Origin of the sequence: Oceanicaulis alexandrii DSM 11625, assembly GCF_000420265.1 — a bacterium.
Lineage (GTDB): Bacteria > Pseudomonadota > Alphaproteobacteria > Caulobacterales > Maricaulaceae > Oceanicaulis > Oceanicaulis alexandrii.
The window spans coordinates 1,461,444-1,516,627 of the sequence record NZ_ATUP01000001.1 but is presented as its reverse complement, the minus strand read 5'-3'; the positions used below and the strand labels follow the sequence as shown (position 1 = coordinate 1,516,627).

Below are 55,184 nucleotides of genomic sequence, written 5' to 3'. Positions count from 1 at the left end.
TCCACCGGGAACACCACATGGGGATTGCCCATGGAAACCGCCCCCGGACCCTCCAACCGTCCGCCGCCGGGCAGATTGACGCCGAAATCGAGCCGCACCGTATCCATGGGCAGCGAGAGCGGGATCTGACGCCAGTCAAGCCGGGCCGAGCCCAGATCGACCTCGGCCGCGCCCGATAGCAAACGCTGCGCCCGCATGGGTCCGCCCGCTGAGGTGAAACTTAGATGAGGCTTCGCGCCATCTTCAAACAATAACCAGGCCGCCGCCCGCGTGCCGTTGCCGCAGGCGCCCACCTCGCCGCCATCGCTGTTCCAGACCCTGAGGTCGGCGTCAGCCTCTGATGACGGATCGAGGACAATCAACTGGTCAAAGGCATGCACGCCCAGCATCGCGGCGATATCTTTGGCGCTAAAAGCGGACGCGCCGGTTTCGTCGCGGCGATCCAGCACGATAAAGGCGTTTCCCGCCCCGTTCATGGCATAAGCTCTCATATCGGCAGCGATACGCTCATGAGGCTCAGGCCGCAAGATAAACGGCCTGTAATACAGTATCACTTTGACCCGAAGGCCAACGCCCTGTTGAATGCGCGCAGTCGCTCAACAAGGGGAGAGCATGATGCGCCGCTGGGGTTATCACCTGTCCGCCGCCGCCGCCGTTCTGGCGCTCGCGGCCTGTTCGCCGTCCGAAGAAACCAACATGACTGATACTGAGGAGTCCGGCGTGACAGACACCGCCGATCTGCCCGGCGCGCAGCTGAACGCCGCCATCCAGGCGGAAACCGAAAGCCTTGAATGGCTCGAAGACGTTGAAGGCGAACGCGCCCTCGCCTTCGCAACCGAGATGAACGAGCAATCGCTCGACCGCCTCACCTCTGATCCGCGCTATGACACGCTCTACAATCAGGCGCTTGAAGTGCTGCAATCCACCGACCGCATTCCCTATGTGGGCGTGCGTAATGGCGAGCTGTGGAATTTCTGGCAGGACGCCGACCACGTCAAAGGCCTGTGGCGCAAGACCAGCGTCGAGAGCTACGCCACAGATAATCCTGAATGGGATGTGGTGCTCGATCTCGACGCGCTGGGCGAAGCCGAAGGCCATAACTGGGTCTGGCGCGGCGCCGATTGCCTGGCGCCCGATTACACGCGCTGCATGATCACCCTGTCAGATGGCGGGTCAGACGCCGCGGTTCGCCGTGAATTCAACATGGAGACCCGCGAGTTCATCGAAGACGGCTTCGTCATTGATGAAACCAAGGGCTCGACCGCCTGGATTGACGCAGACACGCTTCTGATCGCCACGGCGCTCGATCCGGCTGAAGCCACGCAATCAGGCTATCCCTTCGTGGTGAAGCGCTGGAGCCGCGGCACGCCGATCGAAGAGGCGCAAGTGGTCATCTCCGGCGCCGAGGACAATGTGGGCGTCTGGCCCGCCCGTTTCGAACAGGCGGACGGCACGGCCTACATGATGGCCATCCAGGCCGCGAGCTTCTTTGAAAGCATCTATTATTACCTGCCTGACGGCGCAACTGGCGAGCCGGTGCAAATGCCGCTGCCGCGCAAATCGAGCCCGCAAACCCTGTTTGACGGTCAGCTGGTCTTCTCCATCGAAGAAGACTGGACACCGGTTGAGGGCGGCGAGACCTACCCCACCGGCTCGATCCTCAGCTTTGACATGGGCGAATTTGTCGAGACCGGCGAGCTTCCGGCGGTCGAGGTGGTGTTCACCCCCAATGAGCGTCAGTCCATTGATGGCGTCGCTACCACGGCGAACCATCTGTTGATGGTGATCAATGACAATGTGGTGGGCGGTCTGGAAGCCTTCACACGCTCTGACAGCGGCTGGACCAGCGAAAGCGTCGAGACGCCGGAGAACGCCTCGATCTCCATCGTCACCGCCGATGATCATTCCGGTCTGGCCTATGTGAATGTGGAAGGCTTCCTGGAGCCTGAAGCGCTTTACCGCCTGTCCGCCGATCTGCAACTGGACCCGGCCAAAGCGGCGCCGTCCTGGTTTGACGCCGAAGGCCTTGTGGTCGAACAGCGTCAGGCGGAGAGCACGGACGGCACGATGATCCCGTACTTCATCGTTCGCGCGGAAGACGCCGAAGGCCCGCAGCCCACGCTGCTCTACGCTTATGGCGGCTTCCAGGTCAGCCTGACCCCGTCCTATTCGGGCACCCGTGGCCGGATGTGGCTCGAGAACGGCGGCACTTATGTGCTGGCGAACATCCGCGGCGGCGGCGAATTCGGCCCGGCCTGGCACCAGGCCGGTCTGCGCACCAACCGTCAGCGCATCTATGATGACTTGATCGCGGTCGCCGAAGACCTGATTGATGACGGCGTGACCACGTCTGATCATCTCGCGGTTCAGGGCGGCTCCAATGGCGGGCTGCTGACCGGCGTGATGTACACCCAGCGTCCCGATCTGTGGGGCGCGGTGATCAGCCAGGTGCCGCTTCTGGACATGCTGCGCTTCCACACGCTGCTGGCCGGCGCCAGCTGGCAGGACGAGTACGGCTTCCCCGATGAGAACGCCGAAGAGCGCGCCTTCCTGCGCTCGATCTCGCCCTTCCACAATGTGGAGACCGGCGTCGACTATCCGCCCATGTTCCTTCTGACCTCCACCAAGGATGACCGGGTGCATCCCGGTCATGCTCGTAAACTGGCCTATCTTCTCAATGAGATGGATCAGGATGTCCTCTATTATGAGAACATGGAGGGCGGTCACTCCGCCGCCGCCAACCTTCAGGAAAGCGCGCGCCGACTGGCCCTCGAATACACCTTCCTGATGGAAGAGCTGATGGATGAAGACGCCGAGAGCGAAGGCTAGACCGCGCCTTTGCATCGCCGATCAGAAAAGCCCTGAAGCATCTGCTTCAGGGCTTTTTTGGGCCCAGCCATTAAGATTTCAGAAAGCACCATCCCCTGTCAGGGGAACCTTTGAAACGCAAAAACTGTATGCTGCTCAGTGAACTCAGCTGTGCAGAGGTGCGCCATGGTCGCTGACATTGCAGGCGGTGCGGGATATCTCGCTGATTTATATCGAACCCCGCCCCGTGAATCCGAGCCCGCCCTGATCAACACGACCAGCGCACGCGATGCGGCTGCAGTCCCGCCCGTGGAGCGATCCGCATCCGATCAGAACCGCGCTGGCGACGACCGTCAGACTCGTTCCGCCGCCGCCGAGGGCTTCGGCCAGGCGGTGGGTGACCGACTGGACGCCTCCACCAACGCCGCGCTGCTGCAAGCCCAGGAAGCGCGCGTGCAGACCCGATCGGAACCGGATCAGCCTGATACGGCCTCCCCGCGCCAGACGACGACCGAGGTTTCGGTTGAAAGCCGTGAAGTGACGGCGCAAGCCGCCCCTGAGCGCAGCCCGCAGACAGACTCCCTCGCCGCGACACTGACCTCAGCCCGAGAAGCGGAAACCGCTGAGCGCCAGGCGCGTGCCGCAGAAGCCCGGAACGCCGATGAAGCCCGCGACACACGCCGTGTAGAGACGCAAACCGTTGAAACTCGGACCGTGACCGAAGACACGCGACCGCAGGACACTCAGGCGCAAGCCGCCAGACCCGTCGAGGCTGAGCCGCGCCCATCCCGTACCGATATAGCGCCCGCTCAGAACGACGCGACCCAGGCTGGCTTGAACCCGGCGGCGCGGGCGTCAGACGCGATCAATCCCACGACAGCAGCGCTGGAGCAGTCGAGCGCCGTGAACCGCGCTGATCCGCGTAACGCCGCCGCTGAGACAGCGGGTGATTCCGCTGAGGCCGATACGGACGGCAGCGCATCAGGACTGGGTTCAGCTCGCCCTGACAGCGATACGGTCAATGACGCCGAAGCGGAAGTGACGACTCCCAACACCCAGTTTGAAACCCGTTTCGCGCGCGCCGACAGCGGGCTCTCCACGCGCGATGACGGCATCAGCCGCAGTGACCCCAACCCCACAACCGCCGACCGGCTGAATGACGTCGCGCCCGATCCCCAGCGCGCCCGGCCGGTCAACCAGCCCCTCGATAACAATCTGGACGGCGCAGTAACCCCGCAGGAGATCGCCAGAGGCGGCCTCAATCTGACGGTCTAACGCTTTGATCTATGGGCAGGGCGGCAAGAACGCCCCGGAGACCTCAAGCCTCCGGGGCGTTTGTCTTGTCTTCAACCACGCAAGCTCGCGCCGGCCTTTTGGGCGTTGGCGATGATCTTGGCGCTGATCGCCTCGATCTCTTTATCGGTCAGGGTCTTGTCGCTCGGCTGGATGGTCACTTCCAGCGCCAGCGAAACCTGGCCTTCAGGCACCCCTTGGCCGGAATACACGTCAAACAGCGCCACATCGGTGATCAGCTGCTTCTCGGCGCCCTTCACGGCCTTGATCAGCTCCGCGGCTGGCGCCGACGCCTCCATCAGGAAAGCGAAGTCACGCTTCACGGCCATCAGGTCTGAAAGTTCCAGCGCCGGGCGCGCCTTCAGAGCTTTTTTCTTGGCGGACGGGATGGCGTTGAGGAACACCTCAAACGCCAGCACCCGGCCATCCACATCCAGCGCCTTGAGCGTTTTGGGGTGAATTTCACCAAACTCCGCCAGCACTTTCGGCCCCAGACGCAGCACGCCAGAGCGGCCGGGGTGCCAGTGGTCGCGCGCATCCGCGGTCACCTGCAGCTTCTCGACCGGGGCGCCGGCTGCTTCGAGCGCCGCCAGGGCGTCCGCCTTGATGTCAAAGACATCAGGCGCACCCTCACCGCGCCAGTCGCGCGCAGCGACCACGCGGCGCACGCCAGACACCACGGTGTCCTGACCGGTCGGGCTGTCATTGAGATAGATCGGGCCGGCTTCAAAATAGCGTGCGTCGTCAAAGCCGCGATCCGCGCTTTTCTGAACGCTGGTCAGAAGATGGATGAGCGCTGAGGGGCGCATGACATCCAGTTCCGAGCTGATCGGATTTTCCAGAACAAGCCCGTCTCCCACGCCTCCGAACAGATCAGCTTGATCAGTGCGGCAGAAGGACCAGGTGATCGCTTCGCGATAGCCGCGGTTCGCCGCCGCCCGGCGCGCCGCGCGCACGCGGTTTTGTAGCTCGGTGGCCGGCGCCTCGAACCGCTCGCCCTCAGGGCGACGGAAGGAGACGACCGGCAGATTGTCATAGCCGGCGATGCGCGCCACATCCTCGATCAGGTCGGCCTGATGCGAACAATCCCGACGCCAGCTCGGCACGCTGACCGTCCAGCGCTCGCCGCGGGTCACGCCAAAGCCCAAGGACACCAGGATCGCTTCGATGCTGTCTTCAGAGAGCTCAAGGCCCAGCAGACGCTTGATGCGGGAGGGATCAAACGCGATGTCGTCCGGGCGCGCGGGAGCCTCGCCCGCGACAGTGACCTCAGAGGCGTCGCCGCCGCCATATTCAAGGATCAGCGCTGTAGCCAGCTCAATGCCGTCCACAGGGCTTTCAGGGTCCACGCCGCGCTCGAACCGGTATTTGGCGTCAGATTCAATCCCCAGCGCGCGCGCGGACTTGCGGATGATCGCCGGGTCAAACCAGGCGCTCTCGATGAAGACGTCGGTCGTCTCCGCCGAGCAGCCCGAATACTGGCCGCCCATAATGCCGCCCAGACCCAGCGCCCGCGCGTCATCGGCGATCACGCAATCGATCTCAGAGGGGGTGTAGGTCTTCTCATCCAGCGCCACATGCTGGTCCGCCTCGCCCCGGCCCTTACGGGCGTAGAGCACCGGGCCAATCTTTGCGAGATCATAGACATGCAGCGGCCGCGCATAATCAAACGAAACATAATTCGTCACATCGACCAGCAGGTTCTTCGGCGTGATGCCAATGGCGCTGAGGCGTTTTTGCATCCACTCGGGCGACGGACCGTTTTTCACGCCCTTGATCACCCGGCCCGCAAAAATCGGGCAGGCTTCAGGCCAGTCGAGCTTCACTGTGACCGGACAGGGATAATTGCCCGGAATTTTCTTGACCGAACCCGTCTTCAGCGTGCCGGCGCCCGCCGCGGCCAGATCACGCGCAATGCCGTATACGCCCAGCCAGTCGGGGCGGTTGGGGGTGACTTCAAAATCGATGACCGGATCATTGACGCCCAGCGCCTCGGCGGCGGGGGTGCCGACGGGCCAATCACCCTCCAGGTCGGCGATTCCATCATGATCCTCGCCCGCCTCGATCTCCTTGGTCGAGCACATCATGCCATAGCTCTCAACACCGCGGATCTTGCGCGGTTTCTTGTCGAGGCTGAAATCAAGGCCGGGGATGTAAGCGCCCAGCGGCGCGTAGATGGCGGTCATGCCTGCGCGCGCATTGGGCGCGCCGCAGACGATCTGTTTCTCGCCGTCCTTGGTCTCCACCGTGCAAATGCGCAGCTTGTCCGCATCAGGGTGCGGTTGAGCGTCCTTCACATAGGCGGTGGAGAACGCCTCAAGCTTGGCGGCGGGATTTTCGATCTCTTCGATCTCCAGACCCGCCATGGTCATCGCCTCGTCCAGCTGGTCGAGGGTCAGATCGGTGTCCAGATGCTCTTTGAGCCAGGAATAGGTGAATTTCATCGGTCAGGTCCAAAGGGTCGGAGAATTAGAGTTGGCTGACGCCACTGGCAGGGCAGGCGTCCACAGATTCAGGTTTCGGGTTGGCGGACCCGCTGGTATGCGCGATCCAGCACTCGTCCAGAACCGAGCAATAGCACACGTCCACGCTGTAATTGCTGGCGAGGTCGTACATCATCTCGACCGCGTCATCGTCTTCAGAGCGCGGCGCCTGGAAGGCGAAGACCTCCACCGTATCGCCCGCGCCGATAATGCGCCCGGTGACGCTGGTGGCGGAGCGACCGATATGGCCGGGGAACAATTCTGACAGCGCCTCAAGATCAGGCACAAGCGCGTCCTGATAATAGACGGAGATGGAATCGATCCGTGCGGGCCCCACGCCTGCGTTCTGGATGTTCAGCCCCTGCACGATGTCAGCGTCCCGCTGGGTGGAAAATCCATCCACCTGCAGAGCGGGCCACACCGAGGCGCGGATTTCCTGGCGCATGACCCGGCCCTGATCCCACGCCACAAACAGTGCAATGAGCGCCGCAAGAGCGGCGGCCAGCGTTCCGAAGGCCTGAAGATAATCAGAGTTGAGCCGCATCGTCTGTGTCCTAGCTCAGCCCGGTTGCGAGGTTCGCCTGCAGGAGCGGACTGAAGCCATAATGGCTCAGCCAGCGGGTGTCAGGCTCGAAGAAGGGCCGCAGATCGGGCATGCCGTATTTGAGCATGGCGAGACGGTCCACGCCCATGCCGAAGGCGAAGCCCTGATACTCGTCCGGGTCCAGACCACAAGACTTGATCACATTGGGGTGGACCATGCCGCAGCCCAGGATCTCCATCCATTTGTCGCCCGAGCCCACTTTCACCGCATCGCCCACGCGCTCATAGCGCACGTCCATCTCCGCGCTCGGCTCGGTGAAGGGGAAATGGTGGGGGCGGAAGCGCGCCTCGACTTTGTCGGTCTCAAAGAAGGCTGCGACGAAATCCATCAGGCAGCCCTTGAGGTGGCCCATATGGGTTTCCTTGTCGATGACGAGGCCCTCGACCTGGTGAAACATCGGCGTATGGGTCTGGTCCCAGTCACAGCGATAGACCCGACCCGGCGCGATGATGCGGATCGGCGGCTTAGACTTGAGCATGGTGCGGATCTGCACCGGGCTCGTATGGGTGCGCAGGACTTTCGGCGTCTCACCCTCGGCCGCCTGCATGAAGAAGGTGTCATGGGTGTCGCGCGCGGGGTGATCCTCGGGGAAGTTCAGAGCCGTAAAGTTATGAAAGTCGTCTTCCACGTCGGGGCCTTCAGCCACCGCAAAGCCCATATCGGCGAAGATCACCGCCAACTCTTCCATAACCTGCGCCACCGGGTGCAGCGAACCTTGCGCCTCGCGCTTCACAGGGCGGGTGACATCCACCGTCTCGCTGGCCAAAGCCGCGTTCATGGCCGCGTCCTCCAAAGTGGTCTTGCGGCTCTCCAGCAGCGTGTTGAGACGGTCTTTCAGACCGTTGAGCGCCGGGCCCATGACCTGACGCTCATCGGGGCTCATCTTGCCCAGTTCGCGCATTTTCAGGGAGACTTCGCCCTTCTTGCCGAGCGCGCCGACGCGCAGCGCATCAAGCGCGGCGAGATCCTGGGCGGCTTCAATGTCGGCGGACAGGCGCGCTTCAAGCGCATCAAGATCGGAAGAGGCGGTCATTAGTCACTCCGGGGATCGGACGAGCAATCATTCAGATAGGGGTTTAGCGAGGCCCGCGCCTGATCTCAAACGCGAAAACGCCCGCCTGCAGAGTCTGCAGACGGGCGCTTGTCACAAGCTGTCGAACAAACGAGTTCGACTTAGCCCTGCAGAGCCTGCTTGGCCTGTGCGACCAGAGAGGCGAAGGCTTCGGGCTCATGCACGGCGATATCGGCGAGAACCTTGCGGTCCAGCTCGATGCCGGCCTTGTTGAGCCCGTCCATAAAGCGGGCGTAGGTGAAGTCGTTCAGACGCGCAGCAGCGTTGATCCGCTGGATCCACAGCGCGCGGAAGGTGCGCTTCTTGGCGCGACGGTCGCGATAGGCGTACTGACCAGCCTTCTCCACCGCCTGATTGGCGACGCGGAAGGTGTTTTTGCGACGGCCATAATAGCCTTTCGCCTGATCAAGAACTTTCTTTTTCCGGGCGTGACGGGCCGGGCCGGAGGACACTCGAGCCATTCGGGCTGTCTCCTAAATCTTTTTAAAAGGTGGGCTTAGCCGTTCCGCCTTAGCGGTTGTACGGCATGTATGAGCGCTTGACGACTTTAGCGTCCGGAGCCGCCAGCGCGGAGGTGCCGCGCTTTTGACGGATCTGTTTCGGGGTCCGCTTGATCATGCCGTGGCGCTTGCCCGCCGGGCCGGCCATCACTTTACCAGAGGCCGTGACCTTGAAGCGTTTCTTGGCGCTTGATTTGGTCTTCAGTTTCGACATTTCGCTCTCCATTCCTGCGGGGAAATCCGACCGTTCAGGGCCAGTCTTTCCAGCGTTCTCAGCCGCCCGGCATGTCGATGAAGCCGGGGAGGCTGGTGAGTAAGAGCGGGGGTTATACGCGCCCCCGCCCAAAATGCAAGGCGCCCCGGTCCGCCCGAGGCGCCTTTTATACCGTGCTGATACGCCTGTTAGTCGCTAGGCGCGTCGAACTCGGAGATCATCAATTGCGCCGAGGACGGCTCGCCGCTGAACACGCCCACATAAATATCGTAGACGCCGCTCAGCGCGCGGTCGAACTGGAGCGCCGGGTTCAGGCCCGGACCGCCATCATCATTACAGGCCCAGCTGCCATCAGGCAGATTGACGGCCAGGGTGGTGTCGCGCTCGGCTTCCACATAGATCGACAGCGGTCCGTCCGCTCCATTCCAGCTCAACTCGGCCGTCGGCGCGGCAGTATAGTTGCCGCTGCACCAATCGGTATCCGAGGAAATACCCGACGAACTGGCTTCAAGCGGGCCGCCCGCCTGCACCGAGATCCGGTACGGGTCCGGAACGAAACCGGCATCCAGCTCATGATCGCCGTACATCGCCGGCAAGCTCAGATCCACACGCGAATTGATCGGGTCCGCGCCGCCGCCAATCTCGGAGACATAAAGCGTCGCCGGGGACGTCTCGCTTTCGCTGTAGAACCGACCCACATAGATGTCATAGACGCCGCTTTGCGGATCATTGATCTCTAGGACCGGGTTCAGGCCCGCGCCGCTATCATCATCACACATCCAGGCGCCGTCCGGTCCGTTGACCACCAGCGTCGTATCGTCATCAGAGACAGCGGAGATGAAAAGCGGCGCCTCACCAGCCGTGAAGTCGAGCTCAAAAGTCGGCGCGCGAGTGACATCACCAGCGCAATACCCCATCGAGACAACGCTGTCCTGCACCGCCATATTCGCCTCGATCGGGCCGCCGGCCTGCACCTGGACCGCCAACGGGTCGGGCATGAAGCCGGCGCGCAGCGACCGTGAACCGAACAGGGCCGGCTCGGTCAGGTCCAGACGCCGGTCGACGCCCTGAAAGCCAATCTCGGAAATCGACAGAACGCCATCCGCGGTCACGCCCCGGTCGCCCAGAAGACCTGTCCAGATCAGATACTCGCCGCGTTCGGGGGTTTCGATGTGCACGCCGGGATTGAGGCCGATCGCATCGTCATTGCACAGCATTTCGCCAGACGGCGTCTGCACCGCCAGAACGCCGTCGCGCTCGCTTTCCATGGCGATATAGAGCGGCAAGGAACCCGCGCGATAGGTCAGCGCCAGGTCGGGTGCTTCACCTGAATAACCGTAGCACATATCGCCCAGCACCTCGAGCCGCGCCTCACCGCCCGCAATGACATCAATCAGGCGCGGATCATCACGGAAGCCTGCGCGCAGGCGCAAAGCCTGATCAGCGGGCAAGCTCGCGTTCGGCGTCACGCTGAACGGATTTGAGGTGTCAAAACCGACCGTAGAGGCGTGAATCTGGGCCGGCGGCGTGCCGACGCCCGCTGAATACGTCCCCAGCCAGAGCTCGTATACGCCGCGCTCGGCTTTCGCAAACACCAGGCCGGGGTTCAAATCACCCGCGCCGTCATCATCACAATGCAGATCGCCGTTCGGCGTGCGAACCACAAGCATGGTGTCTTCGTCCGCGCCTGCAGACAAATACAGGTCTTCGCCCCCTGCATACTCCACAGTCAGCGTCGGCCCTTCGGTGATATAGCCGTAGCAGCCCTGGCTCAGCAGATCCGCGCTCCAGGCGCCGCCCGCTCGGACAGCGGCCTCAACCGACCCCTCTCGCAGACTCACCCCGCCATAGGCCGGGTCGCCAGAGAAAGACTGCGCGGAGGCGGTCGCGCCCAGGCTCACAGTCATCGCGAGGCCCAGAACGGCCGCGGATGCGGCGTATTTCAATGATGCAGTCATGTCGTCCCCCTTTGAAATCTCAAGATCAGTCAGTGTGTGACTGAAAAACAGGCCAGATCATGTCGATCCGGCGCCGGGCTCGGAATACCTTGTGATCCGTCGGAACAAGGCGAGCCCGCATTAGGCTTACTGGCTGTAGATCTCGGAGATGTGCAGATCCGCAGGGCGTATGCCGCCATTGCTATAGGTGCCGACCCAGATGTCGTATTGACCCGTTTGCGGCGCATTGAAACGGATCGACGGATTGGAGCCGTTCCCGCCATCATCATTGCACGCCCATCCGCCGTTTGGCGTATTGATCACCAATGTGGTGTCGGCTTCCGAAGCGACCGAGATGATCAAAGGCAGGGAGTCGCCGGCGCGATAATTGAGCCGCAGGTCAGGCGCATTGGCGATATAGCCGGTACATCCGATATTGGACGCCGAAATCGAACCGCCTGCATCCAGGCTGACGACATAGGGATCCGGTGAAAATCCGCTCGAGAGGCTGACAGTGCCGTAGGTCGGGCTCAACGAAACATTTTGAGCCTGGGCGGAGACGGCGATCAGGCCGACAGCTGCAACGGCGGTAATCAGACTATAGCGCATCTCAAGACCCTTTCGGTTCCCTGCTATCCTCCTGCCGGCCCTGACGGCTCCCCCATCAAAGCGGTGTGCGCTGACGCGCCTGGGGCGCGTCAGCGAACCGGTTACTTCCGGGACGGGCGGTAGCCCATTTCAATCTCGGAAATCATCAGCGTGGTCTGACGGTCACCGCGTGAATAGGTGCCCACATAGATGTCATAAACACCCCGTGTGGAGCTGTTGAACTCGATCCCGGCATCCGTGCCGATCTCATCGTCAGAGCAGTACCACTGACCATCCGGGCCATTGATGGCGAGCGTCGTGTCGGCATCTCCGTCCGTATAGATGTAGAGAGAGCCATAGCCGTTGTAATCAAGCTCGACGCTGGGTTCGCGCGTGACATAACCGCGGCAGGACCCGCTGCCATATTCCAACGCGTCACTAACTGACACCGAACCACCCGCCGTCAGGCGCAGCTGATACGGGTCAGGCAAGAATCCGCCATTGAGCGTGATGTCGGCGAAACGGGACGCCAGAGAGATATCCAGAGTGTCGCCGTAATTATAGCCGCCCGCGCCGCTGCCTGCGCTGTCACGCGTGTACTCGCCGAGTTCAGAAACAAACAAGGTCGCAGGAACGCCAGAACCGCTCAGATAGGTGCCCACCCAGATATCATACCGGCCGGAAGACGGGTTCGAGAACCGCACCAGCGGATTGAGTGGGCTTTCCGCGCCGTCATCATCGCAATACCAGCGACCATCCGGGCCATTAATGACCAGCGTTGTGTCAGCGTCTGAATCCGCCGAGAAAATCAGCGGGAAAGAGCCGGCGCTGTAATTAACCGAAAAGTCCGGCGCATTGGCGATATAACCGCGGCAATCCGAGAACCGGTCCTGCGCGCGGATCGATCCGCCCGCCGTCAGATTGCGCACGTAAGGGTCCGGCGTGAACCCAGCGCTCAAGGTGGCCCGTCCAAAGGAGGGCGGCTCAGTAAAGTCCTGAGCCAGAGCCGTAGGTCCGGCGAAAAGCGCCGCCGCAAAAACACTGGCCGTCAGCGTTACAGATTTCATCATGATGTCGTCCCCCGTATTCCCCCGCAGCAGGCTGCGGATCATCCGTTCACCTTAAGCAGGCTTGGTTAAAAGGGCCAGATCGAACCTTGATCGACCACCCCATTTTTCAAAAAGTCTCGAGGTCTATTGTGGTGATGGAATCTGAACGGCGCATGAAAAAACCCTACCGCTCAGAGCGATAGGGTTTTTTAGAAGCCGGAATGCGGCGAAACGTCCGAAAACGCTAGCGCGGGGCCATCACCATAATCATCTGGCGGCCTTCGAGCTTGGGTTCGAACTCGACCTTGGCGACTTCGTTGAAGTCCGCCTTGACGCGATTCATCACATCCATGCCGCGTTCCTGGTGCGCCATTTCGCGCCCGCGGAACCGCAAAGTCACTTTGACCTTGTCGCCATCCTCGAAGAACCGGGTCATGGCTTTGGTTTTGACCTGGTAATCGTGGATGTCGATGTTCGGACGCATTTTGATTTCCTTGACGTCCTGGGTCTTCTGTTTCTTTCGAGCTTCGGCCTTTTTCTTTTGCTCTTGGTATTTGAGCTTGCCGTAATCGACGATCTTGCAGACCGGCGGGTTGGCGTTCGGCGAAACTTCTACAAGGTCAAGACCAACCTCTGACGCGGCTTCAAGCGCTGCGTCAATTGGCATTTCACCTTGTTTTTCCCCAGATTCATCAATTAACAGAACCCGCGGTACGCGGATTTCTCTGTTGATGCGCGGCCCTTCTTTCTTAGGCGGGGGCGCGGCATGCGGACGTCGTGCTATGCGTCTTCTCCATGGCGACTGCGAGTGGAACGCGCAAAGTAACTGACTTTGTGCGTGAGCGGTAGCGAATACCGCGAACAACAGGCGAAAATCAAGGTCGTCACGCCGCGTTTGAGGCGTCAGCGAAGCCTCCAGCACAGCGCATGGCCTGCACAGCCTCCTTTGCATTGATCTGCGCCAGGGTCGGCGCATGCATCAGCAAGGTGGGCGACAAGCCCCGCGGCGCGCTCTCAAGCGGTGCGTTATCACCGGGATGGAAGAGCACGGCGGGTGATCCGGCCGCGGCCATCAAATGCAGCAATCCAGCCGCCTCCCCAAAGGCGCAGCTGGCCTTCCGGCCAAGCCCGGCCAGCTGAATAAGGTTCGCCCGTCCGGTCAGATCCCGAGCGCCGGGCGTGACATGAGCCACATACCGGCCCACTTCGCGCGTGTTCGGCCCGCCAACGATGACCGGCTCCACACCGGTCTCAAGAAGTTCGTGCGCCAAAGACGCCCAGCGCTCTTTCGGCCAGCGTTGCGCGGGCAGCACGTCTTCTCCGGCAGGCGCGAACAGGGCGTAGCGGCCCAGAAGTCCGAAATACGCCGGCTCCAGCGTTCGCGAGCGTTTGGCGACGAAATCAATCCAGCTCAAATCGGGCGGCGGCGCCTCGCCCAGAAGATAGGTCGTCGGCCCCAGACCGGCCTCCCCCAGGCGGGCGGCCATCTGTTCCAGCGGATGGCCCGGACGATCAGAGCGCGGCGCAGCGTTGACCCAGCGCGTTTTGGAAAACCGGACGGCGCGGCCGATCTTTTTCGCGCCTTCGCTGCCGCACAAATCATAGATCACGTCAAAGCCCGAATTGCGGGCCGCCTTGAGCCGGTCAAAGAAGTTGCGTTTGGCGGTGTCGTCGAGATTGGTCTCCACCGCATTGAAATAGGGGCAATGCTTGAGCAGGCCCTCATATTCCTCGCCGCACAGCAGCGTGATCCGCGCCTTGCGGTGATGATCGCGGATCATCTTGGCGGGCGCCAGCATGCGCACCACGTCTGTGAGCGCGCCTTCATGGATCACCAGGATCTGTTCTTTGTCAGCTTCGTCTTCGGACATGGGCTTAGTCTAGAAGCTCCCGATAGACCCGCAAGGTGGCTTGTTGCAGTTGCACCTTGGAAAAATGCGTTCTGACGCGCTTGCGCGCAGCCAGCGCCAGAGTGTTGGCGCCTTCAGCGTTCAGTGACAAGGCGGCTTTGACCGCTTTGGCCCACGCCTCCGCATCGCCCGGCGCCGCGCGCCAGCCGGTTTCGCCGTCGCGAACCACTTCGCGCGCGCCGCCATGATCGGCGACGATCACCCGCGCGCCCATGGCCTGGGCTTCGGCGGCGGTGCGCCCGAACGCTTCAGGCTCGAGCGAGGGGCAAACCACCAGGTCCGCCGCCATATAGGCCGCCGCAATGTCTGTCGTATGGCCCGGCAGGGCCAGATCGACGCCCGCCGCATCCGCCGCGGCCTTGATTTCGGCCTGGTATTCAGGCTTGTCGCCGCCTTCGCCCAGACACACCAGCAAAGGGCCGGGATCAAGCTTGAGCCGCGCCAGCGCCTCGATCATCAACAGCTGACCCTTCCACCGGGTCAAACGGCCGGGCAGCACGATAGCGAGCTTTTCAGGTCCTGCGCCCCAGGCCGCGCGATGGGCCTTGATGCGCTCCGGATTGACCAGCGCGGGATCAAACTGGTCAAGATCCACGCCGCGCGGGATGACCCGCAGCCGGTTCGGGTCGATCTCATGCTCTTCGCGCACATGCCGGGCGGTGAACTCTGAGTTGGCGATCACCCGGTCGCCCTGCGCCATGATCGAGTTATACCAGCGCTTGAGACGGGATTTGGCTTTGTAAAAGCCGTGATAGGTGGTCACGAACGGGATGTGCGTGCGACGCGCCGCCCATTTCGCGCTCCAGGCCGGCGCGCGGGAGCGGGCGTGAACAATGTCGATCTTTTCAGCACGGATCAGCTGCGCCAGCTTGTCCGCATTGGTCCAGACCTTGAGCGGGTTCTTGGTGGCCATCTCCAGCGTCACATGGCGCGCGCCCAGCGCTTCAAGGTCCGCCACAAGTCGCCCCCCGCTACTGGCGACGACCGCCTGACCGCCATCGGCCAGAATGGCTTCGGCCATTTCAATGACCGTGCGCTCCGCGCCGCCCGCATGCATCTGGGGGATAACCTGCAAGATATTCAAACGCGTTCGCCTTATACGAGCGGACAGGTTGACGGCCCGCGATATGATCAGATAACCGCGACCGGCCCGGTCCGTAAACCATGAGCGCCGCACTGGAGGCCGATGAGATGACTCAGCCCAAACACCTCGACCGCCCAGGCCAGCCCCGCCTCGCTTATTTCGACCGTCCCGGACAGGGGCCCGGCGTGATGTTTCTGGGCGGGTTCAAGTCTGACATGACCGGAACCAAGGCCACAGCGCTGCAGGACTGGGCGAATGAGAACGACCGCGCCTATCTGCGCTTTGACTACAGCGCGCACGGCGCGTCCGAGGGCGCCTGGCAGGACGCGACGATCACCCAATGGAGGCAGGATGCGCTGGACATGCTCGACCAGTGCACGGACGGGCCGCAAATCCTGGTGGGATCATCCATGGGCGGCTGGATGGCGCTGCTGGCGGCGATGGCGCGACCAGATCGGGTGAAAGCGCTGGTGTTGATCGCGCCTGCAGCAGATTTCACCGAAAGCCTGATCTGGGAGCAATTGCCCTTCCACATTCGCGAGCAGATCGAGACCGAGGGCCAATGGTTGCGGCCCAACGCCTATGGCGAGCCCTATGCGATCACCAAAACCCTGATTGAGGATGGGCGGACCTGGAGCCTCCTGAACGCGCCCATTCCCTTTGACGGCCCAGTGCGGATCCTGCATGGCTGGCAGGACAAGGACGTGCCGTGGAGCCATGGCCTGCGCGTGCTCGAACAGCTCACCTCAACAGATGTGCGCTATGAGCTCTCCAAGGCCGGCGATCATGGATTGAGCACGCCGGAAGATCTCAAGGCGTTGGTGGACGCAATCGAAAGCGTCAGCGGCTAGCGCTGATCCCAGATCGCCTGAAGCCCCTCCCGCCAGCTCGGATAACTTGGCCGCCAGCCCAGCGCCGCCTTGGCGCGGGCGTTCGAAACGCGGCGACATTCCGCATAAAAGCTCGCCTGCATGGGGCTGGCCTTGTCAGGATCAAAGGCTTCGATGCGCGGGCCGGGCAGGCCGGCGATCTGCGCCGCGCCGGTCATGACATTGGGCTGGGTGTCCGGCCAATCATCGGCGAGATTGAACGCGCCTTTCGCTTCGGGCTGCTCAAGACTCAACGCGATCGCCTGGGCGATATCGTCCGCGTGGATGCGGCTGAACACATGGCCGGGCACGTCAAAAACAACCTTGTCCGCCTCCAGCCGGTCAAAGGCCGAACGCCCCGGACCATAGATGCCCGCCAAGCGGAACAACCGCGCGCCATGCTCCAACCATTGTGCTTCCGCCTGAGCGCGCCGGATCGAACGGTCCTGACCGGGGCTGACGGGTTCATACTCAAACGCCCAGCCCCCCTGCCGGTCGCCATAAACACCGGTGGTGGAGAGATATCCAAGCCATTTCCCGCTCAGGGTTTCAGCTGGCAAGGCCGGCAGAAACGGATCGCCCGCTTCGCCTGGCGGCGCGCAGGCGAGCACGGCGTCGCAGGCGCTGACCGCCGTGCGCAAGGCGTCGCGATCGTCTGGCTTGGCCGGATCGGCGAGGACAGGCTGATACCCTTGCGCCCGGATCTGCTCGGCCTGCTCGGCGGATCGCGTGGTGGCGGAAATCCGCCAGCCTTCAGCGCTCAGTCGCCGGGCGACCGCCTTGGCGGTGAAGCCGAACCCCAAAAGACAGATGCTGCGTGCGCCCATGGACGTCTCCTTGATCTGGCCGATAGGCTTAGCGCTCAACCCAGCCCGAGGGAAACCCGCCCATGGCGCCAGTGCTCATCGTGTCCGTGCTTCTTGCAACCGCATGGACCCCGCCGCCCAGTGATCAGGACCGGCTTGAAACCTGCCTGAGCGCCATTCAGGACGATGCTGAAGACGCCTATGAAGACGCGCTGACCTGGCGGCATCAAGGCGGCGGCTGGCCCGCAGAGCATTGTGTCTCTCTCGCTCTGATCGCTTTGGGACAGGAAGCGCCCGGCGCGCTGCGGCTACGCGAGGCGGCGCTGGACGCGGAGATGGCGAGCGATCCGAGCCGCGCCATCATGCTCGGCCAATCGGGCGACGCCTTTCTGGCCGCTGAAGAATACGATCAGGCCTTGATCAGCTTCACCGTCGCGCTGGACTTCGCCCCGCACGATGCAGGACTTCTGGCCGGGCTCGCCCGGACCCATCTGGCGCTTGAAGATTTCAACGCCGCCGAAGACGCCGCCAGCCTCGCCCTGTCTCAGGACGATGCCCGACCCCTTATCTGGCGCTTGCGCGCCGAAGCGCGATTGGGCTTGCAGGCTTATGATGAGGCGCTGAGTGATATTGAAACCGCCCGCGCCCTGTCGCCGGAGGATATCGACATCCTGGTGCTCCGAGGCCGCATAATTGACGCGCGACGCACCGGTTAAGGCTTTTCAAAAACAACTTTTGAGTGCAATCTTTCTCCTGAAACCGTACAGGAGGTTGTTATGCGGCGTTCTCTCAACATCTTGGCGCTCGCCAAGTCGACATCCCAAAAGGCGCACAAGGCAGGACGGGGTCGGACCCTGTCGGACAAACGCCGTCGCCTGCTGAACACGGATAATGTCGTCGTGCTGCGTGGCAAGCACATAGCATTCTAGCCGTTCAGTCCCGCGCCAAGGTTAAATTTGTCTTCACATCTTCACTTGGCGCCCGCTTCTCCCCATATTTTGAGGAGAGGTCATGAGAGGACTGAGATCATGCTGCGATCCATCACCATCATCACTCTGGCCGCCGTCCTGGCGGGCTGCGCTGGCGGTCCCACGCCCTATGCCCCGGCAGGCGACAGCCGGTACGGGCTGACCGAGCAACAGGTTGAATCCGACCGTTTCCGAATAAGCTTCAGCGGCAACTCGCTGACAGACCGCGATACGGTGGAGACCTATCTGCTCTATCGCGCCGCTGAGCTGACGCTGTCTCAAGGCTATGACTATTTCCGCCTCGCCCAGCGCGACACCGAAACCGAGACCCGTCTGGTCGGTTCCAGCACATATGATCGGTTCGGCCTGCAGTATCGCTATTACCACCCCGCCTATGGCTGGTATGGCCGTTACGATCCATTCTGGAATGATGTGAACATCCGCGAAGTCACGCGCTATGAAGCGATGGCGGAAATCGTTCTGGGACGCGGCGCCACGCCGGATACGCCCGATGCCTTCACCGCCCGCGAAGTGGTGCAGAATCTCGGGCCGCGTGTTCAGCGCCCAGTCGAAGGCTAAGCACACGCTCCGACCACAGTCATGAATGCAACAGGAAACGCGCCTGCTCTCATGAGCGGGCGCGTTGTCTTTTTAGGGTCAGGCGGCGCCCAGCGTTCGAAAATGATCAAACACCGCAAGCGCGCCCAGCGCGATGAACACCACGCCTGAAATCAGCTTCAACGGCAGACGCGCCAGATGCTCGCCCGCATACTGGCCGACAAAAACAGCGATCGCCGTCGAACAGACCAGCGCCAGCGACGACGCGGCGAAAACTTTCCAGGCCCGGCCGGGATCGCCGGCTGCAAATGCAGCGGAAGCGATTTGCGTCTTGTCGCCCAACTCAGCCAGAAACACCGCCAGAAAGATCGCTGCAAAGCCCATCCTGCTCTCCCTATCGAAATAATCGAGCGTGTCAGACAGGATTTGCGGAGCTTCAGCAAGGCGGGAAGGCTGAAAAAGGCAGGCAGAGCCTGGATCAAATCATAACAAAACCCCGCAGCTTCCGCTGCGGGGTTTGTTCTTCCAGCGCTAAAACCGCCCTTATTTCGGGGGCATGCGCGCGCCGGCGTCCAGACGGACGCATTCGGCGTTGATGTAGTCATTGGACACCATGAAGGCGACCAGATCGGCGTATTCCGCCGGGGTGCCGAAACGCTGCGGGAATTGCAGGTTCGCAGCCAGATTGGTTTTCACTTCCGGCGGCATCTGCTCGTAGATCGGGGTTTCAAAGAAGCCCGGCAGGATGGTGTTCACCCGCACGCCTTCACGCGCCAGATCACGCGCCATCGGCAGGGTCATGCCGTAGATCCCACCCTTGGAGGCGGCGTAGGCGACCTGACCGATCTGGCCGTCCTGAGCGGCGACGGACGCGGTGTTCACGATCACGCCGCGGCCCGACGCATCGGGCTCAAGCTCGAGCATGCCGGCGGCGGAGATCGCTGCGCAGTTGAAGCTGCCCACCAGGTTCACATTGATCACCAGCTGGAACTTGTCGAGCTGGTGCATCACGATATCGCCCTTGGAGGACCGACGCGCCGTCTTTTCCGCCCAGCCGATGCCGGCGCAGTTCACCAGAACCCGTTCCTGGCCATGTGCGGCGCGCGCCTTTTCAAAACCGGCCTTCACGCTTTCAGGATCGGCCACATTCACCTTGGCGAACACGCCGCCCAGTTCCTTGGCGACCGCTTCGCCACGCTCTTCATTGAGGTCGAACAAGGTGACCTTGGCGCCTTCGGCGGCCAGGCGGCGGGCGGTGCCTTCGCCCAGACCCGATGCACCACCGGTGACGACTGCTGCGATGCCTTTGAAGTCCATGAAATTCTCCCCTTTGGGCTTTATCAATCGAAGGCGTGACGCCGGAGCCCTCCGGCGCGTTCGAAAACTTCATACCGCGGGCGCGAACAAAAGAAAATGCGCCGCCCCGGTTCGGGCGACGCAGAGGTCAAACTCTGAAGGGTATTATTTTACCGGGACTTTGCGACCCGCCGCCACATCTGCGCGCTTGGGCAGGGTGACCGTCAGCACGCCGTTTTTAAACACCGCGTCCACAGCCTCCACATCGGCGTCCCGGGGCAGGGTCAAAATGCGCTTGAAGGCGCCATAACGGCGCTCGGCGTACTGGTGATGCTTGCGGACGGATTTGTGCTCGTCTTCCTTGGATCCTGAAATGGTGAGCAACTGATTGTCCGCCTCGACCACAACATCGTCTTTCTTCAGGCCAGGCAACTCAGCCGTGACCACATAAGCGTCATCCGTCTCGCTCATATCCACAGGCGGGTTCATCGGCCCCCATCCGTTTGCGAGCGGCCAGGCTGGCGTCGACATCCAGGGCAGCGGCGCGCCTCGCCAGAAGTTCTCGGCCACATCCATCATGTCGGTTCGCAGACGTTCAAACGCCTCCATAGATCCCTGCGCAGGCAGCATGGAACGTTCAGTCGGCGTCGTGTCCGTGTCAGTCATCTCACTCTCCCTGTACTGATCAGCTCTATGGTCCAGTCAGCGTAGCGACTGGAATACCCATACTACCAGAAAGGGAATTGCATGCGTATGCGACCGCGCGACGCGTCCGCCAGCCCCGCTAGGCGCTTGCGTTCAAGGGTGATAAGTCAGCCCTGCAATTCAAACCGATGAGGGCGTGATGACGACACCGGTTCTGGTTCTCCATGGCGGCGCGGGCGTGCTGGCTCAGCGCAGTTATGATCGCGAGATCGATCATCTCACCGCCCTCGCCGAACGCACCCGAGACGCGTTGCTGGCGGGTCAGTCCGCATTGGACGCCGTGGTGGAGGCTGTGGCCGATCTTGAGGCCTCTGGGCTTTATGTGGCCGGCAAGGGCAGCGCGCCCAACGCGGCGGGCCGGTATGAGCTGGACGCAGCGGTGATGGACGGCGCCAACCGCAATGCGGGCGCGGTGTCCGCCCTCACCGGCTTTCTGTCTCCCATCCGCGCGGCTCGCGCGGTGATGGAGACCACGCCCCATGTGCTGCTGGCCGGCAAGGGGGCGGAAGCCTTTGCGGAAAAGGCCGGGCTGGCTCAGGTTGACGATCCTGACGCGTATTACAAATCCGCCGCCGACCCGGACCCTCGCCCCATTCCCACCGGTACGGTGGGCGCGGTGGCTCTGGATCTCGGCGGACGGCTCGCCGCCGCGACCTCGACCGGCGGCACGCTGAACAAGGTCTGGGGACGAGTGGGCGATACGCCCATCATCGGCTCGGGCACCTGGGCGGATCAGCGCGTGGCGGTGTCTTGTACGGGGCAGGGCGAGTATTTCATGCGCGCCAACGCCGCCGCCGACGTCTCCGCCCGCGTCAAATATGCGGGCAGGCCGCTGGCGGAAGCCGTCAAAGGCGCGCTCGAAGACGTGGCGCAGCTCGGCGGGGAAGGCGGATTGATCGCAGTCGACGCCTCAGGCGCGGTCACCGCCCAGTTCAACTCCCCCGGCATGAAGCGCGCCATCGTGCATTCTGATGGCCGTATCGACGTGAAGATGAGCTGATCCGCCTCGCCAACCACTGCAAAAAAGCCCCGACCGATCGGTCGGGGCTTTTTTTACTGTCCTTGAAGCGAACCGGTCAGGCCGCGTCGCTTTCCACGCCATTATTGAGCAAGGCTGTGATCGCATCCGCATCCGGTGCGGCGCGCACCGCACGGCGTAAATCCTCACGCCGGAAAAAGCGTGACACCTGAGCCAGGGCCTTCAGGTGGTCTGCGCCGGCGTCTTCCGGCGCCAACAGCAAAAACACCAGATCCGCTGGCTGACCGTCAATGGCGTCAAAATCTACAGGATGTTTAAGTCGTGCAAACACGCCGCAAACCCGGTCCACCAGATCAGTGCGGGCATGGGGAATGGCCACGCCATCCCCCACCCCGGTCGATCCGAGTTTCTCGCGTTCGATGACCGCGTCCAGAACAGGCCGCGACGCCACGCCCAAAGCGCGCTCCGCCAGCTCAGCCAAGCCGACAAGGGCCTGTTTGCGACTGGTTGCGGCCAGTTCAGCGGACACGCCGCCTGGCGAAAGAAGTGTGCTCAGAGCCATGAAACGCTCAACTGCTGATTGCTCCAGCGGCTGTGAGCTTGGATCACTCCGCAGCCGCGCTGGCCGCGTCTTTAGCCCCTCGGGACGGATCAATCCACCCCACATGACCATCAGGGCGCCGGTAGACGAAGTTCATGGCGCCGTTCGCGGCGTTGCGGAACATCACAAATGGCGCGTCAGCAAGGTCCATTTCCAGCACCGCCATGGAGACCGTGAGGGTCTTAAGCTCCGCCACCTGTTCGGCGATGATCACCGGCTCATCGCCGCCAACCGCGCCGCCATCATCCTCTTCAAACTCATCCTCAGGCACTTCCACAGCCCGGCGATCCGAGCGCAGGACCAGAACAGGCGTGGATTCCGCTGCTGGCAGATCCGCCTTGGGACCCGATTGGTGGTCTTTCAGGCGGCGTTTGTAACGCCGCAATCGTTTTTCCAGATGCCCGGCGGCGTCTTCCGCGGCGCTATAGGCCTCCTCGGCCGATCCGGACGCCTGAAGAAAAGCCCCGGACGGAAGATGGAGCGAAATGTCCACCTTGAAGCCGTATCCTTCCTTGCTCGCGACGACAAAGGCTTCAGCCGGTCGATTGAAATATTTCGAGCCGGCGTCCGTGATGCGGGTCTCCATGCGCTCACGCAGAGCCGGGGACACATCGATACCTTTGGAGACGAACTGGATAAACATGAGAGCTCCCTTCAACTGGGGGTCCAAAAGCGCGCCTTCGGCGCGTTGGACCCCTGAAGGGCCACTCCCGCGCCGGGCGCGGCCGGCCTAACGAAAGACCGGACATTCACGGTATCTGCTGGCGAGCCGGGCCGTCAATCAGAACCGGTGCGACACGGTGAACGGCGGATGATGCAAACGCATCATGCAGCGCAACATGTTCCGCGGTCAGCCCATGCCCTTGAGCTTGCGCCGGCGCTTGACCGAAGAGGGAATGTTCATGGCTTCGCGGTATTTGGCGACTGTGCGGCGCGCAATGTCCACGCCGTCCGCCAGCAGACGCTCGACGATCTTGTCGTCGCTCATCACATCATCGATCGTTTCAGATTCAATCATCGCCTTGATGCGGAACCGCACCGCCTCGGCGGAATAGGCCTCGCCGCCATCTGCAGACGCGATCGCAGACGTGAAGAAGTATTTCAGCTCGAACAGGCCCCGCGGGGTGGCCATGTATTTGTTGGACGTCACCCGGCTGACGGTGGATTCATGCATGCCCACCGCATCCGCGACCGTTTTCAGGTTCAACGGGCGCAGCCAGGCCACGCCCTTGGCAAAGAAAGCGTCTTGCTGGCGCACGATCTCGCTGGCGACCTTGAGGATCGTCCGGGCGCGCTGATCCAGGCTTTTCACGAGCCAGGACGCGTTCTGTGTGCACTGGCTGATGAAGACTTTCTCGTCCTCTGACCGCGCTGACGCGCTGATCTGGGCGGCGTAGCGATTATTCATCAGAACGCGCGGCAGGGTGTCAGTGTTCAGCTCCACCGCCCAACCGCCGTCCGGGCGCTCACGCACCATCACGTCTGCTTCGACCGCCCGCGCTCCGTCGGCACCAAACCCCAGGCCCGGCTTGGGGGTCAGGCGCTTGAGCTCGGCGATCATGTCTTCAAGATCTTCTGAATCCACGCCGCACAGAGCTTTCAGACCCGCATAATCATGCTTGGCCAGAAGCGGCAGATGATCCACCAGCGCCGCCATGGCCGGATCCAGACGGTCGCGCTCCTGCAGCTGCATGGCGAGACATTCCTGCAGGGTGCGCGCCATGACGCCGGTCGGCTCGAATTTCTGCAAGGCGAAGAGCACCGCTTCGACTTCCGAGCGGGTGACGCCCAAACGATCAGAGGTTTCGCCCAGGTCCGCGCGCAGATAGCCGTCCTCGTCCGCAAGATCGATCAAATGCGCTGCGATCAGCCGGTCAGAGGGCTGCAACGCCAGATCCGCGAGCTGGTCATGCAAATGCTCATGCAGGGTTTTTTCACGACTGGCGTGATCGGCGGCGTCAAATTCGGATGCATTGAAGGATCCGCCAGGTCCGGCCCGGGACCAGTCCACCGACCCGGCCGCGCTCTCGGCGCCCGCCATGTCGGATTTGGAATCAGAATACATCGCCTCGGTATCGGCGTCGAAGGATTCGTCGGCCTTGCCCGGCGTATCAAAGCTGAGTTCGTCGCCCTCTTTGGACTTGGCCGCAACAGAGGGATCAGACGGGGCGGATTCATCGAGCGCCGGCGCGTCCGAGCGCTCGTCGCGCTCCAGCAAGGGATTGCGCTCAAGCTCGGTCTCCACAAACTCGGCCAGCTCGATATTGTTCAATTGCAACAGCTTGATGGCCTGCTGCAATTGAGGGGTCATCACCAGACCCTGGCCCTGCCGAGCCTCAAGCTTATGTCCCAGTCCCGCCATTCAGATCCCTAGTTAAAACCTTTCGCCCAGATAATAGCGGCGCACGTCCTGATCATTGCGCACCGCATCGGGAGCGCCTTCAAACAGGACTTCGCCATCGTGGATGATGGTCGCCCGATCCGTGATCTCGAGCGTTTCGCGCACATTGTGATCGGTGATCAGAATGCCGATGCCGCGCTGTTTGAGATAATCGACCAGATCGCGAATATCAGCGATGGCCAGCGGGTCGATCCCTGCAAACGGTTCGTCCAGCAGCATGAAGCTCGGCTGTGCAGCGAGCGCGCGCGCAATCTCCACACGGCGGCGCTCACCGCCGGACAGGGCCATGGCCGGGCTGTGACGCAAATGGTCGATATGCAGCTCTTCAAGCAATTCGTTGATCAAGGTCTCTCGACGCTGACGGTCCGGCTCGACGATTTCAGCGACCGCCGCGATGTTTTCACCCACCGTCAGACCGCGGAAGATCGAAGCTTCCTGCGGCAGATAGCCGATGCCCAGCCGTGCGCGCTGGTACATGGGCAGGCCGGTGATGTCCTCGCCGTCAAGCATGATGCGTCCGTGATCGGCCGAAACCAGGCCGGTGATCATGTAAAAGCAGGTCGTCTTGCCAGCCCCGTTCGGACCCAGAAGTCCCACCACTTCGCCGCGCTTGAGCGACAGGGAGACATTCTTGACCACGGCGCGCTTGCCATAGGATTTGCCCAGATTCTGCACCTGGACGCCTTCCCCGGCGAACGCCTGGTCTGGCGCGTCGATCCGCTCGTATTCCATGGTCGTCATGCTTAACTCCGACGGCCTAAAAAACTGTGAAGTCTGGCGCACTCAGCGCGCAGGCTCAGCCTTCAGGCGCTTCATAGGGACGCGGGCCGTCGCCCGGAATGACGGGCGCGGGACACTCTTGCGGCGTTTGCGCGCTCGCTGCGTCATCATCCGTGAAGAAGACAGACCGCACACGGTCCGTGCTGTTCTCGCCGCCATCCAGGCGCGCTATTCCGGTCGCCAGCTCCGCGTAGAGATGCTCGCCGGTGGAGACATTGCAGCCCTGGGTCAGAACAACAGATCCGGTCAGTTCGATGACCTCGTTGACCAGATCATAGGTGCCGCGGTCCCCGCGCGCGATCTCGGCCTCGGTGACGTAAAACACCTCGCCCTCCGCCACGATGCGGCGCAGTTCGCGCCCGCCGGTGTCACGGCGCACATAATAGGCTTCCAGCCGGTCCGCCCGCAGGCGTACGCCGCCGCGCACCACGTTCACGTCGCCCGAATAGACCACCAGCCCCTGGGCGTCGAACAGCTCGCTGCGATCCGCACTGATATCGGCAGGGCCTTCGCCCGGCCCGATGGATTGCGCCAGGGCGGGAGCCGTCACAAGCAGCGGCGCCGCAAGCAGCGCAGCGATCAGGATACGCAGGGTCATGGCTCGTTCTCCTCTGACCGGCCCGCGCCGGCGTCAACGTCTGTAGCGGTCGGAGTGGAGGATGCGTCAAACCGTGTGCGCACATCCCCTTCCAATATTATGTGTTGGCCGTCGTCGCGCACCTCGAACCGGTCCGCCCGCACCGCACCCCACGGCGCCAGGCCATGCATGGGCGCAGGACCTGTCACCACGCCTTCGCGCAGAAACAGCGTCGCCGACTGGGTGTCAAAGACATATCCCGAACGCGTGGTCAGCCGCACATTGGTGTCGAGCTGCAAGGACAGGTTCGCATCGTCAAACACGCCATGCTCAGCGAGAACGCGCGACGCGTCCTCTCCGCCGTCAAACAGCGCGTAATCCAGCGTCGGGCGCTCCAGATCCGTCAGCGCCTGCTCGGCGCCACGGCGACGTTCAGCCGTTTCAGCCGTGATGACATAAGGCACGCCGCCCTCATCTCGTCCGGTGAAACGCGGATTGATGATGCGCTCGGATTCGCCAGCGCCAGCGCTGATCGCCACGTCAGTGGCCGGGCTATCAGTTCCGCCGGACAGCACCATCTGGATCAGCGCATTAAGCGCCACCAGTACCGCCGCCGCGATCAGCACCCCGCGCAAGCCCGCGACAAAGCGACTGCGCCGACGGGCGTCGGCCAGCGATTTCGCGCGGCGTTGGCCAATCATCTGGCCATCCGCATGTATCAGGGCCGCAGACATCAGCGGTCGGGCTCCGGTTGAATATTGACTGCACCCTTTGTGACGGTCATCGCCGCCGCGTGCAAGCAGGCTCAGGAGTGCGCGAAGATATCGGTTTCGTCCCAACCCATCAGGTCCAGACGCGCGCGCTGGGGCAGGAAGTCAAAACACGCCCGGGCGATCTCCATGCGGCCTTCGCGCTCCAACATGGCCGTCAGGCCATCAGCGATGGCGTGCAGATAGAGCACGTCGGACGCGGCGTAATTGAGCTGGGCTTCGCTCAGATCATAGGCGGCCCAGTCCGAGCTTTGCTGTTGTTTGGACAACTCCACGCCTGCGATTTCGCGGCAGACATCCTTCAACCCGTGACGGTCGGTATAGGTGCGCACCAGCTTGGACGCGATCTTGGTGCAATAAACCGGCGTCATGGTGACGCCCAGATCACGCTCGACGATCGCCAGGTCGAAGCGGGCGAAATGCAGCAGCTTTTCAACGCTTTGATCGGCCAACAACGCCTTGAGATTAGGGCAGTCATAGGTGCTGCGATCCGGTTGGACGATATGGGCGTCGCCATCCCCCGCCGAGAGCTGGACCAGGCACAGACCATCGCGCACCAGCGACAGACCCTGAGTTTCGGTGTCGATGGCGACCCGCTTGCCCAGATCGAGCCCGTCCGGCAAATCCCCGCGATGAAAATGGATGGTCATGTGGCGTCAGCTCCGCAGCTTCAATCTGTAAGGATGCACAGGGTATCGGACGTTCGCTTCGAAGCGTCAATCTGGGCGGGTAGCGCCGCAGAGACGGGGCATGCGCTTCATCGCCAGTCAGCCGCTCTGATCACACATGACAACGCGCCCGAAGCCTGGGCCCCGGACGCGTCATTCATGCAAGAGCGAACGAAGATCAGCCGAGCTTCAGCGTCGTCTTCACATTGCCGCGCGTCGCGTTGGAATAGGGGCAGACCTTCTCGGTCTTCGCCATCAATTCATTGGCCTGTTCGGTCTCGAGCCCCGGCAGATAGCCGATCAGCGTCACTTCCAAACCGAACCCGCCCGCCTCGCGCGGGCCGATGCCTACTTCAGCGTCCACCCTGGCGTCGTCTGGCAGTTTGAGTTTGGCCTGCTGGGCCACCAGACCCATGGCACTCATGAAGCAGGCCGCATAGCCGGCGGCGAACAGCTGCTCGGGATTGGTGCCCGGCCCGTCATCCCCGCCCAGGGCGGCGGGGGTGGAGAGCTGAACATCGAGGCGTTCATCATCGGAGTAAGCGCGGCCCTGACGGCCTTTATTCGCACTGGCGCGGGCGGTGTAGAGAACTGACATGGGGTGCTTCCTTTATATCGCACACGATATTTACGAGCACGATATAATCACCCGCTTGCGATCGTCAAGCCTCGGCGATATTATCGTGCGCGATTAATCAGAAAGACCTGGCATGACCGATCCTCGCTCGCAAACGCCCGACCTCGCCACGCTGGATGACCAGCTGTGCTTTGCGATCTATTCGGCCAATACCGCGATCAACCGCATGTATCGCCCATATCTGAGCAAGCTGGGGCTGACCTATCCGCAATACATTGCACTTTTGGCGCTGTGGGAGACGGATGACGTGACCGTGGGCGCGCTGGGCAAACGGCTCTATCTGGACACCAACACCCTGACCCCGCTTCTGAAACGCCTTGAGGGCATGGGCCATCTCACCCGCACGCGCGACCCCAAGGATGAGCGCGTGGTGCGCATCCGCCTGACTGATCAGGGCCGCGCCCTGCAAGCCCAGACCACAGACGCCCTCGCCTGTGTGCACGCCATGGCCAGCGAAGCGGATATGGATCTCAAACCCTGGATCGAAGCGCTCAACCATCTGCGCGAACAAGCGCTGAAAAAGGCGCAGTGCGCGAGGGGTTAGGCCCCAGCCAGACACAAAAAAGCCGCTGCGGATGCAGCGGCGCGCGTCAGACTCGATCCCCCCGAACCCAAAGGGTTCGCAAGGCCAAAGGCCGCCCGCAGCGAAGCGAGGAGCGAACACCCGGACGGGTGTGAGCCTGCCCCAAAGGGGTCATCCAAATTTTCAGTGATATGGTGCCCAGGAGAAGACTCGAACTTCCACTCCCTTGCGGGAACTGGCACCTGAAGCCAGCGCGTCTACCAATTCCGCCACCTGGGCAAGTGAAGGAGCGGGGGTGATACGGCGCAGACAGGGCGCTGTCAACGGGCATGGCGCCGATGATCTGCACATTGCGCACATGCTGCGCCCGTTGGCTTTCAGGGCGTTGCAATACGGCCTTGCGATTACAGCGCCGCATGGACAGCGGCGCCCGTTTTGGTCTATCGCCCTATAAACCTATCTTACATGTCGCACGCACTGGCGCGTGCGAGCCTTTCAGGGGCGGACCATGACACTTCGCAATGAAATGATCACCGTTTTCGGCGCTTCGGGCTTCATCGGCCGGTATGTGGTGCGCGAGCTGGCCAAGGCCGGCTATCGGGTGCGCGCCGCGACCCGCCGCCCGCATCTGGCCCATGAGCTCAAACCCATGGGCGTGGTCGGCCAGGTCCAGCTGATCCAGGCCAATCTGCGCAATGAAGACTCGGTGCGCCGCGCCGTCGACGGCGCCCACGCCGTGGTCAATCTGGTGGGCATCCTGGCGCAGAGCGGCAAGCAGAACTTCCAGGCCCTGCAAGCCGACGGCGCGGGCCTTGTGGCCAAATGCGCCGCCGAGGCGGGCATCACAAATTTCGTGCAAATCTCCGCCATTGGCGCCGATGAAGACAGCGCGTCCGAATACGCCCGCACCAAGGCGTTGGGCGAAAAGGCCGTGCGCGAAGCCATCCCCTCGGCTGTCGTCCTGCGCCCCTCCATCGTGTTTGGCACCGAGGACGGCTTCTTCAACAAGTTCGGCTCCATGGCGCGGTTCGCCCCCGCCCTGCCGCTGATCGGCGGCGGCAAGACCCGGTTTGAACCCATCTTCGCCGGGGATGTCGCCCAATGCGTCCTGAAAGCGGTGGAGGCGCCGTCCAAATACGCCGGTCGCACCTATGAGCTGGGCGGGCCGGGCATTTACACCTTCAAGGAAATCCTTGAGTTCATCCTGACCACGATCCGTCGCAAGCGCTTCCTGGCGCCGGTGCCGTTCTTTGCGGCTTATCCGCTGGGCATGGTGGGCGAGATCCTGGGGGCGCTGCCTTTTGTCGATCCCTTCCTGACCCGTGATCAGGTGACCTTGCTCAAGTCTGACAATGTGTCGGGCCTGACCGATGACGATCTGGGCAGCGTCAAGGATTTCGGCATTGATCTGGAATCTGTCGAAGCGATCACCCCGACCTATCTGGTGCGCTACCGCAAGGGCGGCCAGTTCTCTGAAGATCCGGAAATGATTGCATAATATGCCTGATACCGAGCGTAAGTTCCCCGGCTGGCGCGGCACCACGATCCTGAGCGTGCGCAAGAACGGCAAGGTCGTCCTCGCCGGCGACGGCCAAGTCTCAATCGGCGATACGGTGGTCAAGGCCACCGCCCGCAAGGTGCGCCCCCTGTCGAGCGGCAAGGTGATCACCGGTTTCGCCGGCGCCACGGCGGACGCGTTTGCGCTGTTTGAACGGCTGGAAACCAAGCTTGAGCAATACCCTGATCAGCTGGCGCGCGCCTGCGTGGAGCTCGCCAAGGACTGGCGCACCGACCGCTACATGCGGCGGCTTGAAGCCATGCTGATCGTGGCCGACGCCAAGGAAACCTTCACCCTGACAGGCGCGGGCGACGTGCTGGAGCCTGAAGACGGGGTGGCCGCGATCGGATCGGGCGGAAATTACGCCCTGTCAGCCGCGCGCGCGCTGCTGGACTATGAAGACGACGCGGAAGTCATCGCCCGCAAGGCGATGAAGATCGCCAGCGAAATCTGCGTCTATTCCAACGGCAATCTGACCGTCGAGACACTGGGCTAGGACCTGACGTCAAAGCCTGAAGACAAAAAACCCCGGCCTTAAGAGCCGGGGTTTTGCATGAGTGTTGCATCTCTAGCTTTCGATGGCGAAGGTCAGGCCCGCATGCTCGGTCAGGCGCTTGATCAAGGCGTCACCCAGCGCGGGCGCCGTTGTGTAGACCCCGCCCGGCGTCTGGTCGCGGCTGACGTCTTTCACCAGGGCCAGCGCACATTCGGTGATCATCTTTGAGGTCGACCCGTAACCGGGGTCCTTGTCGCCCTTCACGGACGCTGTCAGACGCTGACCGTCGGCCGTCTCACCGGTGAACATGACGTCGTAAAAGCCGGTCTCACGCTCTTCTTTCGAGGGACCTTCGCCCGGCTTGGGCGGGTTGTCCTGCATGGACCGGTCATTGGCGATCACATGAGCGAATTGCTCGCCCTTCTCGCCCGGTCCGGTCATGAACATCTCGTCGTAGACAAAATCCTCGCCATAGGCATGACCCATCAAGGCGTTCGAGCGGTGAACGTTCTTGGTGTTGATCGTCGCCATCACGAAGGGCGCGGACCAGGCGTTCAGATCCTCTTCAAAAATGACCTTGGCGCCATGGGGCTGTTTAGGGCCTTCAAAATCCTCGCACAGCGAGAACGGGTCCTTCAGCCAGTCGATGATCTGAGGCTCTTTCGCCGCACGCTTCATGGTCTCTGCGAAGCTCGCCGCGGTGCCGCCCGAGAAGGTGCCCTTCATGGCGCGGACCCGGCCCTTGATGCGGCTGAGCGGCTTTCCGGTCTTCGCCTTGGCGTGCTCTTGCAGATAATAGACGCCCAGATCGAAAGGCACGCTGTCAAAACCGCATGAATGCACGATACGGGCGCCGGACGCTTTGGCCTTGTCTGAATAATTGGCGATGATGTCGTGCATCCAGGCGGGCTCGCCCGACAGATCCACATAATCGGTTCCGGCCTCGACGCAGGCTTTCACCAGCGCTTCGCCATACAGCTGATACGGCCCCACCGTGGTGATCACGGCGCGGGTGCGCTCGGCCATGGCCTTGAGCGAGGCGGGATCAGAAGCATCCGCCACCACAAGCGGGGTATCGGCCAGCGCGCCGATCTCGTCGCGCACGCTCTTGAGCTTGTCTTCTGATCGGCCCGCCATCGCCCAGGCGACAGTCTTGCCGTATTCACGGCTCAGATATTCTGCGACCAAACGGCCGGTGAAGCCGGTTGCGCCATAGATCACGACGTCAAAGTCACGGTTCGACATGTGGCTCTCCTCCCTGAAGTATTAGTTTGCTCATTAAGTGAATTAGGAAGGAAGCGCCAGCCTGCCAAGAGCTCAGAAGGCCGAGCTAGGCATCAAGCTCGGTGGCGAACACCATGGCGTCATCTTTGAACGCCTTGAATTCCAGCGCATTGCCAGCCGGGTCGGTGACGAACATCGTCTTTTGCTCGCCCGCTTTTCCCGCAAAGCGCACATAGGGATCAATGACGAACGGCGTCCCGGCGCGACGCAAGCGCTCGGCCAGAGGATCAAACTGGTCCCACTCAAGGATCAGGCCGAAATGGCGCACGGGCACTTGCTTGCCGTCCACCGCACCCGTCTTGGCCGCCTGACACTCTTCCGGAGCCAGATGCGCGACGATCTGATGACCCAGAAAGTCAAAATCGATCCAGTGTTCGCTCTCGCGCCCCATCGGACAGCCCAGCACATCGCCGTAAAAGCGCCGCGCCGCTTCAAGATTGTCCACGGGGAAGGCGAGATGAAAGCGGGGACGGGACATCGAACTCTCCTGAAGCAAGGGTGACAGCGCCGGGCTTTGAGTTCCGGACCGGAAAGCCCTACATGTCCGGTATCCTTACCACCCGAACCTGAAAAAGACATGGGGCGTCATGACTGAGTTTTCTCCGCGCGAAATCGTCCATGAGCTCGATCGCCATATCATCGGCCAGGCCGACGCCAAGAAAGCCGTCGCCATCGCGCTGAGAAACCGCTGGCGTCGCAAGCATCTACCTGAAGGACTGCGTGAAGAGGTCACGCCGAAAAACATTCTGATGATCGGGCCGACCGGCGTCGGCAAGACCGAAATCTCGCGCCGTCTGGCGAAGCTCGCGGGCGCGCCTTTCATCAAGGTCGAAGCCACGAAGTTCACCGAAGTGGGCTATGTGGGCCGGGATGTGGATTCCATCGCCCGGGACCTCGTTGAAATCGCGATCACCTTGGTGCGTGAAAACAAGCGCGAAGAGGTGAAGGCCAAGGCCCACGCCGCCGCAGAAAACCGCGTTCTGGACGCCCTTGTGGGCAAGGATGCGGGCGCTTCGACCCGCGAGACCTTCAGAAAGAAACTTCTGTCCGGCGAACTCGACGACAAGGATATCGAGATCGATATTGTCGACGACTCCAGCAATCCCTTCCAGGGCATGGATCTGCCCGGCATGGGCTCGATGGGCGTGATCAATCTCGGCGACATGCTGGGCAAGGGATTTGGCGGCAAGCCCAAAACCCTGCGCACCACAGTGAAAGAAGCCTACGAGCCGCTGATCAATGAAGAAGCGGACAAGCTACTGGACGAAACCCAGATCCAGTCCGAAGCCATTCGTCTGGCCGAAAATGAAGGCATTGTCTTCCTCGATGAGATCGACAAGGTCTGCGCCCGCGCCGATGCGCGCGGCGCTGACGTCTCCCGCGAGGGCGTGCAGCGTGATCTGCTGCCGCTGATCGAAGGGGCGACCGTCTCCACCAAATACGGCCCGATGAAAACCGATCACGTGCTCTTCATCGCGTCCGGGGCCTTCCATGTCAGCAAGCCCTCAGACCTTTTGCCGGAGCTGCAAGGTCGGTTGCCGATCCGGGTGGAGCTGCAGGCGCTGACCCGCGATGACTTCCGCGCCATCCTGACCGAGCCTGAAGCCAGCCTCATCACCCAGTATGTGGCGCTGATGAAAACTGAAGGTTTCGAGCTGAGCTTTGATGACAGCGCCATCGACTCCATCGCCGATTTCGCCGCTGAAGTGAACGCCAGCGTTGAAAATATCGGCGCGCGACGCTTGTCCACCATTCTAGAAAAAGTCTGCGAGGAAATCAGCTACACCGCGTCTGATCGCTCAGGCGACAGCCTGGCCATTGACGCAGGCTACGTCACCGAACGCGTGGGCAGCCTGGCCCGCAATGCAGACCTGTCCAAATTCATCCTCTAAAGGTTGAAGCGGCGCACCCTGAAAGGGGTGCGCCGCGCCGAAAAAGGGGACCGGCGCGGCGCGAGCTGATACCGGCGCCGGCCGAAGCCGCACGCTACGAAGCGGGGAGATACACCGTCTCAGCTGACGCCATAGAAGCCCTGACCGAGGTGATCTGTGCAAGTGAATTTCTGTTGAACTTCAGTTCAAAGACGCCTGATCTTAGTGAAAAATCAGTAATGTAGAAACGGTCGGGTGCGATCGGGACCAATCGCGCGCCTGATTGTCCGCCATTATAGCTCGCCATCAATGCCCCGTTCTCGCGGTAGATGGTGAGGTCAGAAGTGAAGGGCGGCGCAGCCATATGGGCTTGCAGATCGAGCGGGAAGTTCGAATCCAGCGCGTAGACGCCCTCATAACGGGCCAGCTGATCTTCGCTTAACGCCAACGTGGGCACATCAAGCACCGGATTGACCGTCCAGCCCATCACATCATTCATGGCGTTTCGGATCTCCACCGCCAAATCCGCGCCGTTGGCGCCATTGGTCAGAATCACCAGACCATTCCCGGTCGCCAGATGGCCCTCCATCCAGGCGCGATAGGAATTATTGCTCCCACCATGATGGAAGATGAAGCTTTCGCCCCGACCCTCCAGACGCGGACCCAGGCCATGGTCTGAGGGCGAAACCCCCGTCATCATCTCCTGACCCAGGACCGGGTGCAGATAAGCGCTGTCGCCATGATACGCCTGGATCATCTCCGCCGTCATACGCCCGAGATCGTGAGCGCTGGTCCAAAGCCCCGACGCCGCCATCTCCGGAAAGGCTTCATAGCCGCGCGGCAAGGCCGTCGGCGCCCCCGCCCGGCCATGGGCACTGGCGATGTTTCCATGGTCCTCTGGCAATGGATTGGCGAAGCTGGACCGGGTCATGCCCAGATGCTCGAACAGGGCCGCCTCTGCAGTCTCTTCAAACGACAAACCGGTCGCCTGCGCGATCAACCCTTCCAGAAGCGTATAACCGCCGCCGGAATAGCGATAGCTCGATCCTGGCAGCGCTTCCACGCGCAAGGGGTCATGATCGGCCGGCGCTTGCCCGTTCAGGGTCTGCGCACGTGTCGGCAAGGCCTCGCCGGGCATGAAGTCGGCAAAGCCGTGCAGATTGAGCCCGCCTGTATGCGACAGCAGCATGCGAACGGTCAGCGGCGCACCGTCATAGGGGCCTGTCTCGGGCGACCAGTACGGCAGGGCATGGCTGATATCGGAATCAAGATCGAGCGCGCCGGACTGAATCAGATTCAAGGTCAAAAAGGCGGTCGCCATCTTGCTGACCGAGCCCACCGAGAACACCGTGTCCGCCGTCACCGGCCCGTCAGACCCGGCCTGCAACACCCCGAACCCTTGCGCGTAGAGCAGTTCGCCGTCCTCGATGACCGCCACGGCCACGCCCGGCACGCCGAAATGCGCCATGCGCTCTTCAAGCGTGAAGCGCTCGACGACGCCGTCATAGGAGAAGCGCCCGCGCAGGTTTTCGGTAAAGCGTTCAGGGTCTGCCGTGCTGAGCGCCGAGGCCGGCTGGCAGGCCGAAAGGATCGGCGTGCTGACCAGAGCGGCCGCGCCCAGCATCAGGGCTGACAGGGCAGGGTTGAAGCGGAATCCAGGCATAGAGGTCTCCTTTCCATCAATCGACGGATCACCAGAATCTGTGTTTTTTGTTGTTATGAGAGAGGTTTAGTTCATCTGAGGCGGTTGGTGTCGGGCGCCATTGGCCACAAGCCAGTCTTCCATCGCCGTCTGCTCATAACGTTTGGCCTCGCTGAGCGGGGAGCGATAGGGTCCGCCGAAATCTCCGGGCGCCGCCGGAACCGTCAGGGACACATCCGCTCCGGCGTTCACCAAAAGCTCGGCCGCGCCGATCTGTCCGGCCGCCGCCGCATTGATCAGCGGCGTCTCGTCGCTCGGCACATATCCATTCGGATCAGCGCCGGACATCAGCAACCGGGTCATGATATCGACATGGCCGCCCCGCGCTGCATTGATGAGCGGGGACCCGTTCTGCGGCGCAGCGAGATCGATGTGCGCGCCCGCCTCCAGCAACAGGTCCACCACATCAAGACTGCCGGCCCGGGCGGCGGCGATCAGGGCTGTGCCGGACTGACGGGTGACGAGATCAGGCTCGGCGCCCGCGTCCAGCAACAGGGCGACCATGACAGCGTCAGACCGGCGGCTCGCCTCGATCAGCGCCGTGCCATCGGTAGGCCAGATGCGGTTCACATCCGCGCCGCGCTCAAGCCGAGCCTCAAGCGTAGCGACATCGCCCTGGCGCACGGCCTGTATCAGTGGCGATTCCAGCAAATCGAGCGCACCCACACGTGGCGTCAGCAGGGTCGCCAGAATGATCAGCACCGGCAAAGCGATCATCAGGTTCAGAAAGGAGCGGCGCACGGATTCCGCGCGCACTTGGGTCAAAGCATTCACACGAAACCTCAATTCAGACTTGCGCGGCGGCTGGGCGGCCAGCGTCAGAGGACGCGCCAGCACAGCTTTTTGCGCCGCATCCAAAAGAGCGTGAGCCAGCACCAAAGGCTTGCCCTGGGTGCGCACGGCAGCCTGATCGCAGAGGGCTTCACGCATGCTTCGCACATGGCGGTTCAAATGGTGCACGCCTGGCGCCCACCAGAACACGCTGGCGATAATCCGCTGGGCAAGCCCCGTCATGGCGTCATGGCGGCGGATATGGGCGATCTCGTGCTCGAGTACGGCTTCACCCGCTTCATCGAAGCGAAAGCCTTCAGGAATCAAGATCACCGGACGTACAAATCCCGCCACCATGGGAGAAAGCACGTCCGCGCTGGTCTTCAGCACTACGCGGTGAGACAGGGGCAGCTCTGACGACACTGGAACCGCCCGACCGGTCAACCGGTTCAGGTTCCACAAATCCCGCATCAAACCAAGACCTGCCCAGACAAGCCCGATCATCCAAACAAACACCAACACGAATCCGAGACCTGTCAGGATGAAAGACACGCTCAGACCCTGATCGTGTGACACCCATTCAGACGCGGGGAGCGACGCCAGTGTCTCAGGCGGGATCACGGCTACAGGCTCAACCACCGCCGAGCTGACGTTGAAAGCTTCAACGGCGCCTTGTCGGGCTGGCGTCATCGCGATGAGAAAAATGATCGGCACGGTGAAGACCGCCGCCAGCGCCAGGTCATGACGTTCCCGGATACGGAATTGCGGCGCGAGGCGGTCAAAGCCGAACACGCTGAGACTGAACGCCGTCGACGCGATCAGAACGAACAGGGCCGACTGGAAAAGGGCGAGTATCATGCGTCGCCGCCTTTCTGCGCACTCTGCTTGAGCAGTTCGTCGCGCAAGGCGTCGATATCATCCAGGGTCAAAGCCTCGTCTGCGATCAGATGCTGAGCGAGCTGCTGGGGCGAGCCGCCAAAAAAGGATTTCAGAACCGAACCGAGCGCTGTGCGCTGAGCCCCCTCCTGAGACAAGGCCGGCGCGTAGATATGCGCCCGGCCCTCCTTGCGGAAACTGACATAACCCTTGTCCGCCATGATCCGCACCGTGGTCAGTACGGTCGTGTAGGCGAGTCCGTAAGCGGGCTCCAAGGCATCCGTCAGCTCACGGACGCTGGCTTCACCGCGCGTCCATAAGACACTCATGATGCGGTGTTCGGCTTCGGTCAGGGTCGGGGAGGCAGGTCTGGCCATCAACGTATTCCTTAGTTTTTCTTGTCATCGCATGGGCCCGCCCTGCTATCAACTAAAAACTTAGTTAGGAATATACCTGATTGAATATGCTAAGATTTATCGCTGTCTCAGCATCACATAGAACGCCCCCGAGCCGCCGTGTTTACGGCTCGCTTCGGCAAAGCCGGACGCTAGCTGGGCAAAGTCTGGATCGCGCATCCACTGGGTGAAGGACCGGCGCAATATGCCAGGCAGAGCCCGTTCCTCAGGGTCCCAGGGCTGGAACCGGCGGTCATCGAGCGCCCGGGCGCCGGCGCCTTTGCCGGTGATCACCAGCACCGTCCGAAAACCCTTGCCGCGGCAGCGATGCAAAAACCCCAATAACGCGTGGCGCGCACTGGCCGTGGTCATGCCGTGAAGATCCAGACGCGCCTCGACCTCGACCTGACCGCGGCGGACCTTCTTTTCCGGCGTTCGGTCCACAGGGGTGCGCCTTGCGGGGCGCTGCGCCATTTCCCGCATCAGATCGCGCTGCAAAGCGCCTGATTTCAACGGTTCGACCTGCGGGATGGGCGGAGCGCTGGGCTTGGGCGGCTCGACATCCTCGCGCTCCAGCCGTTTCAGACGCTCTGCATCCAGCGGTTTGACCCCGCGCGCAAACCGGGTCCAGAGCTCACGCTCTTCAGGCTTGAGCCCGCGTGGAGTGCGCCGCTTCGCCATCAGCGCAGCTGTCGCGCCGCCAGCTCATTCGGCAAAAGCAGCGTCCAGCGCGCATTCGGATCATTCTGCCGCCCGGCGCGCTCGCCCGCTTCATAGCCCCAGCCAAAAAACAGATCGCCCCGAACCGGACCCTGAATCGCGCCACCAGCGTCCTGGGTGATCACCAGCCCGCTCCAGTTTGGCGCGCCATGAAGTCGCGCATTCACCACCACAGGCACACCCCAGGCGTGGTGCGCCGCATCCACCGCAATCGACGCCATCGGCGTCAGAGGCGCGCCTTGCGCGCCGATCGGACCTTCGGTGTGATCATCAAGGCTATCGAGGGTGAAAAAGACATAGCGCGGATTTTCATCAAAAAGCGGACGCCAGGATTGCGGCCCGCGCAGGCGCAGCCAATTCTCGATATCCTGTTTGGAGGCGTTGTGTTCAGACAATTCACCACGATCGATCAGGATACGCCCGATCGACACATAGGGCCGGCCGTTATGCGCCGCGAACCGCACCCGCGCTTCAGAGCCGTCCGGATAGTGCAGACGGCCCGAGCCCTGAATTTGCAAGAAGAAGACATCAATCGGACGGCCCCAGGCCAGTGGCACGCCGAGGTTTTGCGCTTCGATCTCGGCGCGCGACTGATACGGCACGAACTCGCGATCGGCGGCCCGGCCGACGACGCGGCGGCCTTCGAGTCCGGCGATGAACTGGCCCAGATCCCCGGTCAGGAGATCACTTGGCAATCCCCGGATCGCCATCGAAAACTCCGGCGTCGGCGAGGCGCTGACCTCGACCACAGGCTCGTAATACCCGGTCAGCCGTCCTGCGCCATCCAGCTCGACCGGCGTGAAGCTGCGCTCAAAGAAGGCGCGCGCGCTGGCTGCATCGGGCTGCAGGGGCGCGATCATCGCCGCCTGCAAGCAGACCGAACGCCAATCGCCTGCAGAGCCGGCATAGCTGACGCGCGGATTCATCGGATCGCGGTCTGGTCGATCTTCAATACGCTCGCATGACCGCACAAAAGCAGAGAGCGCCGCTTGCGCATCCACGCGATGCCAGCCCTCAACCGAAGAGAACGGCACCGGATGAAGCGTCACTGAACTCACCGCCGGGCGCGGCGGAAAACCGCCGGGGCGGTCCGTCTGGCCAGGTTGAGCGGGTGAGGGCGCGCCCGGTCCGCTGGAACACGCAGCCACGACTAACAGGGCCAGAAGCCCGGCCAGCTTAAGCGGGCTTGACCCCGGACAGGCGCCAGTTGGGGTTGTCGTTGGTGACGTCACGCTCAAAGCTCCAGATCTCATCGACCGTTTTCAGAGTGGTGAGGTCTCCCTCCACCACATCTCCTTGAGCATTGCGGGTTTCACTGGCGAGCTCGGCGGAGAAGGCGATCTTCACCTTGGCCCGATTATCGTTAAGAGAGGCTTCAGAAATCTCGGCGGACTTGATCCGGTCGATCTCTGTGATCATCGTCAGGTTCTGGTCTTCACGCGCCGATATCGCCTGATCATAGGCTTTCATCACCCGATCTGACAAAAGCGGCTGAAGCGCTTCGCGGTCACCTTTGGCGTAAGCCGAAACAATCATTTCATAGGCCGCTTTGGCGCCTTTGGTGAATTCCTTGGGGTCAAAGCTGGGATCATGCCGGGCGATCTGGGTCAGACCCTCGCCCGCCGGACCGGAAAAACTCGCAGCGAAGGGCGTATCTTCTTGTGGCGGGCGCATGGAGGGCGGAGACGGCATGGCGCCGGCGGCTTCAGCCCGCTCACGCTGTTCGCGTTCCACATCCTCCGCCGTTCGTCCCGACGGCTTGCCCAGCACCATGTACAGGCGCACGCCCAGGAACACGGCCAGGCCAGCGAAAAACAGGATTTGAAGAATGTCCATAAGGGGCGCTCGCGCAGGTTTGAGTGCGTTGGCCTTCAGATATAGGGGCTATGACCGCCCGCGTCACGCGGGGGGTTGAGCTTGCCGCATACGCGTGCGCATGCTACGCGCCCCGCTTCACCCTTAGTCTGTTACGGGATGGCGCAGCCTGCGCGGTCCCGATCAAAACCTGAGTAAACTCATCATGACCGACGCGCCCGCCACGCCGCAAGGCGGCGAACAGCCAATGCCTCCCGCCATCCGTGTGGCGGGACAGTATGTCAAAGACCTGTCGTTTGAAAATCCTGGCGCGCCAGACAGCCTGCGCGGCGCCGGACAGCCCAATATCGATCTGAGCGTGGACGTTCAGGCCCGCGATATGGGCGGCGACATGTTCGAGGTCGAGCTGATCATCGGCGCCCGCGCCCAGCGCGACTCCAACCCGGTCTTCATCGTCGAGCTGACTTATGCCGGCCTGTTCCAGATCCAGAACGTGGATGCGCAAGCGCGCGAAGCCTTCTTGCTGATCGAATGCCCGCGTCTGATCTTCCCGTTCGCTCGCCGCGTCCTGTCTGACGCCACCCGCGATGGCGGCTTCCCGCCGCTGATGCTGGAGCCGGTCGACTTCGCCGCGCTCTACCGCCAGCAAATGGCTCAGCGCGCCCAGGCCCAGCAAGGCGCGCCGGCGACCCCGCCGGCTGACGCCTAAGACCAAGCCTTACTCTGCCGAGGCGTCAGCCTTGAGCAGACCCAGAGACTGCCAGAGCGGGTCGTCCATCTCCGAGATAAACTCGGCGTGGGCGGCCCGTTCTTGTTCAGAGACCAGGGATTTGAGCGATTTCGGCCGCGGCGTGCGCACGGGATAGACCACTTTGCCGTCGCCGCCGTCAGACCCTGAAAAGCTCAAGCTTTGCTCACGTCCGCCATTGAGCTCGAGATACACTTCCGCCAGCAAGTAGGAGTCGATCAGCGCCCCGTGCTTGGTGCGGCTGTCGAGCGAGACGTCAAAGCGTTTGCACAAGGCGTCGAGACTTGCCGGTGAGCCGGGATACTTCGCCCGCGCCATGGCGGCGGTGTCGATAAAGCGTGACTTGGGGATGATCGGCCGGGCGCAACGCTCCAGCTCCATATTGATGAAGCCCATGTCGAACATGGCGTTATGTGCGACCAGCGTTGAGTCCTCGATAAACTCCAGGAACTGATCGACGATCTGGATGAAGACGGGCTCGTCTTTGAGCATTTCGCGGGTATGACCCGTCACGGCGGTCACCTCGGCGGGGATGTCGCGCTCGGGATTGATCAGGATGCGCAAGTCCTTGCCGGTCGGGATGAGGTCAATCACCTCCACGCAGCCCAGCTCGGTGATGCGATCACCGCCTCTGGGGTCCAGACCTGTCGTCTCGGTGTCGAAAATGATCTCGCGCTTGCTCATGACGCGGCCCCATCCGTTTTGAGCTGATCCAGCAGCGCGCGCACCTGGTCGCGCGCAAACTCAACGCCCTGGCTGGTGTCGATCACATGATCAGCCCGGGACCGTTTTTCCGCATCCGGCGTCTGCCGCGCCAAAATGGCTTCAAACTTGTCCACGCTCATGCCCTCACGCGCCAGAACCCGCTCACGTTGAACCGCTTCGGGCGCCGAGACCACCACCACATGATGCACCTGGTCATGCTGCCCGGTTTCAAACAGTAACGGCACATCGAGCACCACGATTTCAGCGCCAGACTGTTCCGCCTCATGGAAAAACCGGCGACGCGCCGCCCCTACGAGGGGATGGACAATCGCGTTCAGCGTTTCAAATTTCGCCGGATCCGCCTGCAATACCGCGCTCAGCTTGACGCGATCCACCCCTGCGCTGTCCGACGTGCAGCCCGGAAACGCGTGCTCGATCAAGGGGACCGCCTCGCCGCCTGGGAGATACATCTGCGCCACCGCCGCGTCCGCATCAAACACCGGCACGCCTTCTTCGGCGAACAGGGTGGCGGTGGTGGATTTTCCCATGCCGATGGATCCTGTGAGGCCCAGAACGATCATGCCCGTTGCTCCAACGCCGCCAGCAAAGCCCCGCGCACCTCGTCATGTGCAGGAGCCGGAGCGCCGAAAAACGCTTCAAACGCCGGGCGCGCCTGTCCCACCAGCATGATGAGGCCATCAGTGGTGCGCCGGCCCAGCTGCTCGGCCTGCACCAGAAGCTCTGTCTTCAACGGCGCATAGACCATGTCAAACACCAGCGCGTCGCTCGCTGTCGCTGACAGATCAACAGTCAGGGGCGGCTGGCCGGTCATGCCCAGGGATGTCGCGTTGATGACAAGGCTTGCGCCTTCAAACGCCGCGGCATCGTCCAGCGCATAGATCTCCGCCGTCAGACCAAAATCCTGCGCCAAAGCCTTCGCACGATCCGCCGTACGATTGAGAATACGGATTTCACGGTCCTGGGATTTGAGATGATACAAAGCGGCGCGCGCCGCTCCACCGGAGCCAATCAGAACGGCAGGTCCTGAACCTGAATCTGATTCAAGGGCGCGGGCGATCCCCACATGATCGGTATTGTCCGCTTCAATGCGGCCCTGACGCCAGACCAGCACATTCGCTGCTCCTATGGCGCACGCCGCATCACTGGAGGTATCAGCGGCCTGCAAGGCCGCCTCTTTGTGCGGGATGGTGACATTGACGCCCACCAGACCCGCATGAAACCGCGCGCGGACCGCTTCAGCGAACGCATCCGGCTCACATTCAATGATGACGTAATCGCCGGGCTGGCCTGTTTCATCGAGCCAGGTCTTCATGATCAACGGAGACAGCGAATGCTTCGCCGGCCATCCCACTACGGCTGCTTTGGGCCAGTCACTCACCATGTCAGCGCGCCGCAACGCCTTCACGGCGCAACGCGTCCAGAACCGGGAGGAGCGACAAGCCCAGAATGGCGAAATAGTCGCCTTCAGTGCGCTCAAACAATTGCGCGCCCAGCCCTTCATAGGCGTAGCACCCCACGCCCTTGGTCAGAATCTCCCCAGCATTCTCAAGGTAGTATGCCAGGAACTCATCGGAAAAATCGCGCATCACCAGAATTGATCGAGCCTGATGTCGCCAGACGATCTCACCATCTCGCGCCAGGGCGATTCCGCCCTGAAGATAATGTGCGCCGCCGCGCAGCTGACGCAGCCTCGCTTCAGCCTCTTCAACCGAACGCGCCTTGTCATAGGCGACGCCGTCAAACTCCAGCACCTGATCAGAGCCCAGCACCAGCGCGCCCGGCCGTCGTCTGGAGACTTCCAACGCCTTGAGCTCAGCGAGTTTTAACGCCAGCGCCGCAGGATCGCCTTCAAAACTGTCTTTGACCGCGCCCTCATCAATATCAGCGGGATCAATTTCGAAGTTGAGCTGGGCGTTTTCCAGAATGGCGCGGCGTGACGCCGACCCTGATGCGAGAATGAAGCTCATGTAAGCGCCTCAGAATTTGGATTTATGATCATTGAGAAGGTTGAGAACCTTCGCCGCGGTCTCTTCAATCGAGCGACGGGTGACGTCAATCGACGGCCAGTTATAGCGTGCAAACAGACGCTTGGCGTGAATGACCTCCTCTTTCACCGTCTCCTCGTCCACATAATCGGTGGAGCGGTCTTCTTTCAGGTTCAACAGCCGGTTGCGGCGTATCTGAATAATGCGCTCGGGCGAGGCGGTGAGGCCCACGATCAGCGGTTTCTTCAGCCGGTACAGGATTTCCGGCAAAGGCGCGCCCGGCACCAGAGGAATATTGGCGGTGCGCACGCCGCGATGGCCCAGATAGATGCTGGTCGGGGTTTTCGAGGTGCGCGACACGCCGAGCAAGATCACATCGGCGCTGGCGAGATCATCCCCCTGACCATCATCATGAGCCATGGAATAGTTCATCGCCTCTATCCGGCGATAATAGTCGGCGTCCAGCACGCGTTGCGCGCCCGCCTTGCCCTGAACCGGCGCACCCAGATAGCTCGACATGGTGGCCTGAATGGGATCAAGAACCGCCAGCGCAGGCATGCCCATGGACGCGCAGGCGTCTTCCAGATCCCGGCGCAAATCCGCGTTCACCAGGGTGAACATGACGATGCCGGGAAACGCCTGAATATGCTCGAGCGCCCGCTCGAGTTGGCGCGGAGAACGCACCAGAGCAAACAAATGCTCGATGGGCCTCACATTCTGGAACTGCGCCACCGAAGCGCGCATCACCTCCATCAGGGTTTCCCCTGTGGAATCGGAAATCATATGGACGTGGAAATAGATTCCGATATCGCCGGATCGGGGCATGCGCGGCTCCTCAGCAGACCTCATCCCCCATCGGTAGCTTGTTGCGCGCAAGCTGTGAATAACCCTGTCTGCTTGTCCACGGCATGAAAGTGAATGGGGACAAGACCGAGCGAGGATCTCGTCGGCGCCCATTTGGCGCCCACTCATTCACACATGGGCATAAACAGATCGAAACTTGCCTGCGGTCTGTCGATAATTACCTGAGTCCGGGACCCGGTTTTTTCCCCCTCCGCCACCACACACTCGCACAGGTCAATGTTAACGAAGGTAAAAAATGAGTTAACGTCTCATTATGATACAAAAGTCAGACCGTGGATGACCCATGCTCACACCCTGTGGAAAGCTGGCGCCAGCGTTGATGCGTCGCACTTATCCACGTTATGGGCGCCTCTACTATCACCCCCTCTTTTGATTCAAATTAAAAGAAAGGTATGACCGGGTCTGACCTGACCGGGGATAACCTTCAAACCCCGGCGCTGAAGAGAGCTATCAATGACTGACAAGAACCAGCCCTTCCTGCGCGCCCTGGCCGGCGAAACCGTCTCTCCCCCGCCAATCTGGCTGATGCGTCAGGCGGGACGGTATCTGCCTGAATATCGTGAAGTTCGGGCAGGACAGCCTGATTTCATCAATTTCTGCCTGAACCCTGACGCCGCCGCTGAAGTCACCTTGCAGCCTATTCGCCGTTACGGCTTTGATGCGTCAATCGTCTTTGCCGATATTCTGCTGATCCCTTACGGACTGGGCCAAAAAGTCTGGTTTGAAAAAGGCGAAGGGCCGAAACTGGAGCCGCTGGCGCTTGAAGATATAGGTTCGCTGTCTGTCGAAAGAGCGAAAGAGGTTCTTAAGCCCGTCAGCGAGACCATCCGCAAAGTCCGCGCCGGTCTGCCTGACACCTGCTCCCTGATCGGCTTCGCCGGATCGCCCTGGACGGTCGCCACCTATATGATCGAGGGCGGCGGATCAAAGGACCGGTTCAAGGCCCGAACGCTCGCCTGGAGCCAGGCCGCCGAGTTTGACGCTTTGATGGACCTGCTGGCCGAAGCGAGCGCGCAGTACCTCAAGGCGCAGGCCGATGCAGGCGCAAATGCGCTCAAGCTCTTTGATTCCTGGGCGGAGGGCTTGCCTGATCCCCTGTTTGACCGGGTGATCATCAGGCCGACCAAGCTGATCATCGATCGTTTGCGTGAAATGGGCGTGGACTTGCCCGTCATCGGCTTTCCACGTGGCGCCGGTCCGCAAGCCATTCGCTATGCGCGTGAAACCGGGGTGCAATGCCTGGCCCTTGATCATGGCGTGGATACGGGCTGGGCGCGTGAGGCTTTCCCGAAGAACCTTGTCTTGCAAGGCCAGCTGGACCCGGCGGTGCTGCGCGCAGGCGGCGCCATGCTGGATTCAGAGATTGATCGTCTCCTTTCCGCATGGTCGGGTCGGCCCTATGTGTTCAATCTCGGACACGGCATTCATCTCGACACGCCGCCTGAAAACGTCACCCGGCTGATTGAGCGGGTGCGGAGTTTCAAGGCTTAAGCCATTCCGGCGGCGTTGATTTCAGACAGGAGTAAGGTCATGGCGCGGCGTATTGCAGTGGTGCTGTTCAATCTGGGCGGCCCGGACAAGCCCGAGAATGTGCGGCCGTTCCTGCGCAATTTGTTCAGGGATCCCGCAATCATCGGCGCGCCTGGCCTGATCCGAGAAGCCTTGGCCTGGTTCATCTCCACGACCCGGACCAAGGAAGCGACGGAAAACTACGCCAAGATGGGCGGCGGATCGCCCATCGTGCCGGAAAGCCAGAAACAGGCGACCGCTCTCACCGCCGCTCTGCAAGAGCGATTGGGGGAAGACGACGAGGTGCGCTGTTTCCTCTCCATGCGCTATTGGCATCCCTTCGTTGCGGAATCGGTTGAGGCGGTGAAAGCCTATGATCCTGATGAAATTGTGCTTCTGCCGCTCTATCCGCAGTTTTCCACGACCACGACCGGCTCATCGCTGAAAGCGTGGAAGGATGCGGGCGGACCTGAAGCGCGGGCGATCTGTTGTTATCCCGAAGAGGCCGATTTCATCACCGCTCACGCCAGGCTGATCGAACAGGCCTGGGACGAAGCCGGTAAGCCAGACAATACGCGGGTGCTGTATTCGGCGCATGGTCTGCCGGAGACCATCATCAAGAAGGGCGACAGCTATCAATGGCAGGTCGAGCAGACCGTGGCCCAGGTGAATGCGCGCCTGCCTGAACACCTGCAAAACCACGAGATCTGTTTTCAGTCCCGCGTCGGTCCGCTCAAATGGATCGGACCGTCCACGGAAGAAGCCATCGAACGCGCCTGTCAGGATGACAAGCACATTCTTCTGACCCCGATCGCTTTTGTGTCCGAGCACATTGAGACCCTGGTCGAGCTTGATGAGGAATATGCCGAGCTTGCCGAAGAGCATGGCGCACGCGGCTATGACCGGGTGCCGGCGCTGGGCGATCAGCCTGATTTCATTGCAGCGCTCGCCAAGATTACGCTAGAAGCACTTGAAGGCGGCAACGGCCTCAAGCCGCCTCAGGGCAAACCGATCTGTCCGGGCAAGTTCGGACGCTGCCCGTGTCTTGAAGCGGGTCTGAAACAGGGTGTTGCGGCGTAATGGATTTCATTCTTCCAGGCTCCACCGGCTATCTGGTGATCAAGGCGCTGCATATCATCGCGGTGATCTTCTGGATGGCGGGCATGCTCTATCTGCCGCGTCTGTTCGTTTATCATCATCAGGCCCAGACGGCGGGGGAGCTGGAAGGGGCGTTGCTGATCCAGGAACGCAATCTTCTCAAGATCATCCTCAACCCGGCCCTTATTGCGGTCTGGGTTCTTGCGATTGTGATGATCGCCGCAAATCCGAGTTTGTTCAGCCAGGGCTGGTTTCATTTCAAACTGTTGCTGGTGCTGTTGATGTCCGGCATTCACGGATTTTATGCGGCGAGCGCCAAGAAATTCGCCAAGGGCGAACGACCTCGCTCTGAAAAGTTCTGGCGGATCATGAATGAAGGCCCGGCGATCCTCGTGATCATCATTGTGCTGCTGGCTGTCGTGAAGCCTTTCTGAGCCTCAAAAATCATTGACGCAGACCCGGGTTCGTGGCAGGGAAAGGTGACTCCTTTACAGGATCCCTCCTTTTGGCTTCGGGCCGCGCCAGCATTCATGTCTGGACAGCGCCTGAGCCGACTACCCATTTCCATAGTCGATCTGCGCCGCAACCGGCGCTGTTCGTCGTCTGGTGTTTCGCAAGACCCTTGCAGTGTCCGGTCTTGTGAGCCGAGCTGTCTGAGAAACCCATGACCGATACGCCTGAAACCGAGCCGCAGGACGGCAGCGACGCCGTGTCCCATTCGACCCGCCGCATGTCGCTTCAGGAATTGAAGGAAAAGTCGCCCGCCGAACTGGTGGAGCTGGCTGAAAGCCTTGATATCGAAAACGCCTCCGCCCTGCGCAAGCAAGGCATGATGTTCGCCATTCTCAAGGCTCTGGCTGATGAAGGCGCAGAGATTTCCGGCGGCGGCACGCTGGAAGTGCTGCAAGACGGGTTTGGCTTCCTTCGTGCGCCGGAATCCAACTATCTGCCAGGTCCTGACGACATTTATGTCTCTCCCAGCCAGATCCGCCGTTTTGGTCTGCGCACTGGCGATACGGTGGAAGGCGAGATCCGGGCGCCGCGCGATAATGAGCGGTATTTCGCCTTGCTGAAGGTCTCCTCGATCAATTTCGAGGAGCCCGAGAAATCCCGTCACAAGGTTCACTTTGACAATCTGACCCCGCTCTATCCCGACGAGCGGTTCAACATGGAAATCCAGGACCCGACCAAGAAAGACCGGTCGGGCCGGGTGATCGACATCGTCTCTCCGCTGGGCAAGGGCCAGCGCGCCCTGATCGTGGCGCCGCCGCGGACCGGTAAGACGATGCTGATGCAGAACGTCGCTCACGCCATCGAGACCAACCATCCCGAGTGCTATCTGATGGTGCTGCTCATCGACGAGCGCCCTGAAGAAGTGACGGACATGCAGCGCACGGTGAAGGGTGAGGTCGTGGCCTCCACCTTTGACGAGCCGGCGACGCGTCACGTCCAGGTGGCCGAGATGGTGATCGAGAAGGCCAAGCGCCTGGTCGAGCACAAGCGTGACGTGGTCATCTTGCTTGATTCCATCACGCGCCTTGGCCGCGCCTACAACACCGTGGTGCCGAGCTCTGGCAAGGTGCTGACGGGCGGCGTGGACGCCAACGCCCTGCAACGTCCCAAGCGTTTCTTCGGCGCGGCGCGGAACATTGAGGAAGGCGGCAGCCTGACCATCATCTCAACCGCGCTGATCGACACCGGCTCGCGCATGGACGAGGTGATCTTTGAAGAGTTCAAAGGCACCGGCAACTCCGAGATCATCCTGGACCGGAAAGTCGCCGACAAGCGCGTCTTCCCGGCCATCGACATTCTCAAATCCGGCACCCGTAAAGAAGAACTTCTGGTGCCCAAGCAGGATCTGCAGAAAACCTATGTGTTGCGCCGGATCCTCAATCCGATGGGCACGCAGGACGCGATCGAGTTCCTGCTCTCCAAGCTCAAGGAAACGAAGAGCAACGAAGAGTTCTATGACTCTATGAACACCTGATAGTTCAAGGTGTTGTGTGTTCCAGCGGCCGCCCTTCAGGGCGGCCGTTTGCGTTTGGGGCTAGCGTTTGGATGATGGGATATGGATAATGCTTAAAAGCTAAAGTATCGGGGAGAAAACCCATGTCTGAACCGAATATCACCCTTTATCACGCGCCCATGTCCCGCTCCGTCCGCGTCCGCTGGTGTCTTGAGGAAATGGGCTTGCCGCATACGCTGGTCAATCTTGGTCCCATCACCGCAAACCAGCGCGGAAATATGGGCGGAGCAGACTTCAAGGCGATCAATCCCATGCAGAAAATTCCTGCAATGACGGACGGTGATCGTGTGATGCTGGAATCGGTCGCCATGGTGGAATATCTCGTCACCAAATACGGGCCCACCGAGCTCGCTGTGACGCCGGACGAGCCTGACTATGACCGTTATCTGGAATGGATGCATTTCAGCGAGGGCACCATGTCCATGGCGGTCAATCTCACCTTGGCGCATACGACGCTGTTGCCTGAGGAACAGCGTAATCCAGGACTCGCCAAGTGGGCGCGCATGGAACTCGACAAGCAGTTCAAGCTGATTGCTGAGCGCGGTCTGGGTGATGGTCGGGAGTATCTGGCGGCCAATCGGTTTACGGCCGCTGACATCGCCTTGGGCTATCTGTTTTATCTTCTGAAGATCGTGAAACAGTTTGATGGCGCGCCTGAAGCGGTGAACGCGTATTTTGATCGCTTGCGGACCCGTCCAGCCTGGCAGCGCGCCAGCGCGGATTGAGCATGAAAAAGCCGGCGAGAGATCTCGCCGGCTTTTTTCTTGTCCAACAGGTTTGAGCCTAGCCCTGAGCCGCTGGACACGCCTCAAGCAGAGCCCGTGACGCTTCATCGGCGTTCAGCGCTGCAGCGGCGGCTGGAACATCGTCCACCGAGATCACTTCCGCGCCGTTTCGGCTGAGCAGCTGATAGTCCACCGTGCCATTCCGCTCGCCGCCAAAATCACCGAAGCTTGTCTCGATCCCGAGATGGGCGAGCTCAGCATCCCATTCAGGATTCCCTGTGCCGACACCCAGCCAGATCGTCGCGAGGTCGAAGTTTACGTCACCCTGTTCGAGGCGTTCGAGATCTTCGGCGTCGCGCGCGCCCACTGACAGGACGACATCCGGCAGGAGGTTGGCGAGCAAGATAGCATCCTCGATCGAATAGGTGATGACGATAGAGCGATCAACGGCGCTCGCCGCGACCAGGGTTTCGCTGATCTCTTCAAAACTGGTGTCCTTGAGGTCGACCTGGGCGAAGCCGCGACCGTCCAGAAAACTCAGTGCATCGGCGAAAGTGGGCACGTTTTCATCCAGCACCTGACCGTCCACATCGACGAGCTGCAGCTCTGAAATCTCGGCATAGGTCATCTCGGTGACGACGCCGGTTCCGTTGGTGGTGCGGTCCACGGTGTCGTCATGCATCAGGATCAATACGCCGTCCGCAGTTTTGGCCACGTCCATTTCCATGAACAGAGCGCCGTCATCAAGCGAGGCCTGCATGGCGCCGATTGAGTTTTCCGCCGCGCCCGGACGATCGCCCGTGCGGTGCGCCTGGAGCAAGGTGACGCCTTGCTCGCGCGCGCAGTCGAGATAGGCGGGCAGATCGACGCCGGTCAGCCACAGATCCGCTGCGGCGGTTTCGGCATGCGCCGCGTTGAGCTCGGACGGCGTCGCTGGTTCGGCGGCTTGCTCGGGCGCCGGCGCTTGCGCGGAACAAGCGGCGAGGGCGAAGAGGCTGACGCCAAAGAGGAAGCGCATGGAAAATTTCCTATTTCAGTTGATCATTCAAGAAGTTGATTGATCTTGCATTAGCGAGAGCCGCATCTTCGGCATGATAGTGAGCGCCACCGGGCCGGGCGAAGGCGTGATCACGCTCTGCATAATGATGAATCGTGACAAGTCCATGCCGGGACAGCTCTTCTTGGATCTGGGCCTGGGCTTCGGGCGGCACAAACTCATCCTGGCCAGCCATGTGCAGCATGAGCGGATGAGAAATCGACGGCGCCTCTGAGAGCAGGTTCTGGATGTTGACCCCGTAATAGCCCACGCACGCGTCCGCATCTGTACGGCATGCAGTGAGATAGGCGAGCTGACCGCCCAGGCAGTACCCGACCGCGCCGACCTTGGGGGCGCCGTTCTGTCTCAGCTGGGCGATGGTGGCGGCGACGTCGCGGATTCCGGCGTCCACATCGAACTTGCCGAAGAGATCAAACGCCTGGTTCAGCTCTTCCTCGGTTTTGTCCGTAATCTGAATACCAGGCTCGATCCGCCAGAACAGGTCAGGGCAGATCGCCGTGAAGCCCTGAGCGGCGTAATCGTCGCACAGCTCTCGCATGACGGCGTTCACGCCGAAGATTTCCTGCAAAACGATCAGGGCGGGGCCTTCACCGGTCTGATATGCGGAAAAGTCGCCGTCGGGGCCATGAATGATGATGTTTGATCCTGCCATGAGACGAGTCTCCTTGCGTGTTGAGCGGGTGCGGCAGCCTGGCTTTGTCATGTGCCGCATGGAGGCGTACAGTGAGGCGATGAATTCTTCGCCCGCTGCGCGGCGAGACTGAGGCGAGGCCCCCATGAAGGTCAACATCAATATCGAATGCACTCCGGAAGAGGCGCGGACCTTTATGGGCCTGCCTGATGTCACGGGGCTCAATGCTCAGCTTGTCGAAGAGATGAGCAAGCGCATGTCAGCCAATATGGACGCCATGGAGCCTGACGCCCTGATGCGCTCCTGGATGACCATGGGAGGCGAGTGGCAAAAACAGATGATGGGTCTGATGGGCCAGGCCGCCTCTGGCCGGAGCTCCGGATCTGACAAGAGCTGACCGCCTTCATGATTGAGACGATTTTTGCACTGGCGAGCGCGCCGGGTCGCGCGGGCGTGGCGGTGATCCGTGTGAGCGGGCCCCGGACAGGAGATGTGCTGGACGCTGTCGCGGGCTTGCCGCGACCCAAGCCGCGTCTGGCCGTCTTGCGGGCGTTCCGATCCGATAGCGGCGCGGTCATCGACCAGGGTTTGGCGCTTTGGTTTGAAGGCCCGGCCAGCTTCACCGGCGAAGATTGCGCCGAGTTTCATGTCCATGGCGGGTCAGCGGTCATTGAAGCGCTGGCGGACTGCCTGATGGCCTTGGGCGCACGACCCGCTGAAGCCGGAGAATTTACGCGCCGCGCCTTCCAGAACGGGAAGATGGATCTAACCGAGGCAGAAGGCCTTGCTGACCTGATTGACGCAGAAACCGAAGGTCAGCGAGAGCAGGCTTTGTCCCAGATGACCGGCTCTCTGCGTAGCCTGTACGAAGACTGGCGCGAACAATTGATCTCGGTCCTCGTCGCCATAGAGGGGGAGGTGGATTTCCCGGACGAAGAGGATGTGCCGGACACCTTGTCAGATACGGCGGGTCCTCCGCTTGAGGCGCTCAGCCAGGCTTTGACCCGGCATCTTGATGATGGGCGGCGGGGAGAGCGTGTGCGTGAAGGGTTCTCCATCGCGCTGATCGGCGAACCGAATGCGGGCAAGTCCACCTTGCTGAACGCCCTGGCGCGTCGAGATGCGGCCATCGTCACCGATATTCCAGGGACTACGCGCGATGTCGTTGAAGTGCGTCTGGTTCTGGGTGGGTTTCCGGTGATCATCGCAGATACGGCGGGTTTGAGAGACGCGGCCGATCAGGTGGAGGCGGAGGGCATCAGGCGTGCGCTCGAACGGGCGGAACGTGCGGATCTTCGGCTCGGCGTCGTCGATGTTTCACGTGAAACACGTCCCGACAAGTTGCTGGGAACGCTGCGTACGAATGATGCCCTGATCCTGAACAAGATGGATCAGGGACAGGCGCTTCATCTATCAGATGAGCTGGGTATGACCCGGTTCAAGTTGTGTGCGAAGTCCGGCGAGGGATTGTCAGCCCTGGAAGGCTGGTTGGAGCGTCAGGTCATAGAGCGATTGAGCCGCCGGGAGGCGCCAGCCTTGTCTCGCGCCCGCCATCGTCAGGCGGTGGAGCGAGCTCTTGACCATCTGAACGCGGCCCGGGGACAGCTGTCACGGGCGCCGGAGCTTGCGGCCAGCGATGTGCATCTGGCGATGCGGGCGCTGGAAAGCCTGACGGGACGCATCGACGTGGAAGACGTGCTCGACCGGGTGTTCAGCCAGTTCTGCATTGGCAAATAGGCGCCATTTTCAGGCCTTGAAAATCTGACATCATCTCGACTCCTTACCCCCGGCGCCCTATGTAAGCGGCCCGGCGCGACGCAGAGACCCCGCGCCTGAGAGTTGACCCATGAGACTTGATCAGATCCAAGCCCAGGCGCAGCCCTGGGACGTGATTGTTATCGGCGGCGGCCATGCGGGCTGTGAGGCGGCCAGCGCTTCGGCTCGTCTGGGCGCGCGCACGCTTTTGCTGACCCACAAGGCGTCGACCATAGGCGAGATGTCCTGCAACCCGGCTATTGGCGGGTTGGGCAAAGGGCATCTGGTGCGCGAAGTGGATGCGCTGGATGGCGTGATGGGCCGGGTGGCGGATGCGTCTGGCATCCAGTTCCGACTGCTCAATCGCTCCAAAGGTCCGGCGGTGCGCGGGCCCCGCACCCAGTCTGATCGCAAGCTCTATCGCGAAGCCATGCAAGCCGCGCTCGCTTCACAGTCTGATCTCTCCATCGTCGAGGCTGCGGCGGAAGACCTGATCATCGAGAACGGGCAGTGCCGCGGCGTCATTGACGGGGAGGGGCGCGCCTATCGCGCAGGCGCAGTGGTTCTGACCACGGGCACCTTTCTGAAAGGCGTCATTCATCGCGGGCATGAGCGCATCCCGGCGGGCCGACATGGCGAAGCGCCGGCGAATGGCCTGTCTGAAACGCTCTATGGTCTGGGCTTGCGACTTGGGCGGTTGAAGACGGGCACGCCCGCGCGCCTGGATGGCTCGACCATCAACTGGGCGGCGCTGGAGATGCAGGCGGCGGATGAGACCCCCGTGCCGTTCTCTTTCCTGACCGATGCGATCACGGTGCCGCAGATTGCGTGCGGCATCACGCGCACCACTGAAGAGACCCACAAGATCATTGCTGACAATCTGGACCAGTCCGCGGTCTATGGCGGGGCGATCTCGGGACGGGGACCACGGTATTGCCCCTCGATCGAGGACAAGGTCGTGCGGTTTGCAGACCGAAGCCAGCACCAGATCTTTCTGGAACCGGAAGGGCTCGATGACGACACGGTCTATCCCAATGGCATTTCCACCTCGCTTCCCGATGCGGTCCAGGACGCTTTTCTGCGCACCATTCCGGGGCTCGAACAGGTCAAGGTGCGCCGATACGGCTATGCCATTGAGTATGATTATGTAGACCCACGCGAGCTGAGCGCGACGCTGGAGATCAAGGCCATGCCGGGCCTGTTCCTGGCGGGTCAGATCAATGGCACCACGGGATATGAAGAAGCGGCGGCTCAAGGCTTGATGGCGGGTTTCAACGCTGCGCTGAAAGCTTCAGGGTCTGAGCCCTTTATTCTCGATCGGTCAGAGGCGTATATCGGCGTGATGATCGATGATCTGATCACCCGAGGCGTGACCGAACCCTATCGCATGTTCACGTCGCGGGCCGAATACCGCCTGACCTTGCGAGCCGATAACGCCGATCAGCGCTTGACCGACAAGGCGATTGCGCTGGGCGCTGTGAGTGTTTCACGTGAAACATCCTGGCGTCAGCGTCAGGCCGATCTGGCTCAGGCTCGGAAGATGGCGACGGATCTCACTTTGACGCCGGCGGAAGCCAAACGTCATGGCATCAAGGTCAATGAGGACGGCAAACGGCGCTCTGTGATGGAATTGCTGAGCTATCCCGATATTGGCTGGAGTGATATGGCGGCGATCTGGCCTGAATTGAGCGAGATCAAGCCGCGTGTGGCTGAGCAGATCGAGATCGATGCGGTCTATCATGGCTATCTCGAGCGTCAGCAATTGGACATTCTTGCGTTCCAACGCGATGAAGGCGTTCGGATCCCCACCGGCTTTGACTATTCGGACGTGGGCGGGCTCTCCAATGAAGTACGTGAAAAGCTGATTGCGGCGACCCCTGCCACGCTGGGGC

General features: G+C 61.7%; 58 protein-coding genes and 1 tRNA gene (2 of these 59 cut by a window edge). 19 read left to right on the top strand and 40 right to left on the bottom strand.

Features of this window, described 5'->3' with window-relative positions; genetic code table 11:
* Positions 1-476 carry the 5' portion of a diaminopimelate epimerase gene (gene dapF / locus G405_RS0107485; protein WP_022700897.1) on the bottom strand. 331 nt of this gene lie to the left of the window's left edge, so 476 of the gene's 807 nt are visible here — the first part of the coding sequence; its start codon is at positions 474-476; its stop codon lies off the left edge, out of view.
* Between the two features lie 136 nt (positions 477-612).
* Between dapF and G405_RS0107480 the strand changes: the two genes are divergently transcribed.
* Positions 613-2,829 (top strand): prolyl oligopeptidase family serine peptidase, encoded by a 2,217-nt coding sequence (locus tag G405_RS0107480; RefSeq protein ID WP_022700896.1) that lies wholly within the window; start codon positions 613-615, stop codon positions 2,827-2,829.
* A 165-nt stretch (positions 2,830-2,994) separates the two neighbouring features.
* Complete coding sequence (locus G405_RS0107470) at positions 2,995-4,083, top strand: hypothetical protein (protein WP_022700894.1); 1,089 nt, start codon at positions 2,995-2,997, stop codon at positions 4,081-4,083.
* A gap of 71 nt (positions 4,084-4,154) precedes the next feature.
* Here the strand turns inward: G405_RS0107470 and pheT are convergent, their stop codons facing one another.
* From pheT to G405_RS0107415, 11 genes are all read right to left on the bottom strand, one after another.
* Positions 4,155-6,545, bottom strand: coding sequence for a phenylalanine--tRNA ligase subunit beta (pheT, locus tag G405_RS0107465; protein WP_022700893.1), 2,391 nt, complete (start codon positions 6,543-6,545; stop codon positions 4,155-4,157).
* A 25-nt stretch (positions 6,546-6,570) separates the two neighbouring features.
* A complete protein-coding gene (locus G405_RS0107460; protein ID WP_022700892.1) occupies positions 6,571-7,128 on the bottom strand; it encodes a hypothetical protein in 558 nt (185 codons plus the stop codon).
* Positions 7,129-7,138: 10 nt separating this feature from the next.
* On the bottom strand, positions 7,139-8,221 hold the full coding sequence (gene pheS / locus G405_RS0107455) for a phenylalanine--tRNA ligase subunit alpha (RefSeq protein ID WP_022700891.1): 1,083 nt from the start codon (positions 8,219-8,221) through the stop codon (positions 7,139-7,141).
* A 140-nt stretch (positions 8,222-8,361) separates the two neighbouring features.
* A complete protein-coding gene (gene rplT / locus G405_RS0107450) occupies positions 8,362-8,721 on the bottom strand; it encodes a 50S ribosomal protein L20 (protein ID WP_022700890.1) in 360 nt (119 codons plus the stop codon).
* A gap of 49 nt (positions 8,722-8,770) precedes the next feature.
* Positions 8,771-8,974, bottom strand: coding sequence for a 50S ribosomal protein L35 (rpmI, locus tag G405_RS0107445; protein ID WP_028284624.1), 204 nt, complete (start codon positions 8,972-8,974; stop codon positions 8,771-8,773).
* Positions 8,975-9,162: 188 nt separating this feature from the next.
* Complete coding sequence (locus G405_RS16490) at positions 9,163-10,932, bottom strand: hypothetical protein (RefSeq protein ID WP_051143338.1); 1,770 nt, start codon at positions 10,930-10,932, stop codon at positions 9,163-9,165.
* A gap of 126 nt (positions 10,933-11,058) precedes the next feature.
* Positions 11,059-11,520 carry a pre-peptidase C-terminal domain-containing protein gene (locus G405_RS0107435; RefSeq protein ID WP_022700888.1) on the bottom strand — a complete coding sequence of 154 codons (462 nt, stop codon included), beginning with the start codon at positions 11,518-11,520 and terminating at the stop codon, positions 11,059-11,061.
* A gap of 101 nt (positions 11,521-11,621) precedes the next feature.
* Positions 11,622-12,569, bottom strand: coding sequence for a peptidase (locus tag G405_RS17100; protein WP_199285740.1), 948 nt, complete (start codon positions 12,567-12,569; stop codon positions 11,622-11,624).
* Positions 12,570-12,792: 223 nt separating this feature from the next.
* Positions 12,793-13,332 (bottom strand): translation initiation factor IF-3, encoded by a 540-nt coding sequence (infC, locus tag G405_RS0107425; RefSeq protein WP_040705371.1) that lies wholly within the window; start codon positions 13,330-13,332, stop codon positions 12,793-12,795.
* Positions 13,333-13,432: 100 nt separating this feature from the next.
* On the bottom strand, positions 13,433-14,419 hold the full coding sequence (locus G405_RS0107420) for a glycosyltransferase family 9 protein (protein WP_022700885.1): 987 nt from the start codon (positions 14,417-14,419) through the stop codon (positions 13,433-13,435).
* Positions 14,420-14,423: 4 nt separating this feature from the next.
* Positions 14,424-15,542: a glycosyltransferase family 4 protein gene (locus G405_RS0107415; RefSeq protein WP_022700884.1), complete on the bottom strand. Its 1,119-nt coding sequence runs from the start codon at positions 15,540-15,542 to the stop codon at positions 14,424-14,426.
* A 107-nt stretch (positions 15,543-15,649) separates the two neighbouring features.
* On the opposite strand from G405_RS0107415, the gene G405_RS0107410 reads away from it, so the two are divergent.
* On the top strand, positions 15,650-16,393 hold the full coding sequence (locus tag G405_RS0107410) for an alpha/beta hydrolase (protein WP_028284622.1): 744 nt from the start codon (positions 15,650-15,652) through the stop codon (positions 16,391-16,393).
* On the opposite strand, the gene G405_RS0107405 is transcribed toward G405_RS0107410, so the two are convergent.
* The gene (locus tag G405_RS0107405; protein ID WP_022700882.1) at positions 16,390-17,238 is read right to left on the bottom strand and encodes an SDR family oxidoreductase; all 849 of its coding nucleotides are present in this window, start codon (positions 17,236-17,238) and stop codon (positions 16,390-16,392) included. The two genes, G405_RS0107410 and G405_RS0107405, sit on opposite strands and share 4 nt — an antisense overlap.
* A 62-nt stretch (positions 17,239-17,300) precedes the next feature.
* On the opposite strand from G405_RS0107405, the gene G405_RS16480 reads away from it, so the two are divergent.
* Together G405_RS16480 and G405_RS0107390 are read left to right on the top strand one after the other, a co-directional pair.
* Positions 17,301-17,933 (top strand): tetratricopeptide repeat protein, encoded by a 633-nt coding sequence (locus G405_RS16480; RefSeq protein ID WP_022700881.1) that lies wholly within the window; start codon positions 17,301-17,303, stop codon positions 17,931-17,933.
* 312 nt (positions 17,934-18,245) lie between these two features.
* Entirely contained in the window at positions 18,246-18,764 is a 519-nt protein-coding gene (locus G405_RS0107390; RefSeq protein ID WP_022700879.1) for a CC0125/CC1285 family lipoprotein, read from the top strand.
* A 78-nt stretch (positions 18,765-18,842) separates the two neighbouring features.
* On the opposite strand, the gene G405_RS0107385 is transcribed toward G405_RS0107390, so the two are convergent.
* The 3 genes from G405_RS0107385 to G405_RS15315 form a co-directional block, all read right to left on the bottom strand.
* Positions 18,843-19,127: a TMEM165/GDT1 family protein gene (locus tag G405_RS0107385; RefSeq protein WP_022700878.1), complete on the bottom strand. Its 285-nt coding sequence runs from the start codon at positions 19,125-19,127 to the stop codon at positions 18,843-18,845.
* 159 nt (positions 19,128-19,286) lie between these two features.
* Entirely contained in the window at positions 19,287-20,060 is a 774-nt protein-coding gene (locus G405_RS0107380; protein WP_022700877.1) for an SDR family NAD(P)-dependent oxidoreductase, read from the bottom strand.
* Positions 20,061-20,204: 144 nt separating this feature from the next.
* Positions 20,205-20,705, bottom strand: coding sequence for an Hsp20/alpha crystallin family protein (locus tag G405_RS15315; protein ID WP_022700876.1), 501 nt, complete (start codon positions 20,703-20,705; stop codon positions 20,205-20,207).
* A 178-nt stretch (positions 20,706-20,883) separates the two neighbouring features.
* Here G405_RS15315 and G405_RS0107370 point away from each other — a divergent pair, with 178 nt between their 5' ends.
* Positions 20,884-21,744, top strand: a complete 861-nt coding sequence (locus G405_RS0107370) for an isoaspartyl peptidase/L-asparaginase family protein (protein WP_022700875.1) — start codon at positions 20,884-20,886, stop codon at positions 21,742-21,744.
* Positions 21,745-21,820: 76 nt separating this feature from the next.
* Here G405_RS0107370 and ptsN read toward each other — a convergent pair whose 3' ends face one another.
* The 8 genes from ptsN to G405_RS0107330 form a co-directional block, all read right to left on the bottom strand.
* Positions 21,821-22,285, bottom strand: coding sequence for a PTS IIA-like nitrogen regulatory protein PtsN (ptsN, locus tag G405_RS0107365; RefSeq protein ID WP_022700874.1), 465 nt, complete (start codon positions 22,283-22,285; stop codon positions 21,821-21,823).
* 43 nt (positions 22,286-22,328) lie between these two features.
* On the bottom strand, positions 22,329-22,967 hold the full coding sequence (gene hpf, locus G405_RS0107360) for a ribosome hibernation-promoting factor, HPF/YfiA family (protein WP_022700873.1): 639 nt from the start codon (positions 22,965-22,967) through the stop codon (positions 22,329-22,331).
* A 207-nt stretch (positions 22,968-23,174) separates the two neighbouring features.
* On the bottom strand, positions 23,175-24,686 hold the full coding sequence (gene rpoN / locus G405_RS0107355; RefSeq protein WP_022700872.1) for an RNA polymerase factor sigma-54: 1,512 nt from the start codon (positions 24,684-24,686) through the stop codon (positions 23,175-23,177).
* A gap of 12 nt (positions 24,687-24,698) precedes the next feature.
* On the bottom strand, positions 24,699-25,457 hold the full coding sequence (lptB, locus tag G405_RS0107350; protein WP_040705366.1) for an LPS export ABC transporter ATP-binding protein: 759 nt from the start codon (positions 25,455-25,457) through the stop codon (positions 24,699-24,701).
* A 64-nt stretch (positions 25,458-25,521) separates the two neighbouring features.
* A complete protein-coding gene (locus G405_RS16475; RefSeq protein ID WP_022700870.1) occupies positions 25,522-26,103 on the bottom strand; it encodes an LptA/OstA family protein in 582 nt (193 codons plus the stop codon).
* On the bottom strand, positions 26,100-26,816 hold the full coding sequence (lptC, locus tag G405_RS16470; protein ID WP_022700869.1) for an LPS export ABC transporter periplasmic protein LptC: 717 nt from the start codon (positions 26,814-26,816) through the stop codon (positions 26,100-26,102). Before lptC ends, G405_RS16475 begins: the two co-directional genes overlap by 4 nt.
* Before the next feature lie 71 nt (positions 26,817-26,887).
* Positions 26,888-27,502, bottom strand: a complete 615-nt coding sequence (locus G405_RS0107335; RefSeq protein WP_022700868.1) for a ribonuclease D — start codon at positions 27,500-27,502, stop codon at positions 26,888-26,890.
* A gap of 196 nt (positions 27,503-27,698) precedes the next feature.
* Positions 27,699-28,118, bottom strand: a complete 420-nt coding sequence (locus G405_RS0107330; RefSeq protein WP_022700867.1) for an organic hydroperoxide resistance protein — start codon at positions 28,116-28,118, stop codon at positions 27,699-27,701.
* Positions 28,119-28,230: 112 nt separating this feature from the next.
* Here G405_RS0107330 and G405_RS0107325 point away from each other — a divergent pair, with 112 nt between their 5' ends.
* Positions 28,231-28,701 carry a MarR family winged helix-turn-helix transcriptional regulator gene (locus tag G405_RS0107325; protein WP_022700866.1) on the top strand — a complete coding sequence of 157 codons (471 nt, stop codon included), beginning with the start codon at positions 28,231-28,233 and terminating at the stop codon, positions 28,699-28,701.
* 171 nt (positions 28,702-28,872) lie between these two features.
* Here G405_RS0107325 and G405_RS0107320 read toward each other — a convergent pair.
* Positions 28,873-28,959: transfer RNA gene (locus G405_RS0107320), tRNA-Leu, on the bottom strand.
* 229 nt (positions 28,960-29,188) lie between these two features.
* Between G405_RS0107320 and G405_RS0107315 the strand changes: the two genes are divergently transcribed.
* Both G405_RS0107315 and hslV read left to right on the top strand, forming a co-directional pair.
* Positions 29,189-30,178 carry a complex I NDUFA9 subunit family protein gene (locus G405_RS0107315; protein ID WP_022700865.1) on the top strand — a complete coding sequence of 330 codons (990 nt, stop codon included), beginning with the start codon at positions 29,189-29,191 and terminating at the stop codon, positions 30,176-30,178.
* A gap of 1 nt (position 30,179) precedes the next feature.
* The gene (gene hslV / locus G405_RS0107310) at positions 30,180-30,734 is read left to right on the top strand and encodes an ATP-dependent protease subunit HslV (RefSeq protein WP_022700864.1); all 555 of its coding nucleotides are present in this window, start codon (positions 30,180-30,182) and stop codon (positions 30,732-30,734) included.
* A 72-nt stretch (positions 30,735-30,806) separates the two neighbouring features.
* Here the strand turns inward: hslV and G405_RS0107305 are convergent, their stop codons facing one another.
* Together G405_RS0107305 and G405_RS0107300 are read right to left on the bottom strand one after the other, a co-directional pair.
* Positions 30,807-31,979: a saccharopine dehydrogenase family protein gene (locus G405_RS0107305; protein WP_022700863.1), complete on the bottom strand. Its 1,173-nt coding sequence runs from the start codon at positions 31,977-31,979 to the stop codon at positions 30,807-30,809.
* 85 nt (positions 31,980-32,064) lie between these two features.
* Complete coding sequence (locus G405_RS0107300) at positions 32,065-32,496, bottom strand: VOC family protein (protein ID WP_022700862.1); 432 nt, start codon at positions 32,494-32,496, stop codon at positions 32,065-32,067.
* Between the two features lie 109 nt (positions 32,497-32,605).
* Between G405_RS0107300 and hslU the strand changes: the two genes are divergently transcribed.
* Entirely contained in the window at positions 32,606-33,910 is a 1,305-nt protein-coding gene (gene hslU / locus G405_RS0107295) for an ATP-dependent protease ATPase subunit HslU (protein ID WP_022700861.1), read from the top strand.
* A gap of 94 nt (positions 33,911-34,004) precedes the next feature.
* Here the strand turns inward: hslU and G405_RS0107290 are convergent, their stop codons facing one another.
* The 6 genes from G405_RS0107290 to G405_RS0107265 form a co-directional block, all read right to left on the bottom strand.
* A complete protein-coding gene (locus G405_RS0107290) occupies positions 34,005-35,552 on the bottom strand; it encodes a serine hydrolase domain-containing protein (protein ID WP_022700860.1) in 1,548 nt (515 codons plus the stop codon).
* 66 nt (positions 35,553-35,618) lie between these two features.
* Entirely contained in the window at positions 35,619-37,220 is a 1,602-nt protein-coding gene (locus tag G405_RS16465; RefSeq protein WP_022700859.1) for an ankyrin repeat domain-containing protein, read from the bottom strand.
* On the bottom strand, positions 37,217-37,615 hold the full coding sequence (locus tag G405_RS0107280) for a BlaI/MecI/CopY family transcriptional regulator (RefSeq protein ID WP_022700858.1): 399 nt from the start codon (positions 37,613-37,615) through the stop codon (positions 37,217-37,219). The genes G405_RS16465 and G405_RS0107280 overlap by 4 nt, the downstream gene beginning before the upstream one ends.
* A gap of 96 nt (positions 37,616-37,711) precedes the next feature.
* Positions 37,712-38,314 carry a Smr/MutS family protein gene (locus G405_RS0107275; RefSeq protein WP_022700857.1) on the bottom strand — a complete coding sequence of 201 codons (603 nt, stop codon included), beginning with the start codon at positions 38,312-38,314 and terminating at the stop codon, positions 37,712-37,714.
* Positions 38,314-39,402: a murein transglycosylase A gene (mltA, locus tag G405_RS0107270; protein WP_233346007.1), complete on the bottom strand. Its 1,089-nt coding sequence runs from the start codon at positions 39,400-39,402 to the stop codon at positions 38,314-38,316. The genes G405_RS0107275 and mltA overlap by 1 nt, the downstream gene beginning before the upstream one ends.
* 127 nt (positions 39,403-39,529) lie before the next feature.
* Positions 39,530-40,189, bottom strand: coding sequence for a Tim44/TimA family putative adaptor protein (locus tag G405_RS0107265; protein WP_022700855.1), 660 nt, complete (start codon positions 40,187-40,189; stop codon positions 39,530-39,532).
* Positions 40,190-40,373: 184 nt separating this feature from the next.
* On the opposite strand from G405_RS0107265, the gene secB reads away from it, so the two are divergent.
* Entirely contained in the window at positions 40,374-40,877 is a 504-nt protein-coding gene (gene secB / locus G405_RS0107260) for a protein-export chaperone SecB (protein WP_022700854.1), read from the top strand.
* Positions 40,878-40,886: 9 nt separating this feature from the next.
* On the opposite strand, the gene dnaQ is transcribed toward secB, so the two are convergent.
* The 5 genes from dnaQ to G405_RS0107235 are packed head-to-tail and all read right to left on the bottom strand — an operon-like array spanning position 40,887 to position 44,452.
* A complete protein-coding gene (gene dnaQ / locus G405_RS0107255) occupies positions 40,887-41,600 on the bottom strand; it encodes a DNA polymerase III subunit epsilon (RefSeq protein ID WP_022700853.1) in 714 nt (237 codons plus the stop codon).
* Positions 41,597-42,202 (bottom strand): dephospho-CoA kinase, encoded by a 606-nt coding sequence (coaE, locus tag G405_RS0107250; RefSeq protein ID WP_022700852.1) that lies wholly within the window; start codon positions 42,200-42,202, stop codon positions 41,597-41,599. Before coaE ends, dnaQ begins: the two co-directional genes overlap by 4 nt.
* On the bottom strand, positions 42,199-43,023 hold the full coding sequence (gene aroE, locus G405_RS0107245) for a shikimate dehydrogenase (protein WP_028284618.1): 825 nt from the start codon (positions 43,021-43,023) through the stop codon (positions 42,199-42,201). Before aroE ends, coaE begins: the two co-directional genes overlap by 4 nt.
* A gap of 1 nt (position 43,024) precedes the next feature.
* On the bottom strand, positions 43,025-43,609 hold the full coding sequence (locus tag G405_RS0107240) for a Maf family protein (protein WP_022700850.1): 585 nt from the start codon (positions 43,607-43,609) through the stop codon (positions 43,025-43,027).
* A 9-nt stretch (positions 43,610-43,618) separates the two neighbouring features.
* On the bottom strand, positions 43,619-44,452 hold the full coding sequence (locus G405_RS0107235) for a pyruvate, water dikinase regulatory protein (protein ID WP_022700849.1): 834 nt from the start codon (positions 44,450-44,452) through the stop codon (positions 43,619-43,621).
* 492 nt (positions 44,453-44,944) lie between these two features.
* On the opposite strand from G405_RS0107235, the gene hemE reads away from it, so the two are divergent.
* The 5 genes from hemE (at position 44,945) to G405_RS0107210 (ending at position 49,849) form a co-directional block, all read left to right on the top strand.
* Positions 44,945-45,982 (top strand): uroporphyrinogen decarboxylase, encoded by a 1,038-nt coding sequence (hemE, locus tag G405_RS0107230; protein WP_022700848.1) that lies wholly within the window; start codon positions 44,945-44,947, stop codon positions 45,980-45,982.
* 39 nt (positions 45,983-46,021) lie between these two features.
* Complete coding sequence (gene hemH, locus G405_RS0107225) at positions 46,022-47,080, top strand: ferrochelatase (protein ID WP_022700847.1); 1,059 nt, start codon at positions 46,022-46,024, stop codon at positions 47,078-47,080.
* Positions 47,080-47,532 carry a protoporphyrinogen oxidase HemJ gene (gene hemJ / locus G405_RS0107220; protein ID WP_022700846.1) on the top strand — a complete coding sequence of 151 codons (453 nt, stop codon included), beginning with the start codon at positions 47,080-47,082 and terminating at the stop codon, positions 47,530-47,532. The genes hemH and hemJ overlap by 1 nt, the downstream gene beginning before the upstream one ends.
* A gap of 296 nt (positions 47,533-47,828) precedes the next feature.
* Positions 47,829-49,085 carry a transcription termination factor Rho gene (gene rho, locus G405_RS0107215; RefSeq protein WP_028284616.1) on the top strand — a complete coding sequence of 419 codons (1,257 nt, stop codon included), beginning with the start codon at positions 47,829-47,831 and terminating at the stop codon, positions 49,083-49,085.
* Positions 49,086-49,207: 122 nt separating this feature from the next.
* A complete protein-coding gene (locus G405_RS0107210) occupies positions 49,208-49,849 on the top strand; it encodes a glutathione S-transferase family protein (protein ID WP_022700844.1) in 642 nt (213 codons plus the stop codon).
* Positions 49,850-49,907: 58 nt separating this feature from the next.
* Here G405_RS0107210 and G405_RS16460 read toward each other — a convergent pair whose 3' ends face one another.
* The gene (locus tag G405_RS16460) at positions 49,908-50,867 is read right to left on the bottom strand and encodes a glycerophosphodiester phosphodiesterase family protein (RefSeq protein ID WP_022700843.1); all 960 of its coding nucleotides are present in this window, start codon (positions 50,865-50,867) and stop codon (positions 49,908-49,910) included.
* Between the two features lie 10 nt (positions 50,868-50,877).
* Entirely contained in the window at positions 50,878-51,558 is a 681-nt protein-coding gene (locus tag G405_RS0107200; RefSeq protein ID WP_028284615.1) for a dienelactone hydrolase family protein, read from the bottom strand.
* Positions 51,559-51,682: 124 nt separating this feature from the next.
* On the opposite strand from G405_RS0107200, the gene G405_RS0107195 reads away from it, so the two are divergent.
* The 3 genes from G405_RS0107195 to mnmG all read left to right on the top strand — a co-directional run.
* Entirely contained in the window at positions 51,683-51,934 is a 252-nt protein-coding gene (locus G405_RS0107195; RefSeq protein WP_022700841.1) for a DUF6489 family protein, read from the top strand.
* Positions 51,935-51,942: 8 nt separating this feature from the next.
* Positions 51,943-53,274, top strand: coding sequence for a tRNA uridine-5-carboxymethylaminomethyl(34) synthesis GTPase MnmE (gene mnmE, locus G405_RS0107190; protein ID WP_022700840.1), 1,332 nt, complete (start codon positions 51,943-51,945; stop codon positions 53,272-53,274).
* A 109-nt stretch (positions 53,275-53,383) separates the two neighbouring features.
* On the top strand, positions 53,384-55,184 hold the 5' portion of the coding sequence (gene mnmG / locus G405_RS0107185) for a tRNA uridine-5-carboxymethylaminomethyl(34) synthesis enzyme MnmG (RefSeq protein ID WP_022700839.1). It continues 92 nt past the right edge of the window; 1,801 of the gene's 1,893 nt are visible here — the first part of the coding sequence; the start codon lies at positions 53,384-53,386; its stop codon lies beyond the right edge, outside the window.

Excerpts from the sequence above, each read along its gene's own strand:
- G405_RS0107480 (WP_022700896.1), top strand. The coding sequence starts at position 613 with ATGATGCGCCGCTGGGGTTATCACCTGTCCGCCGCCGCCGCCGTTCTG.
- G405_RS0107470 (WP_022700894.1), top strand. The coding sequence starts at position 2,995 with ATGGTCGCTGACATTGCAGGCGGTGCGGGATATCTCGCTGATTTATAT.
- pheT (WP_022700893.1), bottom strand. The coding sequence starts at position 6,545 with ATGAAATTCACCTATTCCTGGCTCAAAGAGCATCTGGACACCGATCTG.
- G405_RS0107460 (WP_022700892.1), bottom strand. The coding sequence starts at position 7,128 with ATGCGGCTCAACTCTGATTATCTTCAGGCCTTCGGAACGCTGGCCGCC.
- pheS (WP_022700891.1), bottom strand. The coding sequence starts at position 8,221 with ATGACCGCCTCTTCCGATCTTGATGCGCTTGAAGCGCGCCTGTCCGCC.
- rplT (WP_022700890.1), bottom strand. The coding sequence starts at position 8,721 with ATGGCTCGAGTGTCCTCCGGCCCGGCCCGTCACGCCCGGAAAAAGAAA.
- rpmI (WP_028284624.1), bottom strand. The coding sequence starts at position 8,974 with ATGTCGAAACTGAAGACCAAATCAAGCGCCAAGAAACGCTTCAAGGTC.
- G405_RS16490 (WP_051143338.1), bottom strand. The coding sequence starts at position 10,932 with ATGACTGCATCATTGAAATACGCCGCATCCGCGGCCGTTCTGGGCCTC.
- G405_RS0107435 (WP_022700888.1), bottom strand. The coding sequence starts at position 11,520 with ATGCGCTATAGTCTGATTACCGCCGTTGCAGCTGTCGGCCTGATCGCC.
- G405_RS17100 (WP_199285740.1), bottom strand. The coding sequence starts at position 12,569 with ATGATGAAATCTGTAACGCTGACGGCCAGTGTTTTTGCGGCGGCGCTT.
- G405_RS0107420 (WP_022700885.1), bottom strand. The coding sequence starts at position 14,419 with ATGTCCGAAGACGAAGCTGACAAAGAACAGATCCTGGTGATCCATGAA.
- G405_RS0107410 (WP_028284622.1), top strand. The coding sequence starts at position 15,650 with ATGACTCAGCCCAAACACCTCGACCGCCCAGGCCAGCCCCGCCTCGCT.
- G405_RS0107405 (WP_022700882.1), bottom strand. The coding sequence starts at position 17,238 with ATGGGCGCACGCAGCATCTGTCTTTTGGGGTTCGGCTTCACCGCCAAG.
- G405_RS16480 (WP_022700881.1), top strand. The coding sequence starts at position 17,301 with ATGGCGCCAGTGCTCATCGTGTCCGTGCTTCTTGCAACCGCATGGACC.
- G405_RS0107390 (WP_022700879.1), top strand. The coding sequence starts at position 18,246 with ATGCTGCGATCCATCACCATCATCACTCTGGCCGCCGTCCTGGCGGGC.
- G405_RS0107385 (WP_022700878.1), bottom strand. The coding sequence starts at position 19,127 with ATGGGCTTTGCAGCGATCTTTCTGGCGGTGTTTCTGGCTGAGTTGGGC.
- G405_RS0107380 (WP_022700877.1), bottom strand. The coding sequence starts at position 20,060 with ATGGACTTCAAAGGCATCGCAGCAGTCGTCACCGGTGGTGCATCGGGT.
- G405_RS15315 (WP_022700876.1), bottom strand. The coding sequence starts at position 20,705 with ATGACTGACACGGACACGACGCCGACTGAACGTTCCATGCTGCCTGCG.
- G405_RS0107370 (WP_022700875.1), top strand. The coding sequence starts at position 20,884 with ATGACGACACCGGTTCTGGTTCTCCATGGCGGCGCGGGCGTGCTGGCT.
- ptsN (WP_022700874.1), bottom strand. The coding sequence starts at position 22,285 with ATGGCTCTGAGCACACTTCTTTCGCCAGGCGGCGTGTCCGCTGAACTG.
- hpf (WP_022700873.1), bottom strand. The coding sequence starts at position 22,967 with ATGTTTATCCAGTTCGTCTCCAAAGGTATCGATGTGTCCCCGGCTCTG.
- rpoN (WP_022700872.1), bottom strand. The coding sequence starts at position 24,686 with ATGGCGGGACTGGGACATAAGCTTGAGGCTCGGCAGGGCCAGGGTCTG.
- lptB (WP_040705366.1), bottom strand. The coding sequence starts at position 25,457 with ATGGAATACGAGCGGATCGACGCGCCAGACCAGGCGTTCGCCGGGGAA.
- G405_RS16475 (WP_022700870.1), bottom strand. The coding sequence starts at position 26,103 with ATGACCCTGCGTATCCTGATCGCTGCGCTGCTTGCGGCGCCGCTGCTT.
- lptC (WP_022700869.1), bottom strand. The coding sequence starts at position 26,816 with ATGTCTGCGGCCCTGATACATGCGGATGGCCAGATGATTGGCCAACGC.
- G405_RS0107335 (WP_022700868.1), bottom strand. The coding sequence starts at position 27,502 with ATGACCATCCATTTTCATCGCGGGGATTTGCCGGACGGGCTCGATCTG.
- G405_RS0107330 (WP_022700867.1), bottom strand. The coding sequence starts at position 28,118 with ATGTCAGTTCTCTACACCGCCCGCGCCAGTGCGAATAAAGGCCGTCAG.
- G405_RS0107325 (WP_022700866.1), top strand. The coding sequence starts at position 28,231 with ATGACCGATCCTCGCTCGCAAACGCCCGACCTCGCCACGCTGGATGAC.
- G405_RS0107315 (WP_022700865.1), top strand. The coding sequence starts at position 29,189 with ATGACACTTCGCAATGAAATGATCACCGTTTTCGGCGCTTCGGGCTTC.
- hslV (WP_022700864.1), top strand. The coding sequence starts at position 30,180 with ATGCCTGATACCGAGCGTAAGTTCCCCGGCTGGCGCGGCACCACGATC.
- G405_RS0107305 (WP_022700863.1), bottom strand. The coding sequence starts at position 31,979 with ATGTCGAACCGTGACTTTGACGTCGTGATCTATGGCGCAACCGGCTTC.
- G405_RS0107300 (WP_022700862.1), bottom strand. The coding sequence starts at position 32,496 with ATGTCCCGTCCCCGCTTTCATCTCGCCTTCCCCGTGGACAATCTTGAA.
- hslU (WP_022700861.1), top strand. The coding sequence starts at position 32,606 with ATGACTGAGTTTTCTCCGCGCGAAATCGTCCATGAGCTCGATCGCCAT.
- G405_RS0107290 (WP_022700860.1), bottom strand. The coding sequence starts at position 35,552 with ATGCCTGGATTCCGCTTCAACCCTGCCCTGTCAGCCCTGATGCTGGGC.
- G405_RS16465 (WP_022700859.1), bottom strand. The coding sequence starts at position 37,220 with ATGATACTCGCCCTTTTCCAGTCGGCCCTGTTCGTTCTGATCGCGTCG.
- G405_RS0107280 (WP_022700858.1), bottom strand. The coding sequence starts at position 37,615 with ATGGCCAGACCTGCCTCCCCGACCCTGACCGAAGCCGAACACCGCATC.
- G405_RS0107275 (WP_022700857.1), bottom strand. The coding sequence starts at position 38,314 with ATGGCGAAGCGGCGCACTCCACGCGGGCTCAAGCCTGAAGAGCGTGAG.
- G405_RS0107265 (WP_022700855.1), bottom strand. The coding sequence starts at position 40,189 with ATGGACATTCTTCAAATCCTGTTTTTCGCTGGCCTGGCCGTGTTCCTG.
- secB (WP_022700854.1), top strand. The coding sequence starts at position 40,374 with ATGACCGACGCGCCCGCCACGCCGCAAGGCGGCGAACAGCCAATGCCT.
- dnaQ (WP_022700853.1), bottom strand. The coding sequence starts at position 41,600 with ATGAGCAAGCGCGAGATCATTTTCGACACCGAGACGACAGGTCTGGAC.
- coaE (WP_022700852.1), bottom strand. The coding sequence starts at position 42,202 with ATGATCGTTCTGGGCCTCACAGGATCCATCGGCATGGGAAAATCCACC.
- aroE (WP_028284618.1), bottom strand. The coding sequence starts at position 43,023 with ATGGTGAGTGACTGGCCCAAAGCAGCCGTAGTGGGATGGCCGGCGAAG.
- G405_RS0107240 (WP_022700850.1), bottom strand. The coding sequence starts at position 43,609 with ATGAGCTTCATTCTCGCATCAGGGTCGGCGTCACGCCGCGCCATTCTG.
- G405_RS0107235 (WP_022700849.1), bottom strand. The coding sequence starts at position 44,452 with ATGCCCCGATCCGGCGATATCGGAATCTATTTCCACGTCCATATGATT.
- hemE (WP_022700848.1), top strand. The coding sequence starts at position 44,945 with ATGACTGACAAGAACCAGCCCTTCCTGCGCGCCCTGGCCGGCGAAACC.
- hemH (WP_022700847.1), top strand. The coding sequence starts at position 46,022 with ATGGCGCGGCGTATTGCAGTGGTGCTGTTCAATCTGGGCGGCCCGGAC.
- hemJ (WP_022700846.1), top strand. The coding sequence starts at position 47,080 with ATGGATTTCATTCTTCCAGGCTCCACCGGCTATCTGGTGATCAAGGCG.
- rho (WP_028284616.1), top strand. The coding sequence starts at position 47,829 with ATGTCGCTTCAGGAATTGAAGGAAAAGTCGCCCGCCGAACTGGTGGAG.
- G405_RS0107210 (WP_022700844.1), top strand. The coding sequence starts at position 49,208 with ATGTCTGAACCGAATATCACCCTTTATCACGCGCCCATGTCCCGCTCC.
- G405_RS16460 (WP_022700843.1), bottom strand. The coding sequence starts at position 50,867 with ATGCGCTTCCTCTTTGGCGTCAGCCTCTTCGCCCTCGCCGCTTGTTCC.
- G405_RS0107200 (WP_028284615.1), bottom strand. The coding sequence starts at position 51,558 with ATGGCAGGATCAAACATCATCATTCATGGCCCCGACGGCGACTTTTCC.
- G405_RS0107195 (WP_022700841.1), top strand. The coding sequence starts at position 51,683 with ATGAAGGTCAACATCAATATCGAATGCACTCCGGAAGAGGCGCGGACC.
- mnmE (WP_022700840.1), top strand. The coding sequence starts at position 51,943 with ATGATTGAGACGATTTTTGCACTGGCGAGCGCGCCGGGTCGCGCGGGC.